At 64.8% G+C, this 57,671-nt stretch carries 46 protein-coding genes, 1 tRNA gene, 2 rRNA genes and 3 pseudogenes (1 of these 52 running past the window's edge); 33 read left to right on the forward strand and 19 right to left on the reverse strand.

The genetic code is table 11. The annotated features are described in order from the left end of the window. From ABZ293_RS21970 to ABZ293_RS21980, 3 genes and pseudogenes are all read left to right on the forward strand, one after another. Positions 1-150: ribosomal RNA gene (locus tag ABZ293_RS21970) — 23S ribosomal RNA — on the forward strand; the annotation flags it as partial. A gap of 120 nt (positions 151-270) precedes the next feature. Beyond that, a 5S ribosomal RNA gene (gene rrf, locus ABZ293_RS21975) occupies positions 271-387 on the forward strand. 1,160 nt (positions 388-1,547) lie between these two features. Further along, positions 1,548-2,219, forward strand: a pseudogene (locus ABZ293_RS21980) (hypothetical protein); the annotation flags it as partial. Positions 2,220-2,451: 232 nt separating this feature from the next. Here the strand turns inward: ABZ293_RS21980 and ABZ293_RS21985 are convergent. Then, on the reverse strand, positions 2,452-3,315 hold the full coding sequence (locus ABZ293_RS21985; RefSeq protein WP_355183309.1) for a hypothetical protein: 864 nt from the start codon (positions 3,313-3,315) through the stop codon (positions 2,452-2,454). A gap of 294 nt (positions 3,316-3,609) precedes the next feature. Here ABZ293_RS21985 and ABZ293_RS21990 point away from each other — a divergent pair, with 294 nt between their 5' ends. The 5 genes from ABZ293_RS21990 to recN are packed head-to-tail and all read left to right on the forward strand — an operon-like array spanning position 3,610 to position 8,420. Further along, complete coding sequence (locus ABZ293_RS21990) at positions 3,610-4,506, forward strand: HAD-IIA family hydrolase (protein ID WP_355183443.1); 897 nt, start codon at positions 3,610-3,612, stop codon at positions 4,504-4,506. 13 nt (positions 4,507-4,519) lie between these two features. Next, the gene (locus tag ABZ293_RS21995; protein ID WP_355183311.1) at positions 4,520-4,864 is read left to right on the forward strand and encodes a hypothetical protein; all 345 of its coding nucleotides are present in this window, start codon (positions 4,520-4,522) and stop codon (positions 4,862-4,864) included. A gap of 1 nt (position 4,865) precedes the next feature. Further along, the gene (locus ABZ293_RS22000) at positions 4,866-5,687 is read left to right on the forward strand and encodes a TlyA family RNA methyltransferase (RefSeq protein WP_355183313.1); all 822 of its coding nucleotides are present in this window, start codon (positions 4,866-4,868) and stop codon (positions 5,685-5,687) included. After that, positions 5,684-6,673: an NAD kinase gene (locus tag ABZ293_RS22005; RefSeq protein WP_354958061.1), complete on the forward strand. Its 990-nt coding sequence runs from the start codon at positions 5,684-5,686 to the stop codon at positions 6,671-6,673. Before ABZ293_RS22000 ends, ABZ293_RS22005 begins: the two co-directional genes overlap by 4 nt. After that, positions 6,651-8,420, forward strand: coding sequence for a DNA repair protein RecN (recN, locus tag ABZ293_RS22010; RefSeq protein WP_355183315.1), 1,770 nt, complete (start codon positions 6,651-6,653; stop codon positions 8,418-8,420). The genes ABZ293_RS22005 and recN overlap by 23 nt, the downstream gene beginning before the upstream one ends. Positions 8,421-8,427: 7 nt before the next feature. Here the strand turns inward: recN and ABZ293_RS22015 are convergent, their stop codons facing one another. Further along, positions 8,428-8,847, reverse strand: coding sequence for an SRPBCC family protein (locus ABZ293_RS22015; protein ID WP_355183317.1), 420 nt, complete (start codon positions 8,845-8,847; stop codon positions 8,428-8,430). Positions 8,848-9,013: 166 nt separating this feature from the next. On the opposite strand from ABZ293_RS22015, the pseudogene ABZ293_RS22020 reads away from it, so the two are divergent. The 9 genes and pseudogenes from ABZ293_RS22020 to scpB all read left to right on the forward strand — a co-directional run. Continuing rightward, positions 9,014-9,235, forward strand: a pseudogene (locus ABZ293_RS22020) (ABC transporter permease); the annotation flags it as partial. Between the two features lie 115 nt (positions 9,236-9,350). Then, positions 9,351-10,565: a putative cytokinetic ring protein SteA gene (steA, locus tag ABZ293_RS22025; RefSeq protein WP_355183319.1), complete on the forward strand. Its 1,215-nt coding sequence runs from the start codon at positions 9,351-9,353 to the stop codon at positions 10,563-10,565. Beyond that, positions 10,562-11,509 (forward strand): copper transporter, encoded by a 948-nt coding sequence (locus ABZ293_RS22030; protein WP_355183321.1) that lies wholly within the window; start codon positions 10,562-10,564, stop codon positions 11,507-11,509. Before steA ends, ABZ293_RS22030 begins: the two co-directional genes overlap by 4 nt. 267 nt (positions 11,510-11,776) lie before the next feature. Continuing rightward, complete coding sequence (locus ABZ293_RS22035; protein WP_354958067.1) at positions 11,777-13,498, forward strand: CTP synthase; 1,722 nt, start codon at positions 11,777-11,779, stop codon at positions 13,496-13,498. Then, positions 13,499-14,161 carry an NUDIX hydrolase gene (locus ABZ293_RS22040; protein ID WP_355183323.1) on the forward strand — a complete coding sequence of 221 codons (663 nt, stop codon included), beginning with the start codon at positions 13,499-13,501 and terminating at the stop codon, positions 14,159-14,161. A 5-nt stretch (positions 14,162-14,166) separates the two neighbouring features. Further along, complete coding sequence (gene xerD / locus ABZ293_RS22045) at positions 14,167-15,123, forward strand: site-specific tyrosine recombinase XerD (protein ID WP_355183325.1); 957 nt, start codon at positions 14,167-14,169, stop codon at positions 15,121-15,123. A 374-nt stretch (positions 15,124-15,497) separates the two neighbouring features. Then, complete coding sequence (locus ABZ293_RS22050; protein WP_355183445.1) at positions 15,498-16,406, forward strand: ParA family protein; 909 nt, start codon at positions 15,498-15,500, stop codon at positions 16,404-16,406. 515 nt (positions 16,407-16,921) lie between these two features. Further along, on the forward strand, positions 16,922-17,740 hold the full coding sequence (locus ABZ293_RS22055; RefSeq protein ID WP_355183447.1) for a segregation/condensation protein A: 819 nt from the start codon (positions 16,922-16,924) through the stop codon (positions 17,738-17,740). 703 nt (positions 17,741-18,443) lie between these two features. Beyond that, complete coding sequence (gene scpB / locus ABZ293_RS22060; RefSeq protein ID WP_355183449.1) at positions 18,444-19,091, forward strand: SMC-Scp complex subunit ScpB; 648 nt, start codon at positions 18,444-18,446, stop codon at positions 19,089-19,091. Positions 19,092-19,277: 186 nt separating this feature from the next. Here the strand turns inward: scpB and ABZ293_RS22065 are convergent, their stop codons facing one another. Then, positions 19,278-19,679, reverse strand: coding sequence for a hypothetical protein (locus ABZ293_RS22065; protein ID WP_355183327.1), 402 nt, complete (start codon positions 19,677-19,679; stop codon positions 19,278-19,280). Between the two features lie 168 nt (positions 19,680-19,847). On the opposite strand from ABZ293_RS22065, the pseudogene ABZ293_RS22070 reads away from it, so the two are divergent. From ABZ293_RS22070 to ABZ293_RS22090, 5 genes and pseudogenes are all read left to right on the forward strand, one after another. Beyond that, positions 19,848-20,711 (forward strand): annotated as a pseudogene (locus tag ABZ293_RS22070) (pseudouridine synthase); the annotation flags it as partial. 32 nt (positions 20,712-20,743) lie between these two features. Further along, positions 20,744-21,454 (forward strand): (d)CMP kinase, encoded by a 711-nt coding sequence (gene cmk / locus ABZ293_RS22075; RefSeq protein ID WP_354958071.1) that lies wholly within the window; start codon positions 20,744-20,746, stop codon positions 21,452-21,454. Then, positions 21,451-22,863 carry a ribosome biogenesis GTPase Der gene (der, locus tag ABZ293_RS22080; RefSeq protein WP_355183329.1) on the forward strand — a complete coding sequence of 471 codons (1,413 nt, stop codon included), beginning with the start codon at positions 21,451-21,453 and terminating at the stop codon, positions 22,861-22,863. The genes cmk and der overlap by 4 nt, the downstream gene beginning before the upstream one ends. Before the next feature lie 321 nt (positions 22,864-23,184). Then, on the forward strand, positions 23,185-23,844 hold the full coding sequence (gene sigK, locus ABZ293_RS22085; RefSeq protein WP_354958073.1) for an ECF RNA polymerase sigma factor SigK: 660 nt from the start codon (positions 23,185-23,187) through the stop codon (positions 23,842-23,844). Continuing rightward, positions 23,844-24,569: an anti-sigma factor gene (locus tag ABZ293_RS22090; RefSeq protein WP_355183331.1), complete on the forward strand. Its 726-nt coding sequence runs from the start codon at positions 23,844-23,846 to the stop codon at positions 24,567-24,569. The genes sigK and ABZ293_RS22090 overlap by 1 nt, the downstream gene beginning before the upstream one ends. Positions 24,570-24,603: 34 nt before the next feature. On the opposite strand, the gene ABZ293_RS22095 is transcribed toward ABZ293_RS22090, so the two are convergent. Continuing rightward, positions 24,604-25,434 carry an NAD(P)H-binding protein gene (locus tag ABZ293_RS22095; protein WP_355183333.1) on the reverse strand — a complete coding sequence of 277 codons (831 nt, stop codon included), beginning with the start codon at positions 25,432-25,434 and terminating at the stop codon, positions 24,604-24,606. Positions 25,435-25,515: 81 nt separating this feature from the next. On the opposite strand from ABZ293_RS22095, the gene ABZ293_RS22100 reads away from it, so the two are divergent. The 3 genes from ABZ293_RS22100 (at position 25,516) to ABZ293_RS22110 (ending at position 27,877) form a co-directional block, all read left to right on the forward strand. Next, on the forward strand, positions 25,516-26,469 hold the full coding sequence (locus ABZ293_RS22100) for an Lrp/AsnC family transcriptional regulator (protein WP_355183335.1): 954 nt from the start codon (positions 25,516-25,518) through the stop codon (positions 26,467-26,469). 85 nt (positions 26,470-26,554) lie between these two features. Further along, positions 26,555-26,848: a metalloregulator ArsR/SmtB family transcription factor gene (locus ABZ293_RS22105; RefSeq protein ID WP_355183337.1), complete on the forward strand. Its 294-nt coding sequence runs from the start codon at positions 26,555-26,557 to the stop codon at positions 26,846-26,848. Between the two features lie 21 nt (positions 26,849-26,869). Continuing rightward, positions 26,870-27,877: an LLM class flavin-dependent oxidoreductase gene (locus ABZ293_RS22110; protein WP_355183339.1), complete on the forward strand. Its 1,008-nt coding sequence runs from the start codon at positions 26,870-26,872 to the stop codon at positions 27,875-27,877. Between the two features lie 7 nt (positions 27,878-27,884). Here ABZ293_RS22110 and ABZ293_RS22115 read toward each other — a convergent pair whose 3' ends face one another. Next, complete coding sequence (locus ABZ293_RS22115; protein ID WP_355183341.1) at positions 27,885-28,403, reverse strand: DUF5666 domain-containing protein; 519 nt, start codon at positions 28,401-28,403, stop codon at positions 27,885-27,887. A gap of 137 nt (positions 28,404-28,540) precedes the next feature. Between ABZ293_RS22115 and ABZ293_RS22120 the strand changes: the two genes are divergently transcribed. Beyond that, on the forward strand, positions 28,541-29,293 hold the full coding sequence (locus ABZ293_RS22120; protein ID WP_355183343.1) for an acyl-ACP thioesterase domain-containing protein: 753 nt from the start codon (positions 28,541-28,543) through the stop codon (positions 29,291-29,293). Between the two features lie 94 nt (positions 29,294-29,387). Then, a tRNA-Pro gene (locus ABZ293_RS22125) sits at positions 29,388-29,461 on the forward strand. A 95-nt stretch (positions 29,462-29,556) separates the two neighbouring features. Here the strand turns inward: ABZ293_RS22125 and ABZ293_RS22130 are convergent. The 3 genes from ABZ293_RS22130 to ABZ293_RS22140 form a co-directional block, all read right to left on the reverse strand. Further along, a complete protein-coding gene (locus ABZ293_RS22130; RefSeq protein ID WP_355183345.1) occupies positions 29,557-29,835 on the reverse strand; it encodes a hypothetical protein in 279 nt (92 codons plus the stop codon). Further along, positions 29,808-30,068 carry a hypothetical protein gene (locus tag ABZ293_RS22135; RefSeq protein ID WP_355183347.1) on the reverse strand — a complete coding sequence of 87 codons (261 nt, stop codon included), beginning with the start codon at positions 30,066-30,068 and terminating at the stop codon, positions 29,808-29,810. The genes ABZ293_RS22130 and ABZ293_RS22135 overlap by 28 nt, the downstream gene beginning before the upstream one ends. A 445-nt stretch (positions 30,069-30,513) precedes the next feature. Next, positions 30,514-31,026: a YbaB/EbfC family nucleoid-associated protein gene (locus tag ABZ293_RS22140; RefSeq protein WP_355183348.1), complete on the reverse strand. Its 513-nt coding sequence runs from the start codon at positions 31,024-31,026 to the stop codon at positions 30,514-30,516. A 341-nt stretch (positions 31,027-31,367) separates the two neighbouring features. Here ABZ293_RS22140 and ABZ293_RS22145 point away from each other — a divergent pair, with 341 nt between their 5' ends. Further along, on the forward strand, positions 31,368-32,381 hold the full coding sequence (locus ABZ293_RS22145) for an aminotransferase class I/II-fold pyridoxal phosphate-dependent enzyme (protein ID WP_355183451.1): 1,014 nt from the start codon (positions 31,368-31,370) through the stop codon (positions 32,379-32,381). Positions 32,382-32,922: 541 nt separating this feature from the next. Here the strand turns inward: ABZ293_RS22145 and ABZ293_RS22150 are convergent. The 9 genes from ABZ293_RS22150 to ABZ293_RS22190 all read right to left on the reverse strand — a co-directional run bounded on the left by ABZ293_RS22150 (position 32,923) and on the right by ABZ293_RS22190 (position 47,326). After that, complete coding sequence (locus ABZ293_RS22150; RefSeq protein ID WP_355183350.1) at positions 32,923-34,167, reverse strand: MFS transporter; 1,245 nt, start codon at positions 34,165-34,167, stop codon at positions 32,923-32,925. Beyond that, positions 34,164-35,435 (reverse strand): pyridoxal phosphate-dependent aminotransferase family protein, encoded by a 1,272-nt coding sequence (locus ABZ293_RS22155; protein ID WP_355183352.1) that lies wholly within the window; start codon positions 35,433-35,435, stop codon positions 34,164-34,166. The genes ABZ293_RS22150 and ABZ293_RS22155 overlap by 4 nt, the downstream gene beginning before the upstream one ends. A gap of 25 nt (positions 35,436-35,460) precedes the next feature. After that, on the reverse strand, positions 35,461-36,270 hold the full coding sequence (locus tag ABZ293_RS22160) for a hypothetical protein (RefSeq protein ID WP_355183354.1): 810 nt from the start codon (positions 36,268-36,270) through the stop codon (positions 35,461-35,463). Next, positions 36,263-37,849 (reverse strand): amino acid adenylation domain-containing protein, encoded by a 1,587-nt coding sequence (locus ABZ293_RS22165; RefSeq protein WP_355183356.1) that lies wholly within the window; start codon positions 37,847-37,849, stop codon positions 36,263-36,265. The genes ABZ293_RS22160 and ABZ293_RS22165 overlap by 8 nt, the downstream gene beginning before the upstream one ends. A gap of 23 nt (positions 37,850-37,872) precedes the next feature. Beyond that, positions 37,873-38,619, reverse strand: a complete 747-nt coding sequence (locus ABZ293_RS22170; RefSeq protein WP_355183358.1) for a hypothetical protein — start codon at positions 38,617-38,619, stop codon at positions 37,873-37,875. Between the two features lie 1,814 nt (positions 38,620-40,433). Then, on the reverse strand, positions 40,434-40,823 hold the full coding sequence (locus ABZ293_RS22175) for a sigma factor-like helix-turn-helix DNA-binding protein (protein WP_355183360.1): 390 nt from the start codon (positions 40,821-40,823) through the stop codon (positions 40,434-40,436). A 1,569-nt stretch (positions 40,824-42,392) separates the two neighbouring features. After that, positions 42,393-42,818 (reverse strand): threonyl-tRNA synthetase editing domain-containing protein, encoded by a 426-nt coding sequence (locus ABZ293_RS22180; protein ID WP_355183362.1) that lies wholly within the window; start codon positions 42,816-42,818, stop codon positions 42,393-42,395. 354 nt (positions 42,819-43,172) lie between these two features. After that, entirely contained in the window at positions 43,173-46,103 is a 2,931-nt protein-coding gene (locus ABZ293_RS22185; protein WP_355183364.1) for an AAA family ATPase, read from the reverse strand. A 545-nt stretch (positions 46,104-46,648) separates the two neighbouring features. Continuing rightward, the gene (locus ABZ293_RS22190) at positions 46,649-47,326 is read right to left on the reverse strand and encodes a VC0807 family protein (RefSeq protein ID WP_355183366.1); all 678 of its coding nucleotides are present in this window, start codon (positions 47,324-47,326) and stop codon (positions 46,649-46,651) included. Positions 47,327-47,740: 414 nt separating this feature from the next. On the opposite strand from ABZ293_RS22190, the gene ABZ293_RS22195 reads away from it, so the two are divergent. The 3 genes from ABZ293_RS22195 to kynA all read left to right on the forward strand — a co-directional run bounded on the left by ABZ293_RS22195 (position 47,741) and on the right by kynA (position 51,877). Continuing rightward, positions 47,741-49,498 (forward strand): histidine kinase, encoded by a 1,758-nt coding sequence (locus tag ABZ293_RS22195; RefSeq protein WP_355183368.1) that lies wholly within the window; start codon positions 47,741-47,743, stop codon positions 49,496-49,498. Beyond that, positions 49,498-50,145 (forward strand): response regulator transcription factor, encoded by a 648-nt coding sequence (locus tag ABZ293_RS22200; protein ID WP_355183370.1) that lies wholly within the window; start codon positions 49,498-49,500, stop codon positions 50,143-50,145. Before ABZ293_RS22195 ends, ABZ293_RS22200 begins: the two co-directional genes overlap by 1 nt. Positions 50,146-50,929: 784 nt before the next feature. Then, positions 50,930-51,877 carry a tryptophan 2,3-dioxygenase gene (gene kynA, locus ABZ293_RS22205; RefSeq protein WP_355183372.1) on the forward strand — a complete coding sequence of 316 codons (948 nt, stop codon included), beginning with the start codon at positions 50,930-50,932 and terminating at the stop codon, positions 51,875-51,877. A gap of 368 nt (positions 51,878-52,245) precedes the next feature. Here kynA and ABZ293_RS22210 read toward each other — a convergent pair whose 3' ends face one another. After that, entirely contained in the window at positions 52,246-52,764 is a 519-nt protein-coding gene (locus ABZ293_RS22210; protein WP_355183374.1) for a threonyl-tRNA synthetase editing domain-containing protein, read from the reverse strand. 379 nt (positions 52,765-53,143) lie between these two features. Here ABZ293_RS22210 and ABZ293_RS22215 point away from each other — a divergent pair, with 379 nt between their 5' ends. Further along, entirely contained in the window at positions 53,144-54,136 is a 993-nt protein-coding gene (locus ABZ293_RS22215) for a helix-turn-helix domain-containing protein (RefSeq protein ID WP_355183376.1), read from the forward strand. Between the two features lie 331 nt (positions 54,137-54,467). Here ABZ293_RS22215 and ABZ293_RS22220 read toward each other — a convergent pair whose 3' ends face one another. After that, positions 54,468-55,082: a TetR/AcrR family transcriptional regulator gene (locus tag ABZ293_RS22220; RefSeq protein ID WP_355183378.1), complete on the reverse strand. Its 615-nt coding sequence runs from the start codon at positions 55,080-55,082 to the stop codon at positions 54,468-54,470. A 512-nt stretch (positions 55,083-55,594) separates the two neighbouring features. Between ABZ293_RS22220 and ABZ293_RS22225 the strand changes: the two genes are divergently transcribed. Continuing rightward, positions 55,595-57,671 carry the 5' portion of an AAA family ATPase gene (locus tag ABZ293_RS22225; protein WP_355183380.1) on the forward strand. It continues 764 nt past the right edge of the window, so 2,077 of the gene's 2,841 nt are visible here — the first part of the coding sequence; its start codon is at positions 55,595-55,597; the stop codon falls past the right edge of the window.

Consider the following 57,671-nt stretch of genomic DNA (forward strand, 5'->3'; position numbering starts at 1 on the left):
CATCTAAGCGGGAAGCCTGTTCCAAGATGAGGTTTCTCACCACCTTTGAGTGGTTAAGGCCCCCCACAGACCATGGGGTTGATAGGCCAGAACTGAAAGCCCGGTAACGGGTGTAGGTGACTGGTACTAATCGGCCGAGGACTTACCAACAAAGAAGCTACGCGTCCACTGTGCGGTATCTGAAACAACACACAGATACAGGTAGACAGAAACCGTTCGACCCCTGGAGGGTTGTGGTTTTCTGGCTCTCTGTGGATAGTTTCATAGAGTTACGGCGGCTATAGCGGTGGGGAAACGCCCGGTCCCATTCCGAACCCGGAAGCTAAGGCCACCAGCGCCGATGGTACTGCACTCGACAGGGTGTGGGAGAGTAGGACACCGCCGGAACATCCTTCACGATAGGGGACCCAAACTTGGGTCCCCTATCGTCGTTTATGCACCTAAATCTAAGCCGTGCTCGGGGTCCGACCGCCGACACGTGATTGAATTCAGGGGTTCGACTACCTCTGGCAGAACCTAGAAAGGGGGCCACCGTGTCGGAACAGAACGACGGCCGGAAGTCCTTCCGGCGGGGCGGTCCCGAGCGCGGCTTCGGCCAGCGCAACGAGGGTCCTGACCGCGATCGAGGCAGTGCTTCTCGCGGCGACTCCACCGACCGAGGTAATTCCGACGAACGCGCTGGCTTCAAACGCAGCGGCGACTCGAGCGCTCGAAGCTCGGGTGACCGTGGCAGTTTCAACCGCAGCGGCTCGGGCGAGCGCGGTGGCTTCAAACGCGGCGACTCCGATGACCGTGGCGGCTTCAAACGTGGCGGCACCGGTGGCCGCAGCAGCTTCAATCGCGGTGACTCCGACCAGCGCGGCGATTCCGGCGACCGCGGCTTTGCTCGCGGCGGTTCCGGTGAGCGCGGTGGCTTCAAGCGAAGTGGCGATTCTGGTGAGCGGGGCGGATTCGGCCGTAGTGACGCGGGTGACCGCGGTGGATCCCAGGACCGCGGCGGCTTCAGTCGCCGTGAGGACTCGGGACAGCGTGGCGGTGGTTCCGGTGAGCGCGGTGGCTTCAAACGCGGTGGTGATGCCGGTCAGCGCAGTGACTCCGGTGACCGTGGTTACCGTCGCAGCTCGGGGGAGCGAGGCGATTCGGGCCGGGGTAGCTCTGGTGATCGTGGCGGTTTCAGCCGTGGTGATTCGGGTGATCGTGGCGGCTATGGCCGCGGTGGCTCGGGCGAGCGCGGTGGCTTCAGCCGTGGTGACTCCGGTGATCGCGGTGGCTTCAGTCGGGGTGGCTCCGGCGAGCGTGGGGGTTTCAAGCGGGGTGGCGACTCGGGTCAGCGTGGCGACGCCGGTGAGCGCGGTGGGTTCAAGCGGCGTGAGGATGCTGGTCAGCGGGGCGGTTTCGGTCGGGGCGGTGACTCCGGTGGCCGTGGCGGTTCGGGCCAGCGTGGCGGTTGGACGCAGCGCGGCGATGACTCGCAGGACCGCCGACGGGGCGGCGAAGGCGCACGCGCCGGGGGCGGCTCGGCGGATCGTCGTGCGCCGCGCCCAGAAGAGCCGGATCTGCCCGATGACGTTCAGGCGACCGATCTCGAAGTCGAGGTGCGCCGCGATCTGCTGAGCCTGGATAAAGGCAATGCCGAATCGGTCGCCCGCCACCTCGTGATGGCGGCTCGACTGATCGATGACGACCCGCGTCTTGCTCTGGCCCATGCGCGAGCCGCGCGCCAACGTGCGGGTCGCATTGCCGTGGTTCGCGAAACCGCTGGCGTCACGGCTTACCACGCGGGTGAATGGGCCGAGGCCCTTTCCGAACTACGTACCGCCCGCCGGATGTCCGGCGGCTCCGGTCTGCTTGCCGTGATGGCCGACTGTGAGCGCGGCCTCGGACGCCCCGAACGCGCCATCGAATTGGGCCGCAGCGACGAGGCCCGCGCCCTGCGCGGTGATGAGGCCACCGAACTGCGCATTGTCGTCGCGGGCGCTCGCATGGACCTCGGCCAATACGACCAGGCCGTGGTCACCTTGCAAACCTCGGAACTGGACCCGTCCCGCACGGGCTCGGCCGCCGCGCGCCTTTTCTACGCTTACGCTGACGCATTGGTCGCCGCAGGCCGCACCGCCGAGGGCCTCACCTGGTTCCTCAACGCCGCCTCCGCCGACCTCGACGGTGAAACCGATGCCGAGGAACGCGCCGAAGAACTAACCGGCGATAGCGATCTGTAGAGAATCGGGACGTCTGATACCGAGCCGCTGGTTTCAGACGTCCCGTCGACACGCGTCCCGCTCGAGGCTGTAGCCGTCGACGAACAATCGTCCGCCACCTTTGTTTCGAGCGCACGATCGAGCCACTTTTCCAATTGGTTCAGATCTCTACGCGCAAGAATTCGATCAACGACATCACCGAGCACCGCTACTTCGCGTCGGTTGCTCTGCGCCAGGGCGTGTGGTCGACGCATCAGGACTCGTTGCCGAACAAGTCGATGGCGTCGGTTGCGGTGAGGGCGCGATCGAACCACTGGTCAAGTATCGCGTTATCTGTGCACGTCAACACACGAGTACGAATCTCATCGGATACGGGGATTCCGTGTCGATCCAGTACTCGCAGAATGTAGTTGGCTCGAACTTCGGCGCGCATGGCTTGGGAGGTGGGGGAACGGAAGAACGAGAGATCCAGGCTCATCAGCTTTCTCCAGATGTCGGCGGCTGGGCTGTCGCCGAGCCCTAGTTCGGTGAGCTCGGCGAAGATGTTGTGTTCGGGGGTTCCTCCAGTGCTCCGCAGTGCTGCGGCCAGCGTCTCCAGTATCGCACCGGCACATTCCTCCTTGGCATGCGTGATCGCCGACAATGTGGCGAGCGGGATGTCGGAGGCGGCGACCTCTACCTCGGTCACCGGTGGCACGTTGTGCGGCCCGAGAACGAGTGGATGAACGGTCAGGCTGGTCCATTGCGGCATACCGATCGGGAGCGGGCCTCGTGCCCAGCTCGCGGCTACTCGGTCCTGGCACACGACGAGGAGGACGATCGGAAGGACGTATTTCGCGTGCAGGAAAGCGACGTAATACGCCCAGGCTGCTGGTCTGGTCGGGTCGTGTTTGCTTTGAGCCTCGACGAGAAGCAGGAACTGTCCTTGTGCGGATGAGACGCGCAGTACGGTGTCGGCTCTTCGCTCGACCGGGGCGGGTTCGGTCAGATCTGTGGACAGCAGGAGCACTTCGAGCGGCTCGGGGAAAGGAAGCCCGAGAGCGCGGAAGGCGCGGGCGAATGTGCCCGGGTCGTGCTGGAAGAGGCGATGCATTGCCTCGTGTTGAGAGCTGACCATGGCAGCCAACGTACGCTGGGAAATCGAAAATTTGTTCGATAGCGATCAGTGGGCAAGGTGACTGCGGCGAGTTGCTTCGACACGGTTGGTGATGTCGCGCAACGCGCTGGCGATCTGGGCGAGTGTTCGGAAAGTGCTTGGGGTGCACTGCCGGTCGATGCCCTCATTCTCCTGTCGGCGGGCTGGCGTAGGGTTCGAATGACTCGGTCGCTGCCGAGGAACCGTGGGCCCAGCGATCGAGCCTGCCCCGGGAACACGGCAAGGTGCCGGTCGGTGACATGGAGTGAGAGTGGTGTGAAGCGGCTACGAGATCGGTATGAGGCCCTCCTGCTGGATCTGGATGGCACGCTGTATCGCGGGCCCGAGGTGATCGAGGGCACGCCGGAGGCATTGGCGGATTTCGTTGTGCCGCAGCGACTTGTGTATGTCACGAATAATGCGAGTCGCGGTCCGGACGTGGTCGCCCGGCATTTGGTCGAATTGGGATTCGTGGCTGATACCGATGACGTCGTGACGAGTGCGCAGGCGGCGGCGCGGTTGTTGGCGGAGCGGCTCGATCCCGGCGCGACCGTATTGATCGTCGGCACCGATGACCTGGCCAAGGAAGTGGACGCCGTCGGGCTGCGCTCGATCCGGCGCTTCAATGGCGCCGCGCCCGACGCTGTCGTACAAGGACATTCGCCCGAAACCGCCTGGCCGGACCTAGCCGAGGCGGCCTATGCATTGAGCGCGGACGCGCTGTGGGTCGCCGCCAATACCGATAAGACCCTGCCGAACGAGCGCGGACTGGCACCGGGCAACGGCGCCATGGTCGCCGCATTGCGCGCTGCCTCCGGCCGCGAGCCGCTGGTGGCGGGCAAACCCTATGCGCCACTGCTCGAGGATGCCCTGGTGCGCGCCGGAACGCGCAGCGCGCTGGTGGTGGGCGATCGCCTGGACACCGATATCGAGGGCGCCAACCGCGTCGGCCTCGAATCCCTACTGGTCCTGACCGGCGTCAGCACCCTCGACGAACTGCGCGACGCCGCTGCGGACCGGATCCCGACCTATATCTCGGAGTCGTTGGACGCACTGAATCACCCGTCGGTCGACGACGACCCGAGCGAGGGTGCCGCCGACTTGGCGGAACGCTTACGGCGTAACCCGGGACGAGCCATAACGGTGCGCGCGTCCGGTTCGGAAATCCGATAGCGTTGAACCCACGATGACTACTCCGATGCCTCGCCCGAACGGACCCGGTACGCCCCAGCCCCATGGCCCCGGTACCTACGGTCCCGGCTCGAACGGACCCCGTCCCGGGCCGCCGCTGCCCGGCCAGCATCTGCCGGGCGGACCGGGACGCCAGGAGCCTGCCGACCCCGCGAAGATTCGCGCCGAGATCGACGGGCTGCTGGCCGAACTCGATGCGCGTCCGGCCTGGACCGGAGTGGCGGCGACCCCGCCGACGACCGACTCCGATTCCGGCGCCGATATCACCCGGCGCGCCCGCATCCTGGAGCAGGCACATGAGGTGCTCGTCCAGGCCCTGGCCACGGTGGACAAGATCTGAGGTGGCCAGACGTGCGCGGGTGGACGCCGAATTGGTTCGCCGCGGATTGGCGCGATCGCGAGAACACGCGGTCGAGCTGATCGGTGCGGGCCGCGTCCTGATTGCTGGAACGGTCGCGGTAAAACCGGCGACCGCTGTGGAGGCGGGCACGCCGTTGATCGTGCGCGAGGAGCCCGACGAAGTGTCGTGGGCATCACGCGGTGCGCACAAGCTGCTCGGAGCGCTGGCGGCGTTCGAACCGCAGGGATTGACTGTCGCGGGTAAACGCTGCCTGGATGCCGGTGCGTCGACCGGTGGCTTCACCGATGTGCTGCTCTCGAAGGCGGCGCGGGAGGTCGTCGCGGTCGATGTCGGCTACGGCCAACTGATCTGGCGCTTGCAGAACGATGACCGGGTGCGAGTCCACGACCGCACCAATGTCCGCGCCATCACCCCCGAATCCATCGGTGGCACCGTTGAACTGGTGGTCGGTGATCTGTCGTTCATCTCGCTGACTCTGGTGCTGCCCGCGCTCGCGGCCTGCAGCGCGCCGGGCGCCGATCTGCTGCCCATGGTGAAGCCGCAGTTCGAGGTCGGCAAGGAGCGGGTAGGCTCCGGCGGTGTGGTGCGTGATCCCGCACTGCGCGCGGAAGTGGTGTGCGATGTCGCGGCCGCCGCCGCCGAGTTGGGGTTGCGCACCGCCGGGGTGGTGGCCAGCCCGCTGCCCGGTCCCTCGGGCAATGTCGAATACTTTCTGTGGCTGCGTAAGGACGGGCAGTTCGAGTACGACGGTGAACAGGTCGCGGCTCTCGTTGAGCGTGCGGTTGAGGAGGGTCCACAGTGAACGCGCTGACACCGGCCGAATCCAGGGAGATTCTGCTGGTTTCGCATCCGGGCCGGGCGGAGATCATCGAGACCGCCCATCGCGTCGCGAAGATCTTCGCCGACGCGGGCATCGGATTGCGCGTGCTCGCGGACGAGGCGGACAGTACCCGGTTCGATACCGACTGTGCGCCGGGCGCGACGGCGGTGGCGGAACCGGGCGGATATCCCGCGAGTGTGGTCGAGCACTGCCCGGACGCGGCGGTCGGTTGTGAGATGGTCCTATCGCTCGGTGGTGACGGCACTTTCCTGCGCGCGGCCGAATTGGCCAGGCCCGCCGGGGTGCCGGTGCTGGGAATCAACTTGGGTCGCATCGGATTTCTCACCGAGGCCGAGGCCGAGCATCTCGATGAGGCATTGGCGAGCGTGGTCCGCGGTGACTATCGCCTCGAACATCGGATGACCATCGATGTCACCGTCCGGGTGGACGACGAGATCGTCGAAACCGGGTGGGCGCTCAACGAAGCCAGCATCGAGAACGCTGCGCGGATGGGTGTGCTCGAGGTTGTCCTCGAGGTCGACGGGCGTCCGGTCTCGCAATTCGGTTGCGACGGCATCCTCATCTCCACACCGACTGGCTCGACCGCTTACGCGTTCTCCGCGGGTGGCCCGGTGGTGTGGCCGGAACTCGAAGCGCTGCTGGTAATTCCGAGCAATGCGCACGCCCTGTTCGCGCGGCCACTGGTGACCAGTCCGGAGTCCAGGATCGCTGTCGAATCGGTTGCGGCGGGCCATGATGCGATAGTTTTCCTGGATGGCAGGCGGACCCTCGCATTGCCCAAGGGCGGGCGGCTCGAGGCGGTCCGCGGCGCCGAACCGGTGCGCTGGGTGCGATTGGATTCCGCGCCGTTCGCCGACCGGATGGTGCGCAAGTTCCAATTGCCCGTGACAGGCTGGCGTGGCCGACGGCGAACGGAGAGCACACGTGCTGACAGAGATCAGGATTGACGGCCTTGGCGTCATATCGACGGCCACCGCGCAATTCCATGCCGGGCTCACGGTTCTGACCGGTGAGACCGGCGCCGGTAAGACCATGGTGGTGACCAGCCTGCACCTGCTCAGCGGGGCGCGGGCCGATGCGGGCCGGGTCCGGTTGGGTGCGGCGCGCGCCGTGGTCGAGGGACGGTTCACCGTCGACGAGGTGAATACGACCGCGCAGAAGCAAGTGCAGGAAGTACTGGAATCGGCCGCGGCCGAACGCGATGACGACGGCAGCATCATCGCGATCCGCACTGTCGGCAGTGACGGACGCTCCCGCGCGCATCTGGGCGGGCGCGGTGTACCCGCCTCGGTGCTCGCCGATTTCACCGCACCGCTGCTGACCGTGCACGGCCAGAACGACCAACTGCGGCTGCAGCGTCCGGATCAGCAGTTGTCCGCGCTGGACCAGTTCGCGGCCGATGCGGTCGGCCCGCTGCTGCGTAAGTACCAGGTGCAGCGGCGATCCTGGTTGGCTGCCCGCACCGAATTGCTCGAACGTACGGCGCACAGTAGGGAACTCGCGCTGGAGGCCGACCGGCTCAAGCATTCGCTGGCCGAAATCGACGCCATCGCACCGGAACCCGGTGAGGATGTGCGCATTGTCGACGAGGTGCGCAGGCTCAGCGATCTGGATTCGCTGCGTGAGGCCGCCGCGGTGGCGCACGACGCATTGGCCGGTCCCGCCGATTCGCCCGAAGATGGTTCGGGCGCACTGGAATTGCTCGGCGCCGCGCGGTCCCGCATCGAATCGGCCGATGATCCGGCGCTGACCGGACTCGGTCCGCGACTCGGTGAGGCGATTGCGGTGATCGTCGATCTGACCACCGAACTCAGTGGCTATCTCGCGGATCTGCCTTCGGACCCCGGCGCTTTGGATTCGCTGCTCACCCGGCAGGCCGAATTGAAGTCGTTGACTCGCAAGTACGCACCGGATATCGACGGGGTGATCGCATGGGCCGATGCGGCGCGCACGCGTCTGAGCTCGCTCGATGTCTCCGAAGAGGCCTTGGCCGCATTGGCGGCGGAGGTGGATATCGCCGCGGAACGGGTTCGTGAGGCGGCCCGCAAATTGACTGCCGCGCGTACGAAGTCGGCGGGCAAGCTCGCCTCGGCGGTGAGCGCCGAACTCGGCGGCCTGGCAATGGGCAAGGCGAAACTCGAGGTCGTGGTGCGGCCGCTGACCGCAAGCCCGCAGGACTCGGCGCCGCTGACGGTGGACGGTACGGAACTGCACGCGGGGTCGACCGGTGTCGACGAAGTGGAGTTCCGGCTCTCGGCGCATTCCGGCGCGCAGTCATTGCCCTTGAGCAAGAGCGCATCCGGCGGTGAGCTCTCGCGCGTGATGCTCGCACTCGAAGTGGTGCTCGCGAGTTCGGATCACGGCGCAACCATGGTTTTCGACGAGGTCGATGCCGGTGTCGGCGGCCGGGCCGCGGTCGAGATCGGTCGCCGATTGGCCCGGCTGGCCCGCACCCATCAGGTGATCGTGGTGACCCACCTACCGCAGGTGGCCGCTTTCGCCGACACCCATCTGGTGGTGGACAAATCCGATGACGGCAAGGGCAAGGTCAACAGCGGTGTCCGCGCCCTGACCAAGGACGAGCGGGTCATCGAACTGGCCCGCATGCTGGCCGGTCTCGACGACACCGAAACCGGCCGAGCCCATGCCGAGGAACTTCTGGAAACGGCCCGCGCCGAGCGCGCTATCGCCTGACGACTGTTCAGCCCAGGGCTTTTTGCGCGCCCTTGATGAACTGGTTGATGAGGTTCTCGAGGCCCAATTCGACGACCTTGGCGGGGACGGGAAGGCTGGGTTCGGACTCCATTGTGTAGGAGACCAGGGTGCCGTCATTGGCGTCGGCGAAGGTGATGGTGCCGACGTGGCGCTTCACCGGCGCGCCTTTGACGATCTTGTACTCCATCAGCTCGCCGGGGACCAGCTTGGTGGTCTCCTCGACGATGCCGACTCCGCCCTTGCCGATCAGGTACTGCGCGCCGACGCCGTTCGGTGCAGGGGTGCCGGGCCTCTTCAATGTGAAGTCCACCGGAACGTACGGGTTGATACTGTCCCGCTCGGTGAAGAACTTGTAGACGACATCGCGCGGTGCCGCGATGACGACGTCGACGGTGCTGCTGGCCATAGTGTCTCCTCTTCGAGATATCTGTGACCGGCAGCATACGGGTACTGTCTGAGTTCGTCGTGAGCCCTGTCACACGGATCACATTGTGTCGGGCTTCTGTCGGTCGACTTCGAATCACGGCGGTGCCGTCGTCACGCTTGCGCTGGGGCGCCATCCAACTGCCCGTATGGTGAACGGTTTGCGTCTCGGCTTGGCCAACGGCTGGCTCTTCCTGGTGGCCGCGGAGCTGATCGATTCATGGCGGGGCGGGGTTTTGCTGATTGATAGCCAGAAAAGTGGGCGAACCGACATCATGTTGCTGGCAATAGTGCTGCTCGCACTGCTCGGCAAGATCGGCGATGCCGTCTTCGCCGTCGTGGAACGCCGATTGGTTGCCGGCTGCTTCTGAGCAGGGCGCGAGTTGGTATCCGGGGGCGTGCCGCCTGTTATCACAGTGACGAATGTGGTAGATGGTGCGGCGCGCCTCCATCAATGGTTGAGAGTTTGCGGCGAAGATCGGGCCCATGAAGATGTTGGCGTTGTTGTCGAAGAACACCGAAGCGCTGCCCGGGCTAACCGGAATAGCTCGGGTTGACCGCAACACCAGGCGTTTGCTGAAGCGGGTCGGGCCCGGTGATGTCGTAATACTCGATGAGATGGATCTGGATCGGCTCACCGCCGATCGGCTGGTCGAGGCGGGCGTGGTCGCGGTGGTGAATACCTCGCCATCGATCTCTGGCCGCTACCCCAATCTGGGACCGGAAGTGTTGGTCGCCAACGGGATTCTGCTGCTGGACACCGTGAGTTCGGATGCGTTCAAGATCAAGGACGGCACCAAGGTCCGCATCGACGAGGGTGTCGTCTACGCCGACAAATTGGTCAAGAAGGTGCCCGAGGTTCTGGTCACGGGCATCGAGCTGACCGAATCCGATATCGCCGAGCGGATGATCGAGGCCCGCAACGGCCTGGCCGATCATCTGGAGGCCTTCGCGGGCAATACGATCGAGTTCATCCGCACCGAGAGCGCGCTGCTCATCGACGGCATCGGTGTGCCGGAACTCGAGCTGGAGATGAAGCATCGCCATGTGGTCGTGGTGGCCGACGGCCCGGACCATGCGCACGATCTCAAGCGTCTGAAGCCGTTCATCAAGGAGTACGTGCCGATCATGGTGGGGGTCGGTCGTGGCGCGGATACGTTGATGAAGCAGGGGTACCGCCCCGATCTGATCGTCGGCGACCCGGACGAAATCACCACCGCCACCTTGAAATGCGGCGCCGAGATGATCCTGCCCGCCGATACCGACGGCGAGGCCAAGGGGCTGGAACGCATCCAGGATCTCGGCATCGGCGCGATGACATTCCCATCGTCCGGCGCAGCCTCCGATCTGGCCCTGCTGCTCGCCCACCACCATGGTGCGGCGCTGATCGTGACTGCGGGCGCCGCCGCATCGCTGGACGACTTCTTCGATCGGGGCCGCCGCGACAGCAATCCGGCGACCTTCCTGACGCGACTTAAAATCGGCACTGAACTCGTGGATGCCAAGGCCGTCGCGACGCTCTACCGAAACCGGGTCTCCGGAACCGCCATCGCGATGGTCGTGCTAGCCGCCCTGCTAGCGGTGATCGTAGTCATGCTCGCCTCGAATACCGGTGCCGAGGCATTGGACTGGGCCACCGACATCTGGAATCGGTTCGCGCTATGGGCCCAGGGCCAGATAGGCGCGGGAGGGAACCGATGATTTCGTTTCGGCAGCATGCGGTTTCGATCGTCGCGATCTTCCTGGCCCTCGCCCTCGGCGTGGTGCTCGGCTCACAGACCGTGGCGGCGGACCTGCTGTCCGGACTGCGCGCCGATAAATCAGATCTGCGCAAGCAACTCGATGTGGCCACCGATCGGAACCGACGGCTCACCGATGAAATGACTGCCGCGGACCGGTTCATCGCCGGTTCGGCGGGCCGGATCCTCGGCGGCACCCTCACCGACCGCAGCGTCATCGTCTTCACGACCCCCGACGCCGAACCCACCGATGTCGAGGCGGTGGCGAAGGATCTGGAAACCTCCGGCGCCACCGTAGCCGGCCGCATCGCACTTACCGACCCCTTCATCGATGCCGCCGAGGGCGACCGGATGCGCACCGCGATCACCAATGTCATTCCGGCGGGCGCGCAGCTGCGCACCGGACAGGTCGATCAGGGCAGTATGGCGGGCGATCTGCTCGGCCTGGTGCTGCTGCTCGACCCCGCGAACGCACAACCGCGCAGTACCCCGCAGGAGCTGAGCCTGGTGCTGGAGACATTGCGTGGCGGCGGTTTCCTCGCCTATGGCGACACTCCGGCGCACCCCGCCAACCTCGCGGTGGTCGTCACCGGAGCTGGCGCGAAGGCCAGCGAAAACGGTCAGGGCAGCAATATCGCCCGGTTCACCGGCGCGCTGCGCGGCCGCGGCGCGGGTGTGGTGCTCGCTGGCCGATCCGGTGCCGCCGACAATCCGGGCCCCATCGCGATCATCCGCTCCGACGCCGCGCTGGCCACCGCGGTCACCACCGTCGACAATCTGGACCGCGAGATCGGGCGCGTCACCACCGTCCTCGGACTGAGCGAACAGCTCAACGGCGGCGCGGGCCGATACGGAACCGGAACCAAGGCGACCTCCCTCACAATCAACGCCGCTCCGCAGAGCTGATCCGCGCTCTGGTTAGCCCGAGACCGATCCGGATTCGGCCGATTCGACCACTGTGCACGAGATCTCCGAGCGCCGTTCACAATCCGGCTCATTTCCGAGTGGCCGCAGCGCATCCGAGGTAAGCGGCGAGCCGCGGTCGCTCGGAACGGGGCACCATCGGGCCGCGACACACGGCACCGGACGCTCGGCCGAGCCAAGGCAGCGACTTGGTGGCAAACGTGCGTGGCGGGTGATCAGACCAGCATTTTCGTGTTACCGTGAAGACCCGTGGGTCATACACGGAATCAGGCGCGAACGGCCACGAAGCACATCTTCGTCAGCGGTGGTGTCGCCTCCTCATTGGGTAAGGGTCTTACCGCCTCCAGCCTCGGTCAGCTGCTGACCGCGCGCGGACTGCGGGTGACCATGCAAAAACTCGACCCGTACTTGAACGTCGATCCGGGCACCATGAATCCGTTCCAGCACGGAGAAGTGTTCGTCACCGAAGACGGCGCCGAGACCGATCTCGATGTCGGTCACTACGAACGGTTCCTTGATCGGGACCTGTCCCGGGACGCGAATGTGACTACCGGGCAAATCTATTCGTCGGTGATCGCCAAGGAGCGGCGCGGCGAATATCTCGGTGACACGGTCCAGGTGATTCCGCACATCACCGACGAGATCAAGAGTCGCATACTCGCCATGCAGGGCCCGGATTTGCAAGGGCAGGTGCCCGATGTGGTGATCACCGAAATCGGTGGCACTGTCGGCGATATCGAATCGCAGCCCTTCCTCGAGGCGGCTCGGCAGATCCGCCACGACGTGGGCCGGGACAATGTGTTCTTCCTGCACGTATCGCTGGTGCCCTACCTCGCGCCCTCGGGTGAGCTCAAGACCAAGCCGACCCAGCACTCGGTGGCCGCGCTGCGCAATATCGGTATCCAGCCCGACGCGCTCATCCTGCGCTGCGATCGTGACGTGCCCCAGGCGCTCAAGAGCAAGATCGCGCTGATGTGTGACGTCGATGTCGACGCCTGCATCTCTACCCCGGACGCGCCGTCGATCTACGACATTCCCAAGGTGCTGCACCGCGAGGGTCTGGACGCCTATGTGGTGCGCAGGCTCGGGCTGCCGTTCCGGGACGTGGACTGGACGGTATGGGGCGATCTGCTCGATCGGGTGCATCAGCCGCGGGAGACGGTCGAGGTCGCATTGGTCGGCAAGTACGTCGATCTGCCCGATGCGTACCTGTCGGTCACCGAGGCATTGCGCGCGGGCGGGTTCGCCTCGCGGGCCAAGGTGAATATCCACTGGGTGCAGTCCGACGAGTGCGCGACCCCGGCGGGCGCGCAGGCCGCTTTGCGCGATGTGGACGCGGTGCTCATTCCCGGTGGATTCGGTATTCGCGGCATCGAGGGCAAGGTCGGCGCGATCACCTACGCCCGCACCCGCGGGCTGCCATTGCTCGGGCTCTGCCTCGGTTTGCAGTGTGTGGTCATCGAGGCCGCGCGCTCGGTCGGTCTGGCCGAGGCCAATTCGGCCGAATTCGAGCCGGACACACCACATCCGGTGATCTCCACCATGGCCGACCAGAAGGACATCGTGGCCGGTGAGGCCGATCTCGGCGGCACCATGCGCCTCGGCGCCTACCCGGCCACGCTGCTGAAGGGGTCGGTTGTTGCGCAGGCCTACGGCACCGAGCAGGTCTCGGAGCGGCACCGGCATCGCTATGAGGTGAACAACGCCTACCGCGACAAGATCGCCACCAGCGGTCTGAAGTTCAGCGGCACCTCGCCCGACGGGCATCTGGTCGAATTCGTCGAGCTGCCCGCGGACAAGCACCCGTTCTTCGTGGCCACCCAGGCTCATCCCGAACTCAAGAGCCGCCCGACCCGGCCGCATCCACTGTTCGCGGCGCTGATCTCCGCGGCGTTGAAATATAAACTGGCCGAGCGGCTTCCGGTCGATATCCCGGACGAAGAGTTCGCGAACGCAGATCAGGCATCGTAAATGAGTGATAACGGGGGAGCCCGGCCGGGCAGTCACGATTTCGAGACAGTGGCGAGCAAGACCGTGTACAGCGGCGCGATTCTCGCATTGCGGCTCGACGAGGTGGCCATGCCGGGCGGGCGGGTGGTCGAACGCGAGGTGATCGAGCACCATGCCGCGGTCGCGGTCGCGGCCATCGACGACGCCGACAATGTGGTGTTGATCAGGCAGTATCGGCATCCGATCGGCGTTCGACTGCTCGAGTTGCCCGCGGGTCTGCTCGACGTACCCGGTGAGGATCCGCTCGAAGCGGCCAAGCGCGAATTGGCCGAGGAGACCGGATTGGCCGCCAGGGAATGGGCGGTGCTGGTGGATGTCGCGCTCTCGCCCGGCTTCACCGATGAGGCGCTGCGGGTGTATTTCGCGCGCGGCCTGTACGAAACCGACCGGCCCGAACCGGAGTTGGAGGAGGCGGATCTCGAACTGGTCCGCATGCCGGTCGAGGAGGCCGTGCGGGCCGCGTTGGCCGGTGAGATCGTCAATGCCACGGCGGTTGCCGGTGTGTTCGCCCTTGCCGCCGCCCGGGCGGGCGGGACCGAACTGCGTCCCGCCGACGCGCCGTGGCCGGGACAGTCGACCGCGTTCCTGCGCCGCAAGGCGGCGCGGCAACAGTCCGAAGACTGACGAGGGTGCTCGCGCGCGAACTAGAGGCCTATCTCGACCATCTCGCGGTCGAGCGCGGCGCCGCGCGCAACACCCTCGGCGCCTATCGCCGTGATCTCGACCGGTATCGGGATTTCCTGACCGGACGCGGCATTACGGCGCTCGAGCAGGTTGGCGAATCCGATGTCGCGGAATTCACCATGGTGCTGCGGGCGGGTGGGGCCGCCCACCCGCCGCTGGCCGCCAGTTCGGTCGCCCGTGCGCTGATCGCGGTGCGTGGACTGCATCGTTTTGCTGCCGCAGAGGGAATGACGAGCACCGATGTCGCACATACGGTGAAACCGCCCGCGCCGGGCCGCCGGTTGCCAAAAGCCCTACCGTACGACCAGGTTCTGCGGTTGCTGGAGGCCGCGGGGGGCGGGCCGATCGGCGATGCCGAGGCGAATGGGGCCGGAACCGATGGCGGGCCACGCGGATTGCGCGACCGCGCACTGCTCGAGTTGCTGTATTCGACCGGTGCGCGGATCTCGGAGATGGTCGGACTCGATGTGGACGACCTGGACACCGAGGAGCGTGCGGTGGTCTTGCACGGCAAGGGCGGCAAGCAGCGGATGGTCCCGATCGGCAGGCCCGCGCTCGCCGCGGTCGAGGCGTATCTGGTGCGCGGGCGGCCGGTGCTCGCCGCCAATGGAAAAGGCACTGCGGGTGCGCTGTTTCTCAACGCACGCGGCGGACGGCTGTCGCGGCAGAGTGCATGGCAGGTGCTGCAGACCGCCGCCGAGCGTGCTGGTATCGGCGCCACCGTATCCCCGCACACCCTGCGTCATTCCTTCGCAACACATCTACTCGACGGCGGCGCCGATGTGCGTGTGGTCCAAGAACTTCTGGGGCACGCCTCGGTGACCACCACGCAGATCTACACCCTCGTCACCGTGAACACCCTGCGCGAGGTCTGGGCCACCGCCCACCCGCGTGCCCGCTAGCCAGCGCGCTGAATCCGGGCGCGGCGGACAAGTAAGGTGTGCGGGGCGGATCCGCGCACCGGGTATCGTCCGGGTCGATATCGGTTTCGACGACGAACCGGATCGGCGTCAGGGGAGTGAACGCTCGTGCAGGTAAACGTGGGTGTCGCGTGTCCGAGCGTGGGTCTTGCGCTGTCAAGCGGTAGCGTCTATCGAGAGCTGGACCGTACGAAAGCGAGGTCGGGCCTGATCGGCCTCGCTACGCTCGGGCAGATGATGCCGGAGTCGGGCGAAGGCAACGGGCAGGAACGTATAAGGAGCAGCGGATCGTGACGACAGCCGGTGCGGCAGAGCCGCCGATGGGTGCTGGGGCGCAGCCGCTTACGGGTCCCCGGATGGGTCCGTACTCGGAGGCCGCGGCGGAGACGCTGTGGGGCAACGGCGCCGAACCCGTCCCTGAAGACGCGACGCTCGGTCCCACCGGGCGTCCGCTGCGCATCGTGCCCGAGCCGCCACCGGTCGAGCGGCACGGCGATGCCCTCATCGTGGCCATGTGCAATCAGAAGGGTGGTGTCGGCAAGACCACCTCGACCATCAACCTCGGTGCCGCGCTCGCGGAGTTCGGCCGTCGGGTGCTGTTGGTCGACCTGGATCCGCAGGGTGCGCTGTCGGCGGGACTGGGTGTTGCCCACCACGATCTCGATCTGACCGTGCACAACCTGCTGATCGGATCCAAGGTCTCCATTGACGACGTCCTCATGGAGACCCGCGTCGAGAATCTGCATCTGCTGCCGAGCAATATCGATCTGTCGGCCGCGGAGATCCAGCTGGTCAACGAGGTCGGCCGGGAACAGACCCTGGGCCGTGCACTGGAACCGGTGCGCGACCGCTACGACTACATCCTCATCGACTGCCAGCCCTCGCTCGGGCTGCTGACGGTGAATGCGCTGGCCTGTTCCGACGGCGTGATCATTCCGATGGAATGCGAATACTTCTCGCTGCGTGGGCTGGCGCTGCTCAACGACACCGTGGAGAAGGTGCGCGACCGCCTCAACCAGCGGCTGAGCCTGTACGGCATCGTGGTGACCATGTTCGATGCGCGGCTACTACATTCGCGCCAGGTCATGGCGCGTGTCGTCGAGGTCTTCGGCGATCTGGTGTACGACACGGCGATCGCACGGACCGTGCGCTTTCCCGACGCCAGCGTCGCGGGTGAACCGATCACCACATGGGCACCGAAATCCGGTGGGGCCGAAGCATATCGGGCGATGGCGCGGGAAGTCATCCACCGGTCCGGCCGGTGATCGGCGGTACTGAACCGGCGCCATCGACGAATGCGGATACGCTCGGCTCGGAGTCTGGTGAGTTCGCCGATCAGGGCTCCGGCGCCGGGCGTGCCGTGTCGGCCGACCATACGGGTGCGCGTGATTCCGCTGCCGCGCAAGATGATCTCCCTGGTAGACCTGGAAATGAGGGGGAATCGGCGGTAGTGCAGGGGGGTTCCGAGGCGGTGCTGGGGGCACCTGGTGCTGCGCAGGTGGATGCCCCTGCGCACGAGGTTTACAGGGACGAGCGTGATTCCGATGTCGCGCAGCACGATCGTGTCGGCAGACCGAGCGGTGGTGCGGACGCGTCGCGCGGTGATGCCAATGCCCGGCGTGCTGCAGAGGCGGGTGCGGACGATGTTCCTGCGGCGCGTCGCGCTTCCGGTGGCGCATCGGGCACGGCCTCGGCACCGGGCGATTCCGGCGTTGTGCCTGGTGATCCGGTTGCTGGATCGGCCGACCCGGCTGGCGCCGATGCGGCATCGGCGCGGCAGGTGGGGTTTCAGCTGCGGCTGAGCAACTTTCAAGGGCCGTTCGATCTGCTGTTGAATCTGATCAGTTCGCGCAAGCTCGATGTCACCGAGGTTGCGTTGCATCAGGTGACCGATGAGTTCATCGCCTACACCAAGGCCTTGACCGCGAGCATCGGGCAGCAGGACACGCTGCGCGCCGACAAGATTCTGGATCAGACCACCGAATTCCTGGTCGTTGCGGCCACATTGCTCGATCTCAAGGCGGCCCGGCTGCTGCCATCGGGTGAGGTGACCGACGCCGAAGATCTCGAACTCCTCGAGGCGCGCGACCTGCTCTTCGCCCGGCTGTTGCAATACCGCGCGTTCAAGCAGGTCGCCGAACTGCTCGGCGAATTGGAAGCGGTCGCGCTGCGCCGCTACCCGCGCGCGGTCGGCCTGGAGGAGCGCTTCGCCGACCTGCTGCCCGAGGTTACGCTGGGGGTGGACGCACACGAATTCGCCGCGATCGCCGCCGCGGCCTTCCGGCCCCGACCGGCACCCAAGGTCGGACTCGACCATCTGCACCAGCACGCCTTCTCGGTTGCCGAACAGGCCGCGCTCGTGCTCGAACAGCTCAAACTGCGCGGACCGGGCGGCTGGACGACCTTCGGCGAACTCGTCGCCGACTGCAAAGTGCCGATCCAGATCGTCGCCCGCTTCCTGGCCCTGCTCGAGCTGTACCGAGGCAAGACCATCGAGTTCGACCAACCCGACCCGCTCGGCCCGCTCTCGGTGAGCTGGACCGGCGACCCGAAGGACGAGACCGCCGACACTGTGACCATCGAGGAGGACTACGGGTGAGCGAGCGCACCATGTCACAGCGCACGACGGAACCGGGCGCTAGCGAGGCGCGGTCGTGAGCGAGGAGTTCGGCGAGCGCACCCAAGACGCCGCGGCCCTGGTGGAGCACAACGGTGTCGTCGTTGGCGAGGATGCGCGATCAAGAGACGTCGAGGACAGCGCGGCGATCGTGCCGGGCGAGCGCTCCGAGGACACGGCTCCCTCTGATGACGAGGCGACGAGTGCCGACCAGTCGTCGCCGAGTGCCGTCGGTGGGCGAACCGACGACACCGCACCGTCGAGTGGGTTGGACGCAGTGCCCGCTGATGCGGCGCGGGCGTATGCCGACGAGTTGGCGCCGAGTGAACGCGGCGACAGTGCGGGGGGTGCAGCTCCCTCCGATGTGGAGTCGACGGCTGCAGATGAGCCGTCGTCGAGTGGCCTGGGCGGACGAACCGGTGATGCCGCATCGTCGAGCGCGGCGGGCGGAGCGCCCGCCGATGCGGAGGGGACGAGTGCGGATGAGTCGTCGCCGAGCGGCCCCGGCGAACCGACCGACGGTGCCGCACTGTCGAGTGCGGTGGGCGCAGTGCCTGCTGACGCGGAGGGGACGAGCGCACCGTCGAGTGCGTCAGGTGATGAGCCGTCCGGTGAGAGCGTCGAAGGCGCGAAATCTGCCGTCGCGGCGCGATCGGGTGCGGATGAGTCGGGTGCGGGCGAGACAGTGGCGGACCTCACGCCGGAGCCGTTGGATGATGACGAATTCCGATCGGCGTTGGAGGCGATGCTGCTCATCGTGGATGCTCCGGCGCCGGTAGAACTGCTGGCCGACGCGTTGCGGGACAGCCCGGCGCGGGTGGAGCGGGCACTGCTCGCGATGTCGGCGGAACTGTCCGCGCGGGCCAGTGGCATCGACCTGCGTTTCGTGGGTGACGGCTGGCGCTTCTATACTCGCAGCGAGTACGCGCCCTATGTGGAACGGATGCTGCTCGACGGTGCGCGTTCGAAATTGACACGGGCGGCATTGGAAACACTGGCGGTGGTGGCATACCGCCAACCGGTGACCCGGACCAGGGTCAGCGCGGTGCGCGGCGTGAACGTCGACGGCGTGATGCGAACCTTGCTGGCTCGCGGACTGATCGCCGAGGCCGGGGTGGACCCGGAGACGAACGGCACGCAGTACCGCACGACCGAACTGTTCCTGGAACGGATCGGACTCGCATCGCTGACCGACCTGCCGCCACTGGCGCCCCTACTGCCGGGCGTCGACCTGATCGACGAGATCAACGAGAGCCTGGAGACGGACCCCCGTTACACCAGGTTGAAGAAATCCGCCGAGACCGATTTGGATCTCGGTACCGAAGAAGACTGACAGGACAACATGAATACGCCCGCTCGCCGAGATGGCACACCGGATCGTAGGAACAGAAGCGACCAGCCCCGACGGGGCGGCGCAGACCGAAGCACACGCGACGCGCGTTCGGCGCAACGGGGAGGTACGCGGCGCGGGGCCGAATGGGGCGGCTCCTCGCACGGGGGCAGTGGCTACCGGGGAGATTCACACAGCGGCGGCGATCGCGGCTCCCGCGGTTCGTCCCGAGACGACAGCGGCTACCGCGGCTCCGCACGCGGCTCGGACTACCGCGGCTCGTCGCAGGGCGATCAGCGCGGCGGCGGTCACCGCGGTGCCGCGCAGGACGATGGCTACCGTGGCTCCGCGCGCGGCTCCGGCTACCGAGGTTCGTCGCAGGGCGATCAGCGTGGCGGCGGCTACCGCGGTGCCGCACCGAGCGGCGGATACGGTTCCACGCGAGGTGGCGCCGATCGGCGTGGCTCCTCGTCGCAGGGCGGCGGCTACCGCGGCTCGACGCAAGGAGACAGCGGCTACCGCGGTTCCTCCCAGGACAGCGGCTACCGCGGTTCGGCGCAGGGCGGTTCGGGTTACCGCGGTTCGTCGCACGGCGCCAGCTCCGATCAGCGCGGTTCGCGCGGTGACGCCTATCGCGGTGCCGCACAGGGCGGCTCGGCCCCGCGTGCCACCGGTTCGCGCGGTTACACATCGGGAAGCGCTGCGCAGCAAGGTAATCCGTCGCGTCGCCCGGCTTCGGCCGCGATGTCCGCGCCCGTCGGTAAGAAGGCCAAGGCCCCGAAGCCGCAGAAGAAGGTCGTCGCCGCCCCGCTGCTGAGCAATGCCAAGCCTGCCAAGCGCCAGCATGTCGATCAGCCCGCCGAGGGCGGCCACGAGAAGATGCCGTGGGGCGAGGGCGAGCGGCTGCAGAAGGTGCTGGCCAAGGCCGGTGTCGCCTCGCGCCGCGCGGCCGAGGAGATGATCGCCCAAGGCCGAGTCGAGGTCGACGGCGCGATCGTCACCGAACAGGGCCTGCGGATCGATCCGCAGCAGGCGGTGGTTCGCGTCGACGGCACCCGCGTCATGGTGCGCGAGGAGTTGGTCCACCTCGCGCTGAACAAGCCCAAGGGCTGGCAGTCCACCATGTCCGACGATCTGGGTCGTCCGTGTGTCGGCGATATTGTTGCCGAACGCATCGCGGCCGGTCAGCGCCTGTTCCACGTCGGTCGGCTCGACGCCGACACCGAGGGCCTGCTGCTGCTCACCAATGACGGCGATCTCGCGCATCGGCTTATGCACCCGTCGTTCCAGGTGGAGAAGACCTATCTGGCGACGGTCAATGGTGAGGTCCACAAGGGGATCGGCAAGCGCCTCCGGGACGGTGTCGAACTCGAGGACGGTCCGGCCAAGGTGGATAAGTTCCAGGTGCTGGAGATCAATGAGGGACGTTCGCTGGTCAAGATCGTGTTGCACGAAGGGCGCAAGCACATCGTGCGCCGACTGCTGGACGCGGTCGGCCATCCGGTGACCCGGTTGGTGCGCACCAATATCGGTCCGGTCGCGCTCGGCGATCAACGGCCTGGCACGCTGCGCGTGATCGGTCGCGATGAAGTCGGCAAACTCTATGAGGCGGTGTCGTTGTGAACGGTGTAGAGATTCCCGTGGAGGTCCCTGCGATGGTTGATGGCACCACGCCGCTGGTCGTTGCCATGGACGGGCCGTCGGGCACCGGCAAATCCAGCGTCTCGCGTCGACTGGCCACCCGGCTCGGCGCCAGCTATCTGGATACCGGTGCCATGTATCGCGTCGCGACGCTGCGCGTGCTGCGTGCCGGTGTCGAGCTGAGCGACGCGGCCGAGATCAGTGCCGCGGTCAAGGAGTTGCCGCTGACCATCGGCACCGATCCCAGCCGCGAGGTGATCCTGCTCGATGGTGAGGACGTCTCCTCGGAGATCCGCGGCAACGCCGTCACCAAGGCGGTCTCCGCGGTGTCCGCGGTGGCCGAGGTGCGCGATCTGCTGGTCGCGATGCAGCGTGAAATCGCTTCTGCCGCATCGCGAATCGTGGTCGAGGGACGCGATATCGGCACCGTCGTGCTGCCGGAGGCGGACGCCAAGATCTACCTCACCGCCTCCGCCGAGGCCCGCGCCCAGCGCCGCAACCAGCAGAACATCGCCGAAGGCCGCGGCGACGACTACGAGGCCGTGCTCGCCGATGTGCAGCGGCGCGACACCCTCGACTCCACCCGCACGGTGTCCCCACTGCGTCCGGCCGACGACGCGGTGCTGGTCGACACCAGCGAGCTGAATATGGATGAGGTCATCGACGAGCTGTATCGCGTTGTGGTGCGGCAGGTTTCGGTTGGCCGGACGGGAAGTGCACAGTGACTGAGGACGTGCTCGCGGGCGACGGCGTCTGGAGTGACGAATCCGATTGGGAGATGGCCGATCTCGACGAGTTCGGTGACGAAGAACATATCGCCATGCCGACCGTCGCGGTCGTCGGGCGCCCGAATGTCGGCAAGTCGACCCTGGTGAACCGGATTCTCGGACGCCGCGAGGCCGTCGTCGAGGATATTCCGGGAGTAACCCGCGACCGCATCTCCTACGAGGCGAGTTGGGCGGGTCGGCGTTTTCTGGTGCAGGACACCGGTGGCTGGGAGCCCGATGCCAAGGGCCTGCAGCAGTCGGTCGCCCGCCAGGCCGAACTGGCCATGGAGACCGCCGACGCGATCCTGTTGGTGGTCGACGCCGTCGTCGGCGCGACCGCGACCGACGAGGCCGCGGTGAAGAAGCTGCGCCGCTCCAAGATCCCGGTGCTCCTGGTCGCCAATAAGGTCGACGACGAGCGCGTCGAGGCCGAAGCGGCCGCGTTGTGGTCGCTGGGCCTCGGCCAACCGCGCATGGTCAGTGCCTCGCACGGCCGCGGCACCGGCGACCTGCTCGATGACGTACTGGAGGTCCTTCCGGAGACGCCGCGCGAGGGCACCGGCGGCACCGGCCCACGCCGGGTCTCGCTCGTCGGCAAGCCGAATGTCGGCAAGTCCAGCCTGCTCAATAAGCTCTCCGGCGACGAGCGCTCGGTGGTGCACGATGTCGCGGGCACGACCGTCGACCCGGTCGACTCGCTGGTCGAGTTGGGCGGCAGGATCTGGAAGTTCGTCGACACCGCGGGGCTGCGGCGCAAGGTTTCCCACGCCAGCGGCATGGAGTTCTACGCGTCGCTGCGCACCAAGGCGGCATTGGAGGCCTCCGAGGTCGCGATCATGCTGATCGATGCTTCCGAGCCGATCACCGAACAGGACCTGCGGGTGATCAGCATGGTCGCCGATTCCGGTCGCGCGCTCGTGCTCGCCTTCAATAAGTGGGATCTGGTCGACGAGGACCGCCGCCTGCAGTTGGACCGGGAAGTGGACCGCGACCTGGTCCGGGTGCCGTGGGCGCAGCGCGTCAATATTTCCGCGCATACCGGCCGCGCCGTTCAAAAACTGGTGCCCGCCATGGAGACCGCGCTGGAATCCTGGGATAAGCGCATCCCCACCGGTCGCCTGAACAACTGGCTCAAGGAAGTCATCGCGGCCACACCGCCGCCGATGCGCGGCGGCCGCCTGCCCCGCGTCCTGTTCGCCACCCAGGCGACCACCCGCCCGCCGACCTTCGTGCTCTTCACGACGGGATTCCTGGAGGCCGGATACCGCCGCTTCCTGGAGCGCCGTCTGCGCGAGGAATTCGGCTTCGATGGATCCCCGGTCCGCATCTCGGTGCGCGTCCGGGAAAAGCGCGACCGCAAGAAATAACCTCCGCACCTCGCCGACAGAACGGACGCCGCTGCGAAGCAACGGCGTCCGTTCTGTTCTCTCGCGCATGCGAAACGCCTGACTTCGGCAAACCTCTAGTGAACTTCGGTACTCGGGTTTAGTTTGGTATTCGACCGATCTGCTTCGTGTAGCGACGCGAACTCCTTTGAGTTCGAATGCCGAGGCCTGCCCCGGACCGTTCGACCAGCAGGCCATCTCCAATATGGCCCCTACCTGGTCAGGAGTCGAGTTCAGAGTGTTGCCGCAGTCGATCCATCCGATGTCCATAGTGCCCCGCCAACTACCAGGTAGGAGGTGCCCATGACTCGTGATTCGGAGTTCATCGTCATCCCCCTGCGCACCGATGCCGCCGACGGAGATTCGCCCATCGGTTACTGTCCATTGCATCGGGGGGCCGAGCAGGCCGAGCACAATCGGAAATTGATCGATCTGCTCGGGGCGGTGGCGGCGGGGGACCGCGACGCCTTCACCGAGTTCTATCGCGAGACCAGTCACCGTGTTTTCGGTATGGCGGTGCGCGTCCTGCGCAGCCACGCCGAGGCCGAAGAGGTTGTGCAGGAGGTATATCTGCAGGTGTGGTCGCAGGCCGAACGCTACAACCACACCCTTTCCAGCCCGATGGGCTGGCTGATGACGTTGGCGCATCGGCGCGCGGTGGACCGCGTTCGCCGCGAGCGCGCCGCGTCGACCCGCGACATCGTCTACGGGCATACGCATTTGGGACGTGATCACGACGTCGTCGCCGAAGCGGTCGATCAGCATCTCGATGCGGAAGCCGTGCTCGGCTGTCTGCAGACCTTGACCGAGATGCAGCGGGAGGCGCTGGCGTTGGCGTACTACAGCGGACGAACCTATCCCGAGGTGGCCGAACAGCTGGCGGTCCCGCTGCCCACAATCAAGAGCCGGATCAGGGACGGGCTCAAACGTCTCGCACACTGTCTGTCCGGAGGTGACAATTGATGAGCGACCACGACCGACCGGCCGCGGACTTGCTCGACCTGGCTTACCCGTATGCACTGGATTCGCTGGACACGATCGAGCGCAGACGTATCGAACGCCGGTTGGAGGATGCGGACGAGGCCATCGCCGCCGAGTTCGCCACCACGGTGTACGACCTGCGGGAAGTGCTGGCCTCGCTCACCGTTGTCGACGCCATGGCGCCGCCGCCAGAGCTCGAGAATGCACTGCTGCGGGCGCTCGACCAATCTCTGGGTACCGATCACCACCCTGTCCGCCACCGCTGGCGCGGGCGGTTGGGCTGGGTGACGGCGGCCGCCGCGGTGATCATCACGCTCGGTGCGGGCGTCGCGATGGTGATGCTGCACTCCACGTCAGCTCCTGCGCGCGGCGTGAGCACGGAGTTGATGCTCGCGCAGCCCGATTTGCGGACGCGGTTGATCCCGGTGTCCTTCGGCGGCGCGCTCACGGTGCGGACTTCCACCGGGATCGCCACCGCGATGGTGAGTTTCGACGGTATTCCGGCACCACCGGATGGGCGCACTTATCAGGTCTGGCTGGTGTCCGCGGACGGGGTGCCGCATTCGGTCGCGGTGGTGGTGTCGGCCGCCGCTCCGTCGGTGCTCACCCGCTTCGATACCGTCGATACCCTGGCCATGACGGTCGAGCCCGCAGGCGGTTCCGCCCGGCCGACCAGCACACCGATCGTGAGCCTCGGACTCGCCTGAGCTTCGCCGAGTGGGGTGTTGCGCCGCCGTGCGGTCAGCGGAAGTCGGCGCGGTGGTCGGATACCCATTCGGCCAGGGACCGCGCCGGGCGACCGGTGAGGTCGGCGACGGTGGCGGTGGTCCGTGGTCGTGGTGCGCTCATCATCTTGTCGTAGCCGTCGAGCAGGACGTCGACGAATGAGTCGGGAAAGGATTTGTCGGCGAGCAGCCGCTGCCGGGCCTGTTCACGGGTGAGTTCGGCCCAGCGCAACGGTCGCTCGAGTACTTCGCCGATGACCCGCACCTGCTCGACCCGGGTGAGCACTTCCGGTCCGGTCAGCGTGTAAGTGGTTCCGGCATGGCTGTTTTCGGTGAGCGCCCGGGCCGCTACGGCCGCCATATCGGCCTCGTGGATCAGGCTCATCGGCAACGCGCCATGGCTGCCGTGCACGATGTCGCCGGTGCGGATCTGATCGGCCCACCAGAGCGTATTGACGGCGAAGGTGCTCGGCCGGATCACCACCGATTCGATGCCGCAGCCGTGTACCAGCCTTTCCTGGTCCTCGAAACTCAGGTCCGGGATCCCGCCGGTGCCGAGGAACACCACGCGATGGGCGTACTCGGCGATGATGTCGAGCGCCTTCGGTAGTTGTGCGCCGGTATGCAGCGGCCATAACAGGAAGACCGCGTCGATTTCGTCGAGGCAGCCGATCAGGGTTTCGGGTTGGGACAATTCGGCGCGTACTACCTGCACGTCGGCCGGGAATTCGACGGTCGCCGGGTTGCGTGTACCTGCGCGCACGTGGTGACCGGCCGCCCGGAGTTGCGCGACGAGTTGCTTGCCGACATTTCCGCTGGCGGCGAGGACGAGGATGTTCTTGGCCATGCCACGATCGTGCGGACGGGGAAGTGGCTTCCACCAGTGTTAGGGCTAATATCGCTGGAAACCGTCAGAAATGGAGATCTGATGATGGATACCGTCGATCGCGGCATTGTCCACGCGCTGCAGATCGACGGCCGGACGTCCTTTCGAACCATTGCCGAAGTGCTCGACGTCTCCGAGAACACCGTCGCCCGTCGCTATCGTCAGCTCCGAAATGCCCACGCGCTCAGGGTGATCGGACTGGTCGACGGCCGTCGTCTCGGCTACGTCCAATGGACGATCCGCTTGCGCTGCACTCCGGACGCCGCCGGATCGGTCGCAAAAGCCCTTGCGGCCCGTGACGATACGTCGTATGTCTATCTGCTCTCTGCCGGGACCGAGGTGTCCTGCACGGTGCAGACCCGCAGTATCGAAGAGCAGGAAACCCTACTGCTGCAAAAACTTCCACGCACCAGTCGAATCGTTGCCATGTCCGCCCATCTGCTGTTGCGCGGATTCATGCTGCCCGACCGCTGGCAAGGCCTCGCCGCACTGACCTCCGACCAGGTCGACCACCTGCGCCCCGCTCCGGCAGACCCCGAAGACGGCCCCCTGCACCTCGACGAAGGCGATAGAACCCTCCTGCGCGCCCTCAACCACGACGGCCGCACCCCCTACTCCGACCTGGCCACCGCCACCCAATGGTCCGAAACCAAGGTTCGCCGCCGCATGGACACCATGCGCCGCAATGGAATCCTGCGCTACCAACTCGATATCCCTTCCGCCGCACTCGATTTCGGCACCGAAGCCCGCCTCTGGATCACCACCCGACCGGCCGCCGCCGTCACCGTCGGACAAGCCATGGCCCGCCACCCCGAAATTTCCTTCGCCGCGCTCACCACCGGTGCCACCAACCTGGTGGCGGCCGTCAACTGCCGCGACCCGCACGATCTCGGCCGCTACCTCACCGAACGCATCGCCGAGCTACCCGGAATCGCCACTGTCGAATCGGCTCCGGTCATTCGGACCGTCAAACGCGCAGGATCCCTGGTTCTCTGACACCCGGCGTGGTCTGTGTCACGGTGCCGAGCTGTCGTCGGCGGCGTAAGTTCGTTAATTAGCGAAATACCGAAGGGAGGTGGATGTGCTCGACGCGTGCAAGGCGCTGGCGAACGAGACTCGGCTGAACATCTTGGCGTGGCTCAAGGATCCCGATGCGAACTTCCCGGAACGCGGCCCGGATACGGCCGAGCTCGGCGTGTGCGTCGGCCTCATCCAGCAGAAGGCGGGGACCTCGGCGTCGACCATCTCGGCGCATCTGGCGGTCCTGCAGCGCGCCGGATTCCTCAGCGTCACCCGGCGCGGCCAGTGGACGTACTACCGCCGCGACGATGCCCGCATCCGGGCCTTCACCGAAGAACTCCACCGCGTTCTCTGACTTTTCGAAAGGCAGCGTCTTATGCCCACCGCACTGTCGATCCTCGACTTGGCGTCGATCGCACCCGGCCGGACCGCGCGCGACAGCTTCGATAACAGCGTCGCGCTGGCCCGGGTCGCCGAGCGCAGCGGTTACCGACGCGTCTGGTACGCCGAACACCACAACATGCGCTCGATCGCATCCAGCGCCACCAGTGTTCTCATCGGTCACGTCGCGGCGCACACCGACACCATTCGGCTCGGGGCGGGCGGCATCATGCTGCCCAACCATTCGCCACTGGTGATCGCGGAGCAGTTCGGCACCCTGGAGACGTTGTATCCCGGACGGATCGACCTCGGACTCGGCCGCGCACCGGGCAGCGACCAGAAGACCATGTTCGCGCTGCGCCGGGACCCGGCATCGGCGGACTCCTTCCCCAAGGACGTACTGGAGCTGCAGGGCTACCTGACGGGGAACTCGCGAGTGCCGGGAGTGCAGGCCGTGCCGCGGGCGGAAGGCGTTGTGCCGCTTTACATTCTGGGTTCGTCACTGTTCGGCGCGCAGCTCGCCGCGCAGCTCGGCCTGCCGTACGCCTTCGCATCGCACTTCGCGCCCGACGCGCTGCACCAGGCGGTGGCCGTCTACCGCGACAATTTTCGGTCGTCGGAGCAACTGGCCGAGCCGTATGTGATGGCCGGAGTCAATGTGTTCGCCGCCGAGGACCACGATGCGGCGGCGGAGCAGAAGGCGGTCGCCTACCGTGCGCGCGCACGGGCCATGATCAGGCGAGGTGCGGCAGGCGCCGAATTCAGCGACGAGGAGATCGACGCATTCCTCGCCTCGCCCAACGGCAGCCAGCTCAGCGCGATGACCCGATACACCGCGGTCGGCACACCCGCCGAAGTTCGGGACTACCTGGCGGAATTTGCGGGATCCATCGCCGCGGACGAACTCATCGTCGCCCATCACGCGACCGAAATCGACGATCGACTCCGGTCCGTCGAACTCACCGGTGCGGCCATGGCCGCGGACGAGCCGGTCGTTCGTTAACCGCTGTTCACAGCTCGGCGCCGACGATCAAATTCGCGGTGATGGAGCCGTCGGCCTCCTTGTTGCCGTGGATGACGACCTCGGCGCCGACCTTCACATCCGACATGCTGGTGGCGCTGAGGACAAGCACCTGGGTAGCGGCGTTGATGTGCACTTTGGTTTTCGCCCCGAGTAGCCCGGCCACGGTCACCGTCTTGCCATCGTTGGCCATGACCTTGCCGATGGTCAGCCCGCGGTTGGCCTGGACCTCGTTCGCGGGCATGGCGGTGCCGGTGGCCGTTGCCGATACGCTGGTGGCCGTTGCCGAATCTCCGGATCGGCCCGTCAGCAGGAAGCCGACGAGCAACACCAGTGCGACCGCGAGGGTGGTTCCGGTGAGCATGCCGATATCGGGTCGGCGCGGCCGATCGGACGGGATCGTGATGGCGGTGAGTATTACCCGGTCGACTGCCAGCTCGTTGCCGCTGGACTCCTTGGCAGGCAGGCCCTTGGGCTGGTTCGACCACGGGGTGGCCGGTGAACTCATACCTTCAACGTTAGGTAACCGAGTGCGACCGGCTATCACCACTGACGGGAGCATCTCGACACGGTGATCGTGACGCGGGCGCTCGCGACGGCGGGTCGGCGCGGACTTGGACGACCAGTACCTGGCATTATCCGTTCATGGTCATTCCCAGTGTGTTGCCGGAACGCCCTGGCACCGGAACCCCGTTCGTAACAGGCTGGCCGGTCCGCCTCGCCGACACCGACCGGGACAAACGCCTGCGCCTCGACGCCATTGCCCGCTACCTCCAGGACATCGGTTTCGAACACCTCGGTGCCGTCGAGGACGGTGACAGCCACCGCGGTTGGGTGGTCCGTCGCACCGTCATCGATGTTCTCGAGCCCGTCGAATTCGGCGAACACGTCACGCTGCGCCGCTGGTGCTCGGCCCTGTCCAACCGCTGGTGCAATATGCGTGTCCAAATCTGCGGTAGCAAGGGCGGATTGGTCGAAACCGAGGGATTTCTCATCCATTTCGGCACCGAATCCGGTGTCCCCGCCCGCATGAGCGACCGCTTCATGGCACCCATGCTCGCAGGCACCACCGAACACCGCCTGCGCTGGAAAGCGGCCCTCACCGACCCGCTACCCACCGGCCCCGGAACCCAGGAGCTACCCTTCCCGCTCCGCATCGCCGATATCGACTGGTTCGACCATGTCAACAACGCCGTCTATCTCAGCGCACTGGAAGAAATGCTGGCCGCCCACACCGACCTCAAATCCGGCCGGCACCGCACCGTCATCGAATACACCAAACCATTGCAAGCGGGTGAGCGGGTCCGCGTCATCGGCCGCCGCGACGACACCGCCCTCGACGTCTGGTTCGCCGTCGGTGACGAGTCCCGAGCCGCCGCCCGCGTCACCCCGCGCTGACCCACCCACCCCACCCGCCACACCGATAACCAGGCGATTCGGCGTCTCGCCCACCCCTGGGGTAATCTTTTCGAGCGCCCACAACCGGGCGCAACGGGATGTGGCGCAGCTTGGTAGCGCACCTGACTGGGGGTCAGGTGGTCGCAGGTTCAAATCCTGTCATCCCGACAACAGACCCCTTCTGACCTCGGTCGGAAGGGGCTTCCCATATCCGGGTCGGGCTCGGATTTCAGCCTATCCATCAAAATCTCAGATTTTCGAGCTCATTCGCCTCGTGCCCACCGCGCGAGAACGTCCCGACTGTCCGGCACGGTCTTGGGGATGTCGATGGAGTGGCCCTTGGCCACAGCCGTCGTGTTGCCCAGTTGGCGTGCCGCGCGTTCCGGGTCTCCATACTCCCGATCGACCTCGGTGGCAGCCCCCTTGCGGAAGGTTCGCGGAGTGATCCATGCGAAGCTGTCGCCGCGGGCAGCGCGCCGGATCCTGCCGAAGTTGGTGGGATTGCGCAGCGTCCCTACTCGCGACGGGAGCAGCAACCCCATCGGATTCGGCTGCCTGAGGTCTTCAGATGCTCGATGGCCTCGCGGATCGCCTCGATCGTGTACGAGGGCAGCAGAATCCGGCGCCAGCTGTTGTCGGTCTTCGGGGCCGTTTTGCGCACCCATCCGCCGGTGCCCTTTCCCTTGGCCTCGACCAGGGTTCCGGTGATATCGAGATACGGGTCTGGCGCGTCGAGTTCAATGTCGTCCAAGAGCAGTGTGATCGACGTGATCACCGGGACCGGTATGCGCCCACACGAGGTGTTCGCACTTCAAGGACCAGCAAGCATTGCCCGCCTTCCGCGCCCAGGTCGGAGCCTGGGCCCGTGGCGAGGAGATACCTGGCACTCCCGCCTACAGTCCGCGGGCCCGCGCGAGACTGGGCATTGGTGTGGCTGCGATCGGGCGATTCGCACGGAGAATGCGCGGGACTGGCACCCCATGGGCAGAGTCACGGGTGTTTCGGAGTGGTGGTCGGCGGATACGTAACCCTCCGTGTCGGCGTCGGAGCCACCGTGGGGCAGACTGCGTGCGGCTTACTCGGGCAGCGAGCGGGTCTGCGCTACAACGTGTCCGTCCGGGTCGTCGCCGCATATCTCCATGGGTGTCGGCGGTGTGAATCCACCTGCACCTCAGACACATTCATCAGAAGGGTGCGGTCGTAGTAGACCTTTTCTGCCGTCAGATGTCGTCGAACAACAGGATGTGGCTGTCTGCGGCCCGCCGTCGTCGGACGGCAAGAGGCGCATAACTCGTCGACTGATAGAACTCGTGGAACGCGGCAGAATGTGGCCAGCGCAGCAGGATGACGGTATCGGGGTTCGCGAGGGTGCTCGTGCGCCAGGCTCCTTCGACACACTCGCCATTACCGTTCGATACGGCAAGGATTTCTCCGCCGTATTCCTCGACGAGCTTCGACATCTCGTAGGTGTACTCGGTAATGGCGGTACGATCACGAACTGTCAACTGCGTTAGGGTCAGCATGGCCACCCCTGATGCGTGCGCTGCCCTGCTGGCAGCCGCCCGGGCGGCACAGGTGACGGCATCCCCGAGTGCAGCGGGCGATAGTTCTCGGGCTTCCGGTGCGAACCATGTGCTGAGGATCTTGCCGTTGCAGTCGACTTCCACCACCACTCGCCCGTCTGCCGCCGATGCGGATACCGTTGATGTTCCGTGCTTGCCTTCCAGCCCCATAGGGGAAGGCTAGAGGCGATTCGCGTCCGGAACATCCGCCGCGGCGCGGAATAGCCGAGTCTGTGCTGCAGTTCGTGGTTGTTGCGGATGTTGTTGCGGGAGCAGACTGCGAACCTTTGCGGTGACAGGTCCTTGCATTCGAATTTCGAGTGGCCGAGCCACCATCGAAGCGTCGGCTGCACAGGCCCACACAGACTGTGCGGGCCTTACTCGGCCTGCGCACAGAAGAAGGGTGAGGCTGGCACGTGACGCAGTTTGAACTTGTAATCGATAGCCTGACGATATCGGCGGAGCGGCAGGGTGGTGATCTGCGCGGGCTTCCGACGGCGGTCTCGAACGCGGTGATAGACCTCGGTACATGCGTCAATCGGCTGGGTCCACCTACGAGTGTGGGCTCGGTATTGGCGGCGTTCGATCCGAGGATGCTGCGAGCGCACCCATACGAGGCCGAAGGACAGTTCCGACACGCCTATGCGGAGCACCTCGGAGTCGACCCCGCCCATCTCGTTGTGGGGCGGGGAATCAGTGAGTTCATCGGAGTGTTGGCTGCCGTACTGCCGCCCGACGAAACCGCCATCATCGCACCGGACTACACAGAGATCATCAAGGCGTTCACCACACACCTCATGCCGCACGTGCTCACTGTCTCCGACACGCCCGAGGATCGGCTCGAGCGCCTCCGCGATGGGATGCGCCACTTCAGATACGTGGTGCTGTCGAATCCGTGCAATCCCACCGGGGTCCGAATCAGCACGGTGGACCTGGCTCGCGCGTGTCTCGACTATCCGCAAGCCGTCCTGGTGGTCGATGAATCATATATCGACTTCCTCGCCGATCCCGCCGATGCCATGCTGGGAATCGACCTGCCGAACGTGATCGTCTTGCGCAGCCCGTCAAAGGTATTCGGGATCGGCGGTGCGCGGTGCGGTGCGCTCTGGACTCGGGATGCCCAGTTGCGGCGCGTGGTGGCCCGCCGCATGATGACCTGGCCGCTGTCCCTGCTGGACTCGATGGTGGCCGTCGCGGCGCTGGACGGCTCCGATAGTTCGGCCGGCGCCAGCTGGGTATCGAAATCGACTCTGCGGCTGCGCTTTTGCGCTGATCGTATGGAATCACTGTTGCGTCACGCCGGGATCGGCGAGGTGACACCGTCGCCCACGCATTTCCGGTTTCTCCTCACACCGCAACCGAATCGGGTATCCGACACCTTTTTGGCCTACGGCTTCGTCACCCGCCCCTTCGATCCGGCCGAGCCGGGACGCGTGGCAGGTGTCCGTATAGCCACACCGCTCGAAGAAGAGCTGGCCGACTTCGAAGCTGCTGTGGCATCGCTTCGCGCGCACGTCACCGGGTAGCCATTCGGGCCCTGAGCCCTCGCGCCGCGTCGTGATATCTCGACTGCTAACCGTCGACTCCGCCCGCTGCCGGTCCGGCGCGTGGTGGGGTGCCCAGGCGTGCGTGCCCAGTCCGCGCGCCTACCAGGCACTGTCGATCGTGGCGGAGGGGACGGCGGCGGCATGGCGGGGATTCCCTTGTCGCGCAGCTCGTCCTCGATTCCCGGTCTGCTGGTAGCCGATGCCCATCTCGAAGCGACCCTCGGTCAGGAGCGACAGCGAGTGCGCTTCCCACGCCGCAGCCAGGCGCAGCGGGAGGCGTACACCCACGTGCCCACACGCAGGTCGGTCAGGGCCGCAACGGTGGCCAGCATGGGACCGGGCGCCGGTTGCATCTGCGGGAGTCGGGCACCAGCAGCGTCGAGTAGCCGCCGTCGGCAATGCGGCGCACGCTCGCCACGTCGGCAGGTCAGTTCTGAGCGGGCAACGAACCCGAATCCCACATGACGTGTTCTGCCCTGTGGCCAACGCCTGGCGCGGGAGTTTTGGAGGCGCCAGTACTTCAATCCTGGCGCGGTGGAAACACCCAGACAACCGCGGCGAGGAGCACAGAAGCTGTGCCGGCAAGAATCAATGCTGTGGTGCCCGTGCGGTCGCCGCCGTCCAGTGCGAGCAGTACTGGGACGACGGCCGCGCCGACGGGTGCACCAGCGAGGTTGATCGCGCTCGAAACGGTGACGACGCGACCGTAGGACGAGGGATCGGTGAACCGTTGCCGTGCCGAGAGAAACGCGACATCGAAGATGCCGCCGGCCGCGCCGACCATGAGCATGCCCAGACATGCTGTCGTCGGGTTACCTGCGAGTGCGAACAGCGCGAGTCCCACACCAGTGGCGGCTACGCTCGCGCCGATCGCCCGATACTCTCGTCCCTCGAGGTCGCGATGCCCGGCGACGAGGCCGGTCACGATGCCGCCCACTCCGGCGGTAGCGAAAAAGAATCCGACCCAGAGCGCGCCGTTGTCGTAGTCGCGTACCGCCGCGATCGGCACGACAAGTTCGTAGACGCCATTGGTGATGTTGAACAGGGCGACGACGACGGTGAGGTTGCGCAGCGCCCGATTGCCGATCAACGTTGCGAGGCCGAGCCGTGTGTCCGCCAGCAGCGACCGTGTCACCGGCGGCGCCTCCAGAACGGGCGCGTCCCGAACGATCACTACTCCGAGGCCGTAAACAACTGCGGCGACGACCAGTGCGGAACGCCCGCCCGCCGCGGCCACGACGGCACCGCTCAGGAGTGGTCCGGTCAGGGTCGCGGCGACGTAGGTCGCACTGTCCACGGCATTTGCGCGCGTCCACAGGTCTTCCGGCAGGACCTTGACAACGAGCGACCGCCCGCCGGCAACCGAGAGTGGACTTGTGCAGGAACCGGCGGCGACGGCCGTCAAAAGAACCCAGGGCGACAGCTGGCCGATCGCATCGAGGAGCACCAGCAACGCCAGCACCGCGGTGGCGGTCGCCAGGTCCGCCCGGATCAGCCGCCGGGGCGCCATGCGGTCCAACAGGGCGCCGACGAGCGGGCTCACCACCACGGCCGGGACCAGGCGGCACACCATGACCGATGCGGCGAGGCCGGGGGCATGAAATCGCTCCAGCACGAACAGCAACAACGCTGTCTGTGTGCTGAATTCGCCGAGCCGACCGCACACCGTCGTCGCGCTCAGAGCGAGAAAACCCTTGTGCCGCAGTAGCATCGCGTACGAAGGAACTCGATTCTCGCCCTGGGCCGCGCGTTCGACCTGTGTCATGCAGGCAAGGCGTCGGCGGTGATGTTACCGCCCAGCAGCTCCCGCAATCCGCTGAACGCGGCGATCAGGTGGTCGACCTCCGCATCGGTATTGGCGGCGGTCAACGTCAGGCGCAAGACGTCTTGTCCTCGGGCGACCATGGGATATGGGCAAGTGGTCACGAGGATCCCCGCGTCGAACAAGTGGTTCGCCGCCGTGGCCAACATATCGGGATCACCGATCTCGACCGACAGGATAGGGAATCCGGTGCGGTTATCAATCCGATAGCCAAGTTCGCGAATGCCGCGCGCGGCGTGATCGGTCAGCTTCCAGAGCCGCTCGCGCAGGACGTCTCCGCGGGAGTCGTTGATATCCAACCCGGACCACAGAGTCGCAAGTGACGCCGTCGGCGATGGGCCGGACAGATCGTAGGGTGTGGCAAAGGTTTTGATGAACGTCTGCATCTTCTTCGAGCAGGCGACGAACGCGGCTAGTGAGGAATACGCCTTCGAGCACCCGCCGACGTATAGGACGTTGTCGTAGTCGAGACCGAGGTGGCGCACGATGCCGTTACCGCGTTGTCCGAATGGTGTTGCTGTGCTGGGGTTTTCGCCTACCACGCCGAATCCGTGCGCATCGTCGACGTACACGACCGCGTGATATTCCGCGGCCAGCCGGAGCAGCTCGTGCAGATCCGCATGATCGCCGGTCATGCTGTACACACCGTCGACCAGGATCACCTTGCGAGGGTTGGCCCGGTGCTGATCGAGCAGGGTCGCGAGTCGGTCGAGATCCCCCTGCACGAAGCTGGCCAGTGTCGCGCCGTTGTCCCTGGCTATCTTCGCCGCCTCGTACATAGTTTCATGCCCGGACTTGTCCAACAACAGCACGCCGTTCTTGCCGACGAGCGCTGGAATGACGCCGATCGAAATGAGTGTCACTGTCGGCAGAATCAGCGCGGCTTCGGTGCCCACCAGTTTCGCGAGCCGCTCCTCCAGTTCGACATACAGCTCGGGGCTGGCGACGAGGCGGCACCAGCTCGGATGCACTCCCCACCGATCGATCGACTCCGCCACGGTCGCTGTCATCTCCGGATCCAGGTCCAGGCCGAGATAGTTGCAAGAGGCGAAATCGGTCACCCAGTGGTCGGGTGTGACGCGGATTTGGCGTCCGCGTACCTCGAGGGCGGTGACATCGTATTGCCGCACTCTGGAGAACATTCCACCGATCAGCGTGCGCCGATTCTCGCGGCTGTTCTCTTCGATGATCCGATCCATTATCTCACTCATGTAATCCACCAATCAGATTCGATATTCACCGAGCCGGTCGTTGTCCGGCATATCGGAAATAGGTGCGCGTCCAGGCGAGGTCGAATCCCAATCCGACCTTCGTCTGCCGGGCCGTAGTGTTCGGGCTGGTGGTCGCAAACGCGACTTTCGCACCGGCATCGCGAGCAACCTGCAATCGTGTCCGGTTCAACAGCGAGTTCAGGCCCAGGCGCCGGGCGCCGGGCACGGTCCCGCTTTCGGCGAGGAAGGCCATGTTCTGGCAGAGCCCGACTGCCGCTGTCGCGGCCGGCTTCCCGTCCAGAAGCGCTAGCAGCAGTACCCATTCGACGTCGCCCAAGCGCCGTCGTCGCAGGTTGCGATGAATATCGGCCGCGATCGAGTCCGGCAGCGTGTTGGCCTCCTGGTCGACCTGCACGAAATCGTCCAGTTCGGGGCGTTCCGAGTTGACTCGAAGGACCTCGACGCGCTTCGAGTCGACTTTCAGCACCGCTTCGTGCCCGAGATCGTCGCGCAAATCGTAGCGATACCAGAACTCGCGCTCGTCGGGCACCGGAACATATCCGCGGGCGTGGAGCATCGAAACGAGAGCTTCCGGCGACGCCGGGTCGACGTACACCGCGGGCGCGAAGTTCGGCTCGTAAAACTTCGCGACGAAATCCAGGATCTCATCGTCGGCGCGGATGATCGCCTGTGCACAGTTGTAGAAGCCGTCATCGGCGTTGCGCATAAAAGTGCACTGGAAGTGATCGGATTCGTATAACTCGTCGTAGTACAGACACCACCAGACACGATTGTTGAGCCGGATGGCCGTGTGGATATCCCGCTTGTCAACCATTTCGCACAATATCGGTCAGGGTGGTGCGGTCAGCTTTGCCGGAGGAGGTCATCGGCATGACGTCCAGCCGGCGCAGGGTGAGTGGCACCATGTGCTGCGGCAATTTATCCGCAAGGTGTTCTCGGAGCGCCTCTGCTGGGACCGGATTCCACGGTGAAGTGTAGAACGCGTGTAATTGGACGGATGGTTGCGAATCGTCGGACGCGACGGCGACGACGGTGAACATCTCCACCCCGGTGTATGACGCGGCGGTCGCTTCTACCTCGCCCAATTCGACTCGGAAACCATTCACCTTGACCATGTGATCACGTCGTCCGCGATAATGCAGAATTCCGTCCGCGTCGCGAACTGCCAGATCGCCGGTCCGCCAGAACCACGCCGGTGCGGTGTGAAAAGGGCTGCGAACGAGATGTTTCGCGGTTTGCTCCGGCATGCCCAGATAGCCGACGGTCACCGGGGCGCCGCGGCACCAGAGCTCGCCGATTTCTCCTGGGGCGCACAGTTCCCCCGTGTCGTCGACCAGGACGATCTCGACATCGTCCACCTCCCGCCCCAGCGGAATTGCGTCGTACGCTGCGACATCTTGGTCATCCACTCTGTGGCAGGTGATGATGTTCGTTTCGGTCGGCCCGTAGATGTTGGCGATACGCGCCTGCGGGCAGCCTCGCCGCAATGCTTGCAGCGCCGCGATCGGGAAGGGCTCGCCGGCATACATCAACTGACGCAGGTGTGTCGGGCGCTTACCGAGACCGCCGCGCTGCAGTAGAGCGATGAATGTCGACGGTGTCGTGTAAAGCACCGTCGCCTGTTGTTCGGTGAGCAGGTCTACGTAGGCGCGGTGACGTTCGTCGCCGTGGCGCGGTCGCGTCCAGTCGTAGGTGATGAGAGTCCCGCCCGCGGCGAGGGTGTTGAACACGTCGAAGACCGATAGGTCGAAATGCCATGGCGCGCGCGACATCACGACATCCGACGAAGTCAGCTGAAACTCGCGCTGCATCCATTCGACGAATGCGCAGGCGGATCTGTGGGTGTGCATGATTCCTTTTGGGACACCTGTGGACCCCGACGTGTAGAGCACATATACCGGATCCTCGCTGAGTATGTTGCGATTGCTGGGCGGTTCGGTCGAGGCGGCGAGCACCTTCTCCTGCGCGGTGGCACCGGATACCTCACCCTGTGCACACAGAACCACCTCCCGCAATGCCGGATACCCGAGCAATTCGGGACGATCCCGCAGCATGGCTGGATGCGCGATCAGTACCTCGATCGAAGCCTGTTCCAGGACGCTGCGCAGCCGGCTCGACGGCGACCGGTCGTCCAGCGGAACATAGGCGAATCCAGCCCGCAACAGCCCGAGAATCGCCGCCACGGAGTCCGGCCCGACCGGGGCCAGAACCGCGATGTACGGACGTTTCCTGCGGCCGTCGCCCACGAGTTCGGTCAGATAGTTGGCCCACCGCACAGACAGCGCGTCCAGTTGAGCGTAGGTCAATCCAATGCCGGATTCATGCCGTAGCGCCACAACGTTCGGGATGGATTCGGCCTTACCTCGGAGCACATCATGCAGCAGCCTGTACACAGGCTCTCGATTCGTATTGTCGATCAAGCTATTTCAGCCCTGTCTCGGACGAGATATATGTATAGATTCACGAAATTCCCCCGCGCCACGCCGTAGTGAGCGAATCTGGGCAGTGGCGCGGCGACGGTTCTGCGAGCGGCAGTCGGCGCCAGCGAGCCTCGCATTTCAGCGAGCACGCTATCGTAGCGTTTCCGCAGAGCGATTGCGTGCGGCGTATCGCTCCAGGCTGATATCACCACGACGTCACCGACTCGGCAGACCGATTTCAAATCATCCGGCGCCGTGGGTAGATAGGAATAGAGATTGAAAGGGAAGATCCACAATATTGCACCAGCTGGAAGGTTCGACCGATCGAGCTGGCCGAATTTCCTCGACAGCAACAAAGCGGCATTGGATAGTTCGGCCTGCGTGGATGCCACGCGTAACGGCCGCAGTCGCGGGTCGATACAAACGTAATCCCCTCCCAAACGCATGGCCAACTTCCGGTATGTCTGAGTGGCATCCCCGATGCCGGCGACCGTTCCGCGGAAACCGATCGCATTGGCTAATTCGGTGATCAACCGGGATTCTTCCGACAGCAGCGGAGCTACTACATCCACTGCGGGCTGCTCCATCATATCCTGAAAGAAGTCGGAATCGAGTACCTCAGATTCTACGGCGACCGGCACCAGCCCGTGTCGATACCTTCTCGATTCTATCGTTTCTATGGTTTTGCCCCTATCTTTGTGCAGACATAAAGCAGCCCAAGAGATGAGGTCCAGTGACAGCACAAGCCATCCACGCTGGACCGTGGAATATCAGATGGGTTGTCGCGATGCTTCTTTGCCCGGTAATGGGCATTTAGCCCTAGGTCGGGTAGGACCGCCGAATTGCGGCGATAACGCTGGGTGCTGTACCGATGGATAGCGGCACATGGCAAGACCTTTATCAACGTTCCGTATCCCGCATCCTCGCCACGAAAACACGGCGGCACGGCGTAGTTGAAGTCGTCGAAGGCCCTGCCCATCCGGCCGGCCACCACGAACAGCTGTGCGGGGTCCACCTCGAACCCGTATGCCGACCATCCCCCATTACCGCTGTCGTTTCCCGGAGCCAGCACCATTTGTCCACCGTGCTACATCGGATCGGAAACAACATCCGTCACTACACCTAATTTCCGGCCTTCCGTATCCGGGGTCATTGAGCCATTCCGGATAGCGGCGTGCCGTGGTTGGCAGGTGGTGCGGCCATGCTCGACGTGGAGCAGCACCGGTGCTGCGCGACACGATCCTGCCAAGTTGGGGGTCGCCTGGTGGAACCACTGGGGCACCACGGTTTTCGCCCCAAGGACGTGTACGCGCGATTCACCGGGACTGCACCGATTCCGGTGTGGTCGGGTGCCTGTGATGCCCTTCCGGAGCGGAGCGCCTTCTTCGGTGCTTTGGCGGATATCTGAGTGCGCACGTTCAGCGATGCTGGTCGCCGGATGAACCTTGAGCGAGGGGGACGATGGGCAGGGTGGAAACTGCATGCACTGTGCAGAACTTTCTCCATATGTCACTACCTGTCCCAGGCCAGCTCGAGACTGCCGTGCACAACGCCGCGATGCGGATGGCGGATACCGGAGGCTCCCTGCACGGCGAAGTCCTGCAGGCGTCGGCCGCATCGGGTTTCGGCAGCTCCCTGATCTTGCTGCTGGACCTGGCCAACGGGATCTCGTCGACGCAGTTGGCGAGCGAACACACACCGCCAGCGAAGGTGCCCGACAAGATCCCGGTTCGCAGTTGTTCACAGGTGTCCCGCAGATCCAGAGGTCCGCCGATCCGGAGAATTCATGTCCGCCAGCCTGGAGCGACCTGTCCGCCCAGCCGGATTATTACGTGTTCGCGAGCAGTACCTCGCCCTCTGCGGCATCTACGGCGGATCCACCCGCCGCCCTGCCTTAGTGGCAGCGGCAAACTCTGATCGATACATGAAAAGGACTGCACCATGAGCGTCGGATCTTTCCGAGCCGGCCGATGCCTAGACTCCGAGCGCACGAGAACCGTTCTTATTCAAGAGAAATGATGAGGTTTGGGATGAGAACATCGAGGGCCATTGCAGGGTTTGTGGCAAGCGTCGCAACACTGATCGGCGGTGGCGTCATTGTCGGCGGTGGCACTGCCTCGGCCGCCTCGTACAACGGAGCGTGCGGGTCAGGCTATACGGTCATCGACCACCGCGACCTCACGGGCGGTACCACATTCCTCACATACAAGGATGGGTGGAATTGTGTTGTGACAGTGAGGGATCAGCCGGGGCAAGCGATTCCGATGCTGGCGGGTGTGGGGACCAGCTAATTGAAGGAGGACCGCGGAAATTACACGACCTACGCAGGGCCGATCTATGTGTATGCGCCCCAAACCTGCATCCAATGGGAAGGTCAGCTGCTTCCTCCCCCGCTAACGGGAGGGAACTGGTTTATCACCGGAGGACACTGCGGCTGATACGTCCCCGATCGCCGGAGCTATACGGCACCGCAGACGCTGACATCAGGGTGACGATTCCCGGTCGGCGTAACGCGGCGTTGGTTACTGGCGCCGCCGGGTGATGATCTGCGCAACTGCTATCGGCTGATAGCCATGGAGCAGGTGTAGGGCGGGTCCGTCGGCCCGACCTGCATCACTCCCCGCGAATCCGCAGGGGCCCAACGTGGATCGTGCGCTGGGTTCCACACGCTTGGCGCGTCTATCTCGGTGGAGGAGTGGAATGACCAGGTTGGAGGCCACGACGGCCAAAGCGGCCCGTTCGCGGCGACTGTGATCCCGTGCAATGCGGCGGCTTCCTCGGTACGCCATCGCAACACGTCGCACATGATCAGCACGGCGCGCTGTCTGGGTGAAAGTGCTGCAGGGCAACGATGAACGCCATGCGCACGAAATCGCGATGGGTCAGGCCCCGGCTCGGCCCGAACTATGAGCGCTCGGCTTCTCGCATATCTGGACGCCCCTACCATTTCGGATCGGACTGTGTCGTTGCCGGTTGCTTGGCTAGGTTCCGCAGCATGGCGGATGTCTCACCCGTCCGGTCTTCCTAGTCTCGGTGACGCCGGTAGATGAGAAAGGAGGCCTCGGCTGCTTGCGAGATCTCGCACCCGGGCGGTGCCAGGGCAATTTCGGCGACCGCGGAGGGGTTGACTTGAGTTGAGTTCCAGGCAAGCTCCTGTTTGCTTGCGGTACAACCGAATTCGATCGAGGCGAATGTCGGCCGAGCTCGCATCGGTCCTTCGAACAGTGAAGCGTATTGACGCTGGCGTCGGTCGAACCCCGAAATTGCCGTCGTGGCTTTGAATGCGGGTGTTCAATGGATTTTCCCAGGACTGTGGCGATCACCTTCTGGCGCAGCATATTTCGCGCCCGACGAGCATCTTGGCCAACTGCTGGGTGTGTGCGCTCGCGTCACCGGTGGGTGGTGCGGCATGCCACCCGATGGAGGCCAGTCGGGAATCCGATTTCTAATCGAGGAGTTCTATGCACAACACCATCCCTGGTCGCGGTCTGTCCCCTCGTGGCCTGCTCTATCGGCGAGTCATGGCGGCAGTTCTCGACATTCTCACCTCCGCGGCAGCGATCAGTGGCTGTACGACTACGTCGACGCCGACGGGCCAGTCGTCGACAACGGCATCGACTGTGGTCACCGCACCCTCTTCGCCGGCTGCCGGCACCCCATCTCTGTCGGGCAATGGCGCCGGTCCCTCCCAGTCGGGTAGTGGCGAAGGATCTTCCCTGTCAGGAAGCGGCGACCCGAACACACCCTCGGCGGCGCCCACGTCGCCGGAATCGCCTGCCCCGCAACCCACTACATCGGTATCGACGCAGCCCAACTCGAGCTCGTACCCACCGTCAGGGACGCCCTTCGGCGGCGAAGGCCTTGGTGCACAGCAGATCACCGACTTGCAGAAAGCCGTCGACGGCGGCCACCAGCCCTGGCGGCTGGACCGCATTCAAGTCGCAAAGACTTTCGTGCAGAGCCGATTCGGCTGGACCAACGTCCGAACTAGCGGCGACGCCCCCACGATCGTCTTCGTCACCAATAGCGACGGCGGCAAGGTCGGCTTGAACCTCAGCCAGCCGGCGACCCAAGGCGCCCACGGAATCTGGGTCGTGCAGAGTGGGATGTGGAGCCGCGAGGGTTGAGGATCGAAGTGAGAGCCGCCGGGAATCGAACCCGCGCTCTCAGCTGGCCTCGGCGAATCCTGGGGCATCGCGGCAGTGACCAGTGTGATCGTTTTGCGGCGCGGACCGGGCTGGACATTCCGGCTCGGATCCGGCCGGCCAACTCGGTGCCGAAGGGGAAGGTGGTCAGTCCCAGGCCCCTGGCGCATGCGCAGGACAGGTGTGCACGGCTGGTGGGATCGAACGCCGCGACCAGCGATCGCAAGCGCGGCTGTTCACTCTTGCTCGTAGAGTGGAATAGGTTGTCGCCGTATAGGTTCCCGCTCCGAGAATCGCTGAAGGAGCTCGACTTCGACCATCAACGGTAATTGAAACACGACACAATCGCCGAGCAGTGGTCACCGGAGACGTTACAAATGCAGATGCAGGCACCTTTGCGACCATGGCCCGGCGACGGCATCCATCGTCCAGTCCTTCCGCCATCCGAATGGCATCACATGGACTTCAACGTCCGGATCCAACGTGTGGACTCTCACCCGCAAACTCTGCAGTAGCGCGGCGGATACCTCCGGATCGGCCGGGGCGGCGGACAAGCCCGCGAAGCCATTGATAACAACGCTTTTGACGCCCGTTTGCCGAATTGTCCTGCGGATCGCCTTTGCCGCCGGCCTGAGTCGTGCGGCTGAATCACCCGAATCCACGCCCACCAACAGGAATAAGCAGTTGTCGTAGTCCTGTACCGCATCAATCTCTTCAGAGCTCAAGTCGATTGCATATGGCGTAGGCGAAACAGTCCGGTAGCTGAACATCCGACACTGCAGCGAGAAGATTACCACCCGGTCATCTCCGATACGGGGCGGGCCAACCGATCTTGGCCTGCGCGCCAGCGCGGTATGGCTCTACAGAATGTCCACCCTGACGATGGTCCAACGCTCCCACAACGAGCGGGCATCGAGCAGTCGATCAGTGCTCTAGCGGTCACAGGAGGCAGTCTCACTGATCGCCTAACCCGAGACATCCGCCAACACACGACCTTGTTCGTGCCAGCGTTCGACCCAGCGGGCCCATTGCGGTGCCCCGCCGGTTGGCGGGCCGCGTGTCGGCTGTGCGTTGCTGCGGCGGATCGCAGAAACCCAGCTCAGCGGCGGCCGCCGGGCCGAAATATGTTGTGGAGGTGGACTTTACGCGTCTCATGAATTTTGACGAGTCATGGCCACCGCCACCTGAACTCGTGACTGAAGGTCGAGTTTTGCAAGAATGCTGGACACATGCGATTGCACAGTGCGTGGTGACAAGAACATGGTGGTCGCGATATCGGAGTTGGAGCATCCCTGTGCTACCAGGTCGGCGACTTTGCGTTCGGTCGGTGTGAGCGCCGCCCAGCCGGACTTGGGGCGATTGCGAGGTCCTCGCCGTCCTCGACGAATCCCGTACTCCCGTAGGCGCGCTTCGACTCGTGCGATGTCCCACTGCGCACCTAATCCGGTATACCTCTCGACGGCGTCGCCGAGGGCGGCCCTCGCCTCGTCGAGGTGGCCGGACATCGCAAGCAGCGCGGCCAAGTTTTCGTGTGCCTGCCCCTCGTACCACGGTCGACCCGCTTCTCGGAACGATCGCGCGGCCTCGCGCAGCAGGGCGGGGCGGTTCTCTGCCAGCCCGCGGCACAGTGCCGCAGTGCCGTGGCGGCTGTGTGTCGAGTAACGCGATTCCAGTTCCTCCGCTGCCGACGCGACCTTATCGGCGACATCACTGCGTCCGGTGATTGCTGCCAGCCGTGCCATATCGGGGTACAGGTGATAGATCGTGGCCGCGTTCGGCCCCGCTGCGGCTGCGGCGCAGGCGTCGACCATCGTCTTCAGCGCAAGGTCCGGTCGGCGCGCTTCGTGGGCCAGGGCGTCGACCCAGGAGTGCACATGCCGATAGCTACGACTGCCTGCACGACGGTTCGGAGCAGGCGGCAACGCGGTAATTGTCAAGGTGCCGCGGTGAACGGCGATCAGGGCGACGAAATATTCCACTGCGGGCAGCTGGCCGAACACGTCCGGTGCGTCTCGGCAGGACCGCAGATCGGTCATGGCATCGTCCCACCGGCCCTGCAGGAAGTGCAGGCGCGCCAGCTCCAGCAGCGTGGCGGGCAGGTGCAGACCGTTGTTGTGTTCGCTGTACCGCACCGCCTGGCCGAGTGTCTTCTCCGCGGCAGGCAGCCGGTCGAGTTCGGTTAGGCACTGACCGGTCAGTGCGTATGGGGCGAGCAAAGACAGGGGCGCGCGTCCGCCGTCGTCGGCGTCGTGTCCCTGCGTCAGCTTGTGCCCGAGTTCTTGTGCCTCGCCGAGAAAACCCTGGTTGAACCGCAACGCGCCGAGTGCAGCGTATCCCAGCTCCGATGTCACGGGATCCGCGGAGGCTTCACCGATCGAAACGGCCTGTGCCGCAGCTTCTTCGGCGGCATCGAATCGCTCGAGGAGAACGTAGGACAGCGCACAGAATCCGCGATACCGACCCTGCTGTTGTGGCGTGAGATCAGTCCGGGTGAGTGCGGATTCCGCGACAGCGAGCGCATCGGACACCCGCCCTTGCACGAAGCAGGCGTGGGCCAGGAGCCACAGCAGCGAGTCGTGGGTCTGGTCTGGCCGACCGGCTACGGCAGCGGCGTCTTCGGCCAGCGCCCGTCGCGCCGCCGCTTCGGCTTGTGCTGCCTCGCCGTTACACAGCAGAGCACGCACGTGGTGCACCTGTAATGCGTTACCACGCTCGGCATCGAGCCCAGCAGTGGCTTTCGCTCTCGTCAGGAGAATGACCGCAAGCTGCGGGGCCCGCGTCATCAGAGTATCGGCGACGTCGATCAGCCACTCCAAGCAGTTGGTGTCCAGGGGCGCATCGTTGGTCCGCAGATAGGCCGCGATGCGCTCGACGGGCGCCTCCATCGACATCAGTATCCGTGCAGCCCGCCGCCGCAGTGTCGAGCGTGTGGACGTGGGAAGTTGCTCGGCGAGCACCTGACGAATCAGTTCATGCCGGAACACCAGCTCGGCTCCCACACGGACCAGAAGGCCGGCCTCGAAGGCTTCGCTGATCACCGTCCACACATCGATGAGTGCGGCGTCGAGCACCGTGGCCAATTCGATCGCTTCCACGCCGGGGCCCAATGCCGCTGCCATCGGCAGGATCTGACGTGCGGGCGAGGGCAGGAAGTCCAGTCTCCGCGCGATCGCATCGGTCAGTGATCGGGGCAGCGGTAGAGTGCCCGACCCGCCGACCGTGAAATCCCCTGATTCCGCTGTGATTTCGCCGAGCTCGATCAACTCGGCTCGCATCAACCCCGCCAACAGTTCGATCACGTACAGCGGGTTGCCGCCGGCACCGGACACAAGGGCGGACAAGTGGGGCCCGGCGGGCGAGCCGAGTGCGATCTCGACCAATGCGGCCACTTCTGGCTCACTCATCGGGCCCAGTCGCAGGTGTTCGGCACCCCACGACGCGTATTGTGCGAGCAACGCCGACATCTCGCTTTCTCGCGGCAGGGGCCGGACGGCGACCACGATCACCAGCGGGATGCGTTGGACGGCTTCGCCCAACCGCCGCAGCGTGAACAGACTCGACGAGTCGGCCCACTGCGCGTCGTCCAGGATCACGACCGCGGGCCCTGCCGCACGACAGTAGGCTTCGGTCGCGGCGAGAAAACACTCGCTGGTAGCCAGTTCCCGGCTGAACTCGCCCTTGTCGGTGGACGGGGCGGGGTACTCCAGTGGAATCGGCTTTCCGGAACTCGATGCGACCGTCCCGGTTGTTGGACGTATGGACCTCATTGCCGCGAACGGAACGCGTTGTTCGAGTTCTCGTGTTCGGCCCCGCAGGACCTTCACGTCCTGTGCCGCGGCCAGTTGTGCGAGTGCGGCCAGGAGTGATGTTTTCCCGATGCCTGGCTCGCCTTCGACGATGGCGATCGCCCCCCGCCCCGCGCCGACGCCTCGGACCAGCGCGGTGATCCGATCGTATTCGGCTGTGCGTCCGACCAGTTGTCCGACGAGTCGTGGGGGTCGCGAGGACTCGGCCGAGTCACTGAAGCCGCGATGCTGCGGCACGTCGACCGAGGACCTGATGGTGGGTGGTCTGTCTACCATTTCTCCGGCCTGGGCATTCACGTTGGACAGCGTTCTTCGTGTGGGACAAGGCCATCGGTTGCACGTCGCCGGGCGCCGCCACGATCGGCGGCCGATTGAGGTACCGCGGTCAGGCGAATGTCATCGCGCAGGGGCCGCTCGACGGCGTGGGCGGTGACGTTGCCGACACTGACGGTCTCCGCCGATTTCCTTCTCGGACCAGGGAATTCGTGAACGGCAATACCATTGGGCAGCCCCGGAGATGGAAGCGTCGCGCTCGAGGGAAGAACAGTCCGATCGGTCTGTGTCCTGCCTGGGATCGGCGGCAGGGTATCGACTCTGCGACTTTGTTCCGCAAGGCCGTAGATCGTTGTTGGGTCTGCGGCGATCCAGGGTTTCCTGATTTGCTAGTTGATCAGATTGTTGTCATTGTTCGCGCGATAGCCAAGTTGACCGTCAACAGTGGCGTCAGGCTGTGCGAGCGGCGACAGATGCATAGGCTCAACGGTTTCGGCTACTACGACATCACTCGCTTGCCGAGAGCGTCACGAGCTTCTCGGTCGGCATCAATCCGACGGCAGGCCCGCCTCGGCGGCGACCTTGGCGCGTGTGCGCGAGTTGCGCACGACCCGAAGGCTACCCACCTCCAAGGCGACGAAGACCACGATGTACTGCAGGCCGCTGACAAGCGGTACCTGGTCGACGGGCAGGGTGTAGGCGAGCACGACCCGCACCACCGCGTCCAGGATCAGACCGACACCCCAGATCGTGGAGGCCCACGCCATAGCCCGCCGGAAAGTTCTCGAACGCTCCCAGCAGATTTCGACGCGTTCACGCATCGCTCCTGTGGTCAGTGTGCGCACCATCTGGAAATAGAACGGGGTCCGCAGCAACGTCGCGCACATCCACAGGCCGACGATCGCGGTGAGCCAGCCGTCCTTGGCGAGAACGAATCTGGGGCTGCCGGTAATGAACGAGGCTGCGAGGCTGAGCCCAATGATGCTCATCGTGAACAGCGCCAGCGCATCGACGCGACGCTGAGTAGCGACCGTCCATGAGGCATGGACGGTCGGTGGGATCACACCGAGGGTGACCGCGAGCCATTGATCAACCCCCGCCGCGCGCAGCCCGTAGTACAGGGCGATGGGCGCAATGACATTGATTCCGATATTGATGATTGCGGTGCGCCGAGGATCGGGTGATGTGACGTCACGGTTCGGCACCGTCGGTACGGATGAATTCATCGGATGTCCTACACACTCGGCGGAATTCGTTTCCTGACCGAAGCTACGGACGGCATCGCATGCCGGATATCCGGCTGGCACTCCATCCAGGTAGGGATAGCCCCACCTTGCTCCGGGACCGAGGGCCCCTGCACAGGGCACTGATGTGGGTCACACTCGAGGAGACCGCGGGCGGTGCGCCCCGATCAGGCCAGACGAAAGCGTCGTCGACAGCGGCCGACGAACTCGGCTGGCACAAACGAGGAGGTCGGAATGCGACAGGCGCGTGCGGGTATTCGGGCCCTCTGCTGTGGTCTGGCTCGGTTCGCGCTTGGTCCCCTCGAAGTACTCGCAGCCGCGACCCAGCTCCTGGCGATCGCCCTGGCTTGCATCGGTTTGATCTTTTTCTTTCCGCCCGTTGTGGAGCGCACTCGCGTGGTGACCAGTCTGGCGCGCCGGTTGTCGGGCACCTGGTCGCGGGTGCCCGTCGCCGATCCCTACCGCGCGGCACCGCGAATAGCGGTGCGCGGTGCGGACACCCGTTTCCACGCCTCGGACGGCACGGTATACCCGACGGCGCGAACGGCGGCATTCGCGCTGCGTTCCCGTTGGATTTGGACGGATCCGGCGACCTGGCGGGACCTCGTGTGGGCGCTGACGGATCCGATCGTTGGCGGTGCGCTGGCGATCGCTCCGTCCGCGCTGATCGGATCAGGGGCTGCCATGCTCGTGCTGCAACCGGCGGTCGTGGCGGGTACACCGATCGTCGCGTTGGTGGCGGGCTTGCTGTGCGTGGTCGCAGGTGTGCTTCTCGCACCGAGAATGCTCATGCTGCATGGAAAATGGACTCGGCTGCTGCTTGGACCGGCCTCAGCGGCGGCGATCACGCGGGCAGTCGTGTGGCGTCGCCGGTTCGGAGTCGGGCTGTTGTCCAGCATCCGATGTCTGGTCCTCGGTGCGCTGTCGCTGCTGGCTCCGCTGCTGTTGCTGGCCTGTCTGCTGGCGGTAGTGCTCACCGGACCGGTGGTCGCCATGTGGGTGGTGGCATGGGGGCGATGGCTGCCCAATATGTTCCGGCAGTGGGGATTCAGTTGGTTCAGTCGCGACCTACCGCGGCCTTATGCCTGCGATCCGCGACGACCGAGGATCGCAGGCGACGGGGCGGTTCCGCCCGCAACTGGCTGGGCTGGTCTCGTCGCGCGTGCGCGCAACATGTGGTTCGATCCCGCGACCTGGCGGGATCTGCTATGGCTGGCTTGCCAGCCGCTGGCCGGGCTGCCGATGTTTATGCCAGTGGCATCGATTGGTTACGGCCTGTGGGGTCTGACACTGCCGGTGCTGCAGGCTCCGCTGGGCACGACGCTGTCGCCCTGGTACGGAGAGCTCTTCGGGTCGGTATGGGCGGCAATTATTGTCGGCCCGATCCTGATTGCAGCCGGTTTCGTGCTGGCTCCGCCGCTGCTGCGGCTGCACGGCCGTTGGTTGGGACTGCTCCTGGTTCCCACAGCTCACGCCCGCCTACGGTCGGAGCGGGAACAGCTGGCGGTTCGGGTCGAGCAGCTCACCGAAACTCGTACGGCCGCAACCGACACACTCACCGCGGAACTGCGTCGCATCGAACGGGATCTGCACGACGGTGCGCAGGCTCGCATGGTCGCGGTCGGCATGACTCTGAGCACGGTGGAAGTCCTGATCGACCGCGATCCCGTCGCCGCGAAAGCCCTGGTGGCACAGGCGCGCGACACCTCCGCGGCGGCGCTGGCCGAGCTGCGGGGATTGGTCCGCGGTATCCATCCACCGGTGCTGGCCGAGCGAGGTCTTGTCGATGCGATCCGCGCGCTCGCCCTCGACAGCCCGATACCGGTTCAGGTCGACGCCACCCTCGACACGCCGGTGGACGCCCCGGTGGAATCCGCCCTCTACTTCGCCATCGCCGAAGCGCTGACCAATGCTGTTCGCTACTCCTGTGCCGACCAGATTCTGATCGGCCTGCACGAAGCCTGTGACCTGCTCCGAGTCACCGTCCATGACAATGGAGCAGGGGGCGCCGACCCGACGCGTGGCAGCGGACTGCGTGGCATCGAGCGTCGCCTCGCCAGTTTCGACGGTCGCGCGATTCTCACCAGTCCGCCTGGCGGCCCGACCGTCGTAATATTCGAAGTACCACATAGACACCGGACCGCGGAGCGCTAGTGCGAATCGTCCTCGCCGAGGATCTCTTCCTGCTCAGAGACGGCATGACCCACCTGCTCGAGGCGCACGGATTCGAGGTGGTCGCCGCCGTGGCAACGGGTCCGGAATTGCAGAAAGCCCTGCGGGATATCACGTTCGAGGTGGCGATCGTGGATGTTCGTCTTCCACCGACCTGCACCGACGAGGGGCTACAGGCTGCCCTGCAGGCCCGCCGAGAACGCCCCGGCCTCCCGATTCTGGTCCTGTCCCAACATGTCGAACAGCTCTATGCCCGTGAGCTTCTCGCGGACGGCACCGGCGCGGTCGGCTACCTGCTCAAGGATCGAGTCTTCAACGCCGACCAGTTCATCGACGCGATCCGCCGCGTCGCGTCCGGCGGCACCGCCATGGACCCCGAGGTGATCGCCAAACTTGTGGCCACTACCACCACCCGCGATCACCCCCTGGCCACCCTCTCGCCCCGAGAGCGAGAAGTCCTCGCCCTCATGGCCGAAGGCTGCTCCAACACCGCGATCTCCGGCCGCCTCTTCATCAGCGAGGGTGCGATCGGTAAACACACCGCCAATATCTTCACCAAACTCGGCCTCGCCCAATCTGATGACACCAACCGCCGAGTCCTTGCCGTCCTCACCTACCTCAACCACTGAGACGGGAATATCGTGTGTGCCATCCAACGGCCCCAATCGCGTACTTGAATTGGAACAGCCACCTGCCGCTCGCATTAGCCGCCATACCCGCTGCGTGAGATCACATGCCCGGCTACGCACAGCGCAGCGTGCACCCGGATTGCCACGCAGCCAATCGTGGGTCGCTTCGATTACCCGGAAAAGCACCGCATCCTCGGACTCACGATCGCTGGGACCATGCCTGCGCGAGGCCTAGTAGCCCGAACGCGATACCTACGCTCCACTTCTCGCATATCTGGACGCACCCACCATGTCGGGCCGGACTGTGTCGCTGCCGGGTTGCCTGGCTACGTTCCGTGTTCCGCAGTATGGCGGATGTCTCACCATTCCGGTCTTCCTAGTCTCGGTGACGCCGATAGGTGAGAAAGGAGGCCTCGGCTGCTTGCAAGATCTCGCACCCGAGCGGTGCCCGGGCAACTTCGGCGACCGCGTAGCGGTTGAGCTTCCAAGCATGCTCCTAGCGTTTGCTCGCGCTACAACAGAATTCGATCGAGGCGAAAAGTCCCGAGCTCGCATCGGCCCCTCGAACAATGAAGCGTATCGACGCCGACAGGTCGGTCGACCCCGAAAATCCCATCGCATTTGGCTTTGAATACGGGGAATGGGTTGTTCCCGCGACTGTGGCGATCACCTTCTGGCACGCGGCATTTCGCATCCGACGAGCACCTTGGCCCACGGACGGGTGTGTGCGCCCGCGCCACCGGTGGGCGGTGCACTCGAATTTCGATCATTCGCAGTTTGATTCATGGAGGACACGATCGTGAATTCTGCCCGGATGCGCTTGCGCGGCGACGGCGCATCGGTGAGCTGCCCGTTCTCGGGTGAGTCCACCAGATGTGGAACGCCGCGTATGCCAAGCGGCGCCGACCAGCCCGTCGGCGACGACAACGCGACGCTCGATTGTCCGAATGCGATGAGCTACGGCGACTATCTGTCTCTCGGGGCGATCCTGAGCGCACAGCAACCGCTGTCACCGGATCCCAACGAGTTGCTGTTCATCATCCAGCATCAGACGACCGAGCTGTGGATGAAACTGGTACTTCACGAGCTTCGTGTGGCACTCGAGGCGATCCATAGCGACGAGCTGCCACCCGCGTTGAAGGTGCTCGCTCGGGTGGCACGGATCTTCGAGCAGCTCGTACAGGCGTGGAATGTGCTCGCCACGCTGACGCCCTCGGAGTACTCGGCGATACGGCCGTATCTCGCGCAATCGTCTGGATTCCAGTCCTATCAATATCGGCAGCTCGAATTTCTGCTCGGCAACAAGAACTCGCACCTGCTCCGTCCGTATGCGCACAGTCCGGAGGTCCTCGCTCAGGTGCGCGCGATGCTCGACGCGCCGTCGTTGTACGACGAGGTGGTCCTGCTGCTGGCTCGGCGCGGCTTTCCGATTACGCCCGCGCGGCTCGCGCGAGATTGGGCGCAGCCGACGCAGCACGACCAAACGGTTGAAGATGCGTGGATCGAGGTGTATCGCAAGCCGCAGAAACACTGGGAGCTGTATGCGATGGCCGAGCAACTCGTTGACCTCGAGGACATGTTCCGGCAATGGCGCTTCCGTCATATGACGACAGTCGGACGCATTATCGGTCTCAAGCAGGGGACCGGCGGAACGAGCGGGGTGCAGTATCTGCGGAAGGTTCTGGATGTCACGTTTTTTCCAGAGCTCTGGCACGTGAGGACGATTCTTTGAGTATGCCTGCCGTGAGCGGGAACTAGGCTCATGGATCTTCGACAGCGGCAGGACAATTGGCTGGCTACACGGCTCGCATTGCGGCGCACCGTGCCCAGAGTGCTTGTATACGCTTCGGTTCCACTGTTGGGATTCGATTGGACATGGCGGCATGGGCCATGCTTTACGGGGTGGCGATTTCGCGGTCGGATTGCGGCCGCGGGATGAGTTCCACGGCTCGGCCCGGTCGGCCCGACGACGCGCTCCGCGACCCAGCTCGGGCTCACGCCAGAACGAAACCTAAGTCAGGTTTCTCGGCTTCCCCACCCTCGCTGCGGCACTGGCCTGCTACAAGGAATCTGGCGGAATCAGCGACATGCGACACTGCTCTAAGGCCGAAACAGTAAGCCACAATGCGAGTTCCAGCCACCGATGTCGGCGGCGCTCCAAACAACCGCCTCGTTACCGATCGCGAGGTCGATGACGTGTTGAGATCCCGGATCGTCGAGAGGATCGGCATCCCAGCTCTTGCTCCAGCCGAACGGCACGAGGTGGACGTGTATGCCATCTTCCCTCAGGCGTTTCGCCAGGTGCGACAGCGCATCCGTCTCGATGGCCGGGGAGGGTGGATACTCCCGGACGGCCGTCCACGCAGCTGAGCAATGGGCGAATCCGTCGATGACGGTGATCGCCGCGTCAGCTTCGAGGGCAATCCGGTAAACAATCTCAGCGGCTGTATCGGCCAGCACGATGTCTCCGCGTTCCATGCCGACTCTGACAAGAAGACAGTCGGAGAATACGGTGGTCGAAGACAGGGATCCTGGCTCGAACTCTGCCGCGCCTGGGTCCGTGGCTGTGATGGTAGCCGTGTATTCGACTGTGTGACAGCGGCTGCAGTAGATACGCATTTCTTGGCCCCTTGCTGCGAGTTAAGTCGGAGGTGCGGTCGATTCCGCGTGGGTTTGTCAGGGCCGCTGAACGATGGGTCGCGATACCGAGCCAATCGAGTCCGGCGACCTGGCCATGGGCGAAGTCGGCGTCATCCAAACGTCCTGCCCCCAAGGACAATTCATCGGTCGACGGGACCGAGAAGCTGAAGTGGTCGACCAGCGGGCTCGATGAGGACATGCGAACCTCCGCTATATCGGTGAAATTGCGCCGCGATGCACCGTTCAGGTTTCCTGCGACTCCAAAGCCATGATGTCGCGAGCAGCCGTACCCGAACTCTAGAGCGACAGCAGCGCAATTGGTGGTGTCGCAGCGGACAGAGTTGGTACTCTTTGCGACATGGAAGTCGCGGTCTTCGTCGTCGACGGAGTGGCCGATTTTGGATTTGCCGCTGTGCTCGAGACATTCAATATGGCCAATGCCGTACTGAACGACCTGGAATGCCCGCCGGCACCTTGGCACGTCCACACAGTGTCACTTGGTGACGGCGTTCGGTCAGGTCACGGACACCTGATACCGACCACATCACTGAACGATCTGAGCACCGAAATCGATGTGATGATCGTGCCCGCGGTCGAAGTCCTCGATGCCGAGGCCCTGATCGGTCTGGTCTCGGCCCGCGCGAATCGCCCTATACTGGAACGAATTTCGGCCACCCGGCAGAGCGGAGCACACGTTGCCGCCGCGTGTACCGGAACATTCTTCCTGGCCGAGGCTGGTGTACTGGACGGCCAACCGGCGACCACGAGTTGGTGGCTCGGCCCCACCTTCCGGCGTAGATATCCCGGAGTTGATGTGCAGGAGGGCCGCACGCTGTGCCGCGCGAGTGGGGTGACCACCGCGGGAGCGGTGTTGTCGCATCTGGATCTTGCGCTGTCGCTGATCGTTCCCGTCAGTCCGGCCGTGGCGGAACTGGTCGCGAGATACATGACGGTCGGCAGCCGCAGGACGCAGATCGAGTTCGCAATACCAGAGGTAATCGCCCGAGGCCACTCGCTGGTGGCATCGTTCGAGCGTTGGGTGCGCGATCGCATTGCTGATCAGTTCTCGATCGCTGATGCGGCCAAGGCTCTTGGCGTTACCCCTCGCAGTCTGCAACGCGCGACCCAGGCCGAGTTGGGCATGTCCCCAAGAGATTTTGTCGACGAGATTCGGTTGGAGCGAGCAACGCGACTCTTGCGGACGACGTCTCTGACAGTGGACGCGATTGCAACCAAGGTTGGTTATCTCAATGCTGGTACGCTGCGCGCACTCTTTCGGCGACGTCGTGGCCGGACCATCGCCGAAGTACGTGCTTCCGAGACGTATTGGCAGCCCGCCTCCCTGCGGTAGCGAGCCGTCTCGAAGCCGTGTCGCCTGCCAGCGTGAAGGGTTCTGGTGCGGAAATCGTGACGCTGCTGGTCGAGTGTTGCTGTTGGGTGCTGATCTGATCGGCCCATTCGTGACCGGCTGGAATGGGCCGATCGCTTTCAAGTTGGGTCAACAAGAATTCTGACGAGTCAGACCAAGCGCCACCTGAACCCGCGACTGCAGCTCGAGAACACTGACTTTCTAGTAGGTCGGGCTCAGGTCGGCGCTCGCTCGGCCGGGCGCCCCACCATTGGGGTCGGGATGGCATACGCGGTGCCGTCGTGTCGTCACCAAGGAACTCAAGGGTCACGAATCACATTGTGGTGCTGGTGATTTCATCAGTAGCGACGGGTGCGAGTCCCATCATCAGATGGGTCACTGTCGTCTGCAGAATGTCGAGGTTGCCGTACAGTCGGGAGACGAGCAGCGCGCCTTCAAGAGAGCCGATGATGACGTGCGCCCTCTCGTGCGATGATCCGGCGAAGGTGAGCGTGCCTTCTCTTCTGCCCTGCGTGAGCACTTCGGAGAGCCATGCTTCGTTCCGGTCGAAGAAGTGGATCACCGACCTCTGCATCGGATCGGACAACGTCGAATACTCGGCAGCGAGCATGCCGCACAAGCACATTCGTTGTTCCCGTAGGACGCCGATATACAGGCTCGCATAGTATTCGAGCCGTTGCGGAGCGCTCTGCTCGTCGACGGCCGACAGTGCCTCGAAGAAGCGGTGCTCGTACCGTCTGATGAGTGCCAGGCCGAGTTCCGCCTTGCCTGGAAAGTGGTAGTGCAGAGCGGGTTTGGAGATCGACAGTTCGGCGGCGATGTCCGCGTAGCTGAATCCGTTGAACCCGCGACTCTGCACGAGCCGTTCGGCTGCGTCGAGGATGTGCGACCTGGTGCTGCTGTCGCCGCTCGCGGGGCGTGGCGTCATCGTCGGTTACCCCTTGACTATCGGGCGAGCACTGATGAGAATCTGACCTACTGGTAGATCAGCATAACTCCAGCAGGATCAGCAATGACACAGGTCCCTTCTGATTTGGCATAGAAGCCGCAATGGTGTCGCAGCGCCATCGATGCCACTGCGAGACACTTGGACGCTTGCCCGGCCCGCTGCGATTCCGTTCGAGCGCGAAGCTCGGCGTTGTCAGTGCCGCTCGGAGGTTGTGGTCGCGAATCAGAATGAACCGAGCGGGAAGAGGGGGAGGCAGCCGATGTCGGTGAAGTAGAGGACCTGATCGAATTGTCCTCTCCGCCAATCACATTCACGTGACCGTGATGTTCTCGACAGGTCGCGGCCGCAGACAGGTCATGGGTTGTCCACAGGCAGCCCCATTTTGCCCACAAGAAGCTGATCGGCCTCTCGATTCCCAGGCAGTAGACATGATGGAAATGCACTTCGAGACCGCGTCGCAGGTCGAACCAATGAGGCACTCGGAGGTTGGTGTGTCTCCCGACACTCGCAAGCACGGACTGATCGGCCAGCTGATCGGTCGCAAGGAGGAACTCGACCGGATCGACCGGTGTCTGCGAAAGACGACGACGGGGCGTGGCGGGATTGTCATTCTCGAAGGCGAACCAGGCATCGGCAAGACCGCGCTGCTGGCGGCGGCCACGCGAGTGGCGGCCGCGCACGATGTGAGAGTTCTTCGCGGCGAAGCCAAAGAGCTCGAACAGCGCGTATCGTTCGCCACTCTGAGCGCCATCGCAGCGGCTTCGGGCGAGCGCCCCCCAATAGCTGTACGACCGGACATGAACCCTGACAGCGTGGCGATCGGTCAAGAGATGGCGATGGTCGAGTCCTTGGTCACGGCCTTCAAGGACAGTTGCATGTCGGGGCCCACCGTGTTGATCTTGGACGATGCGCAATGGGCCGATCCATCGAGTCTGCTGACGTTGCAGCGCCTAGGCGAATCCGTTGGTGAGCTTTCGCTTTCGATAGTTCTCGCGCTTCGGCCGTTGCCGCGCGATAAGAGTCTGGCGTGCGTGCTCGGTCAATTCGAGTCGTGGGGTGCAGAGCAGCTGCGGCTCGGTCCGATGAACGATGCGGAAGTGGCCGCGTTAGTGGAAGACTCCCTCGGCCTGCCCGCCGGACCGCGTTTGTCCGCCGCCGTCTCAGGTGCTGCCGGAAATCCACTCTATGTCATCGAACTGGTGGCTGGATTGATGCAGGCCGGCTTGATCGAACTCGGCGAGATCAGACCCGACCCAGCGACATTCAAGGCAAAAGGGCCTGGTGAAATCCGGCTGCCTGAATCGCTGACCGATGTGATTGTGCGCAGGCTGGATTATCTACCTGCGCAGTCACGGCAGGTTCTGCCTATGGCGGCGGCCTTGGGGCCAGGTGTCGAGGCGATCGAGCTGTCGTCGGTGCTCGGAGCGGCACTTATCGACGTGTGGAACGTGATCAGTGTGGCGGTCGAGGCGGGAATCCTGGTTCGTGCCGGTTCGGACTTGGTCTTCCGGCACGATCTGATCCGCCAAGTTCTGGCCGATCAACTCCCGCCGTCGACGCGCACGACGCTGCAGTTGCGGGCGGCGCGTGTCCTGATGTCGATGGAGGCGCCGGTCGAGCGCGTCGCGACCTATCTGCTGGCAGGCGATGCGCCGCTGGATAGTGCCGGTTTGGACTGGGTGGTCGAAGTTGCGGAGAGACTGACGGTTCGCGCTCCCGAGCTGGCAGTAGGTCTGCTCGATCGGGCCATCGGGTCTCCGACACTGGACACCGCACGCTGCGATGTGCTGCGACTGTGGCATGTCAGGGCGCTGTTGTGGAGCGGAAATCCTGGGAAGGCCGAGGTAGTAGCGCGGCGGGCATTGTCGGACGATGCCGCCTCGACAGGTCAGGAACCAGCGGCCGGCAATCAGCTCCACTGGCTGTTGGCTCACGCGTGCTTCGCCCAAGGAAACGTGGCCGCTGCCGTCGCTGTCGCCGAATCCGTCCTTGCCCGGCCTGGCCTCACGCCGATACAACAGGGCCAGTATCACGGGTTCCGCGCCTTGTCCTACCTGCTTCTCAGGCGCCGAGATGTCGTCGAAGAGGCGTCGGCATGGGCGATTTCGACTGGTGAAGCCTGCGCGGATCCCATCGCGTGGGGACTGGGTGCCTTCGCGCTCGGCCTACTGCGGTATCACCAGGGATTTCTCGGTGAAGCGCTGGAACTCGGCGATCGGCTGGTTCGAAGCTACGAAGATAGTGGCCGTCGGCGACTTTCCCATATCGACCCGTACTCGCTGAGCGGTCGGTGCCTGACCGAGCTCGACCAGTACGCGGCGGCAGAGAAGACGTTCACACTGGCAATTCGATTGAGCGAAAGTACCTCCGGGATGTATCTCGGGTCCATTCGGCTGGATTTGGCGCGCATGCACTACTTGGAAGGCCGCTGGGACGATGCCCTCGCCGATGTTCGAGTCTGCCAGGACGGAACGGACATCTTCGGATATGCCGCGACCGCCGAGTGCTTCGTCGCTCTCGTTGCAGTGCGCCGTGGCACCTTCACCAGTGCTCCCGAGTCGCTGCCTA

It is taken from the genome of Nocardia sp. NPDC005998 (genome assembly GCF_040614395.1).
GTDB lineage: Bacteria > Actinomycetota > Actinomycetes > Mycobacteriales > Mycobacteriaceae > Nocardia.

What these genes read in the sequence shown, in the direction of transcription:
- ABZ293_RS21985 (WP_355183309.1), bottom strand. Translation starts at nt 3,315, where the DNA reads ATGGTCAGCTCTCAACACGAGGCAATGCATCGCCTCTTCCAGCACGAC.
- ABZ293_RS21995 (WP_355183311.1), top strand. Translation starts at nt 4,520, where the DNA reads ATGACTACTCCGATGCCTCGCCCGAACGGACCCGGTACGCCCCAGCCC.
- ABZ293_RS22015 (WP_355183317.1), bottom strand. Translation starts at nt 8,847, where the DNA reads ATGGCCAGCAGCACCGTCGACGTCGTCATCGCGGCACCGCGCGATGTC.
- steA (WP_355183319.1), top strand. Translation starts at nt 9,351, where the DNA reads ATGAAGATGTTGGCGTTGTTGTCGAAGAACACCGAAGCGCTGCCCGGG.
- ABZ293_RS22030 (WP_355183321.1), top strand. Translation starts at nt 10,562, where the DNA reads ATGATTTCGTTTCGGCAGCATGCGGTTTCGATCGTCGCGATCTTCCTG.
- ABZ293_RS22040 (WP_355183323.1), top strand. Translation starts at nt 13,499, where the DNA reads ATGAGTGATAACGGGGGAGCCCGGCCGGGCAGTCACGATTTCGAGACA.
- ABZ293_RS22050 (WP_355183445.1), top strand. Translation starts at nt 15,498, where the DNA reads ATGGGTCCGTACTCGGAGGCCGCGGCGGAGACGCTGTGGGGCAACGGC.
- cmk (WP_354958071.1), top strand. Translation starts at nt 20,744, where the DNA reads ATGGTTGATGGCACCACGCCGCTGGTCGTTGCCATGGACGGGCCGTCG.
- sigK (WP_354958073.1), top strand. Translation starts at nt 23,185, where the DNA reads ATGACTCGTGATTCGGAGTTCATCGTCATCCCCCTGCGCACCGATGCC.
- ABZ293_RS22090 (WP_355183331.1), top strand. Translation starts at nt 23,844, where the DNA reads ATGAGCGACCACGACCGACCGGCCGCGGACTTGCTCGACCTGGCTTAC.
- ABZ293_RS22095 (WP_355183333.1), bottom strand. Translation starts at nt 25,434, where the DNA reads ATGGCCAAGAACATCCTCGTCCTCGCCGCCAGCGGAAATGTCGGCAAG.
- ABZ293_RS22100 (WP_355183335.1), top strand. Translation starts at nt 25,516, where the DNA reads ATGATGGATACCGTCGATCGCGGCATTGTCCACGCGCTGCAGATCGAC.
- ABZ293_RS22110 (WP_355183339.1), top strand. Translation starts at nt 26,870, where the DNA reads ATGCCCACCGCACTGTCGATCCTCGACTTGGCGTCGATCGCACCCGGC.
- ABZ293_RS22115 (WP_355183341.1), bottom strand. Translation starts at nt 28,403, where the DNA reads ATGAGTTCACCGGCCACCCCGTGGTCGAACCAGCCCAAGGGCCTGCCT.
- ABZ293_RS22120 (WP_355183343.1), top strand. Translation starts at nt 28,541, where the DNA reads ATGGTCATTCCCAGTGTGTTGCCGGAACGCCCTGGCACCGGAACCCCG.
- ABZ293_RS22130 (WP_355183345.1), bottom strand. Translation starts at nt 29,835, where the DNA reads ATGGGGTTGCTGCTCCCGTCGCGAGTAGGGACGCTGCGCAATCCCACC.
- ABZ293_RS22140 (WP_355183348.1), bottom strand. Translation starts at nt 31,026, where the DNA reads ATGGGGCTGGAAGGCAAGCACGGAACATCAACGGTATCCGCATCGGCG.
- ABZ293_RS22150 (WP_355183350.1), bottom strand. Translation starts at nt 34,167, where the DNA reads ATGACACAGGTCGAACGCGCGGCCCAGGGCGAGAATCGAGTTCCTTCG.
- ABZ293_RS22155 (WP_355183352.1), bottom strand. Translation starts at nt 35,435, where the DNA reads ATGAGTGAGATAATGGATCGGATCATCGAAGAGAACAGCCGCGAGAAT.
- ABZ293_RS22160 (WP_355183354.1), bottom strand. Translation starts at nt 36,270, where the DNA reads ATGGTTGACAAGCGGGATATCCACACGGCCATCCGGCTCAACAATCGT.
- ABZ293_RS22175 (WP_355183360.1), bottom strand. Translation starts at nt 40,823, where the DNA reads ATGGTAGGGGCGTCCAGATATGCGAGAAGCCGAGCGCTCATAGTTCGG.
- ABZ293_RS22185 (WP_355183364.1), bottom strand. Translation starts at nt 46,103, where the DNA reads ATGGTAGACAGACCACCCACCATCAGGTCCTCGGTCGACGTGCCGCAG.
- ABZ293_RS22190 (WP_355183366.1), bottom strand. Translation starts at nt 47,326, where the DNA reads ATGAATTCATCCGTACCGACGGTGCCGAACCGTGACGTCACATCACCC.
- kynA (WP_355183372.1), top strand. Translation starts at nt 50,930, where the DNA reads ATGGAGGACACGATCGTGAATTCTGCCCGGATGCGCTTGCGCGGCGAC.
- ABZ293_RS22210 (WP_355183374.1), bottom strand. Translation starts at nt 52,764, where the DNA reads ATGCGTATCTACTGCAGCCGCTGTCACACAGTCGAATACACGGCTACC.
- ABZ293_RS22215 (WP_355183376.1), top strand. Translation starts at nt 53,144, where the DNA reads ATGGAAGTCGCGGTCTTCGTCGTCGACGGAGTGGCCGATTTTGGATTT.
- ABZ293_RS22220 (WP_355183378.1), bottom strand. Translation starts at nt 55,082, where the DNA reads ATGACGCCACGCCCCGCGAGCGGCGACAGCAGCACCAGGTCGCACATC.